A 57671-nucleotide genomic window follows, 5' to 3' on the forward strand; every position below is an offset into this window, starting at 1 on the left:
GGTGCTCTGCTAATTCAACAATTTTCGCTTCCCACTCTGGGTTGCCTTCCAGCGCTTTCAGTGCTGAACCGCGAACAACTGGAGTGTCATCGCCTGGGAAATCGTACTGAGACAGAAGTTCACGAACTTCCATTTCAACTAATTCTAACAGCTCTTCGTCGTCTACCATGTCACATTTGTTCAGGAAAACGATGATGTAAGGAACGCCTACTTGGCGACCTAACAGGATGTGCTCACGCGTTTGTGGCATTGGGCCATCAGTCGCAGCAACAACCAGAATTGCACCGTCCATCTGAGCAGCACCAGTGATCATGTTTTTAACATAGTCGGCGTGTCCTGGGCAGTCTACGTGTGCGTAGTGGCGAGTTGGAGTATCATATTCTACGTGTGAAGTAGAGATGGTGATACCACGCGCTTTTTCTTCAGGTGCGTTATCGATTTGATCGAACGCACGAGCAGCACCGCCGTAAGTTTTTGCCAGAACAGTAGTGATAGCTGCTGTCAGAGTAGTTTTACCGTGGTCAACGTGGCCGATAGTACCAACGTTAACGTGCGGTTTTGAACGTTCAAATTTTTCTTTAGACATTAGATTGTCCCTCTAAGACACGGAATCGGTGGTTAAACCACATCAACCAAGCAAGAATTTATTTTCGCTTGTTTTTTTCAGGAGACAAATCAGGAAGATAATTGAGAACATAAAGGAAGTGGTGCTGATAGGCAGATTCGAACTGCCGACCTCACCCTTACCAAGGGTGTGCTCTACCAACTGAGCCATATCAGCACATCTTGGAGCGGGCAGCGGGAATCGAACCCGCATCATCAGCTTGGAAGGCTGAGGTAATAGCCATTATACGATGCCCGCAATGAACTCGGCTACCTGAGTTATCAGCTGTTAAACTGTTCCTCAAAATTTTCACTAAAGAAAATTTCTTGGAGATGGTGGTGGGAGAAGGATTCGAACCTTCGAAGTCTGTGACGGCAGATTTACAGTCTGCTCCCTTTGGCCGCTTGGGTATCCCACCTATCCAAATTTTTAATGGTGCCGGCACCAAGAGTCGAACTCGGGACCTACTGATTACAAGTCAGTTGCTCTACCAACTGAGCTATGCCGGCATCAAGTGCTGCGCATTCTAGGTAGAGTCGGCGCAGGTTGCAACAAAAAAATTAACTTTTTTGTCTGTTCGCTCACATTTTGTTCGCTTTTTGCATTTTTGTTGATTTTTTAACTACTTTAAGATTAAAACATCAACAGCAGCTATTAACTATAGTCCATTACTATTTAGTCAGTAAAGGGAGAATGAGATCTAAAATTTTCAAAATTAATATTTTTTATTCAATATCACAGTTTTACCCTTCCATTTTTTAGGTGTTTTTTTCATCACTCAGTATCATTTTTTCTGCCTACATCAAAAAAAACTCATAAAAAATAGAAAAAAACCTACGCCTCCCCACTTTCACTCGCTATGATGCTAGCAAATTTTATGGATACGGGTGTTTAGGCAACCTGTCCAACCTGCATAAAATAGGCAGATGTTGGTTTATGAAAAAGAAAGAAAATTTTATTACTACGCCATACTTAGAGTTTGATAGAGAACACTGGGCAACTTTACGTGATTCAGTTCCACTTACATTAACATCGAGCGAACTCCTAGAGCTAAAAGGGATTAACGAAGAACTCTCTATGGAAGATGTTATAGAGATTTATCTACCTTTATCGCGTTTATTGAATTTTTATATTAGTTCAAACTTACGTCGTCAGGCAGTTCTAGAACAATTTCTTGGTACTAACGGCGCTAAAGTGCCTTATATTATTGGTATCGCGGGTAGTGTGGCCGTTGGTAAAAGCACAACAGCACGTTTGCTACAAGCGCTACTTACTCGTTGGCCAGAACACCGTAAAGTTGATTTGATTACAACGGATGGTTTCTTACATCCTAATCAAGTATTAAAAGATAGGAATATTATGAAGAAAAAAGGGTTTCCGCAGTCTTATGATATGCGAAAACTCGTTAACTTCGTGTCGCAAATAAAATCAGGAGCACGTAACGTTACAGCTCCTGTTTATTCACATTTGACGTATGATATCGTTCCTGACCAAGAACAAATCATTGATCAGCCTGATATTTTAATACTCGAAGGACTGAATGTCTTACAAAGTGATATGGATTACCCGCAAGATCCTCATCATGTCTTTGTATCTGACTTTGTTGATTTTTCTATTTATGTTGATGCTGCCCCTGAATTATTAAAACAATGGTATATCGGCCGGTTTCTTAAATTTAGGCAGGGAGCATTCTCAGATCCTGATTCTTATTTCCATAATTATTCTAAGTTAAGGGAAGAAGAAGCAATTAATATTGCAGGCTCTATCTGGGATGAAATTAACGGATTAAATCTTGAAGAAAATATATTACCAACCAAGGAAAGGGCGAGTTTAATTATGACCAAAGGTGAAAATCATTCTATTCAGAGTGTTAGAATAAGAAAATAATTATTTATATTGGCCGGTTTGTCTCCGGCCAATAATATATCAATCATTTGGCCTTAAGGATATTTCCCCGCCAATATAGGGTACTATTTCCCCATTATTCTTTTGTAGTAATAATGCACCTTGCTCATTAACCCCACGCTCAATGCCTGTTATTATATCATTACCTATCAATAACTTAACTGGCCTATTGAGAAAATTATCTAATTTAAACCAACGTTCTAAAAATGGTTTTAGTCCTTCTCGTTCAAATATAGCCAAGGACTCTCTTAATGACTTAATAATATTTGCAGATAATTCATTACGCTCTATATTTTCAACTTCATCTCTTAGTGATGACCATTCTTGTGTTATTGATTTTGAGCTTTCAATATTGTTATTATTCATACCAATATTAATACCTATACCAATAATAATATGGGCTGCATCTCCTGTTTTACCAGTTAATTCAACTAAAATTCCTGCAAGTTTTTTATCATTCATATACAGGTCATTCGGCCATTTTACTTTCACTTTTTCTTGGCTAATTTTATTTAAAGTCTCAGCAATCACGATACCCACAACAAGACTTAGTCCCACAGCTGCAGCTGGGCCTTGATCTAATTTCCAATACATAGAAAGGTAGAGATTACAGCCAAATGGTGAGATCCACTGGCGCCCTCTTCTGCCACGCCCAGCACTTTGATATTCGGCTAAGCAAGTATCCCCTGACTTCAGGCTATTAATACGCTCTAACATGTATTGATTCGTTGAATCAATAACTGGCTCAACAATAATATTCACGCCATCAACTTGTTTTTTAATAGCTTCTTTGCTTAATAAATTGATTGGATAGGGAAACTTATAGCCTTTGCCAGCGATTGTTTCTATGTTTAATCCCCAGGAACGCAATGTTTTGATATGTTTATTAATTGCAGATCTTGTCATTCCTAATTGTTCACCGAGTTGCTCCCCCGAATGGACCTGAGCATCAGCTAAGATATCAATTAGCTGTAAAGGAATATTAGTTTCTTTCATCGAATATAATCCATTGCATTAACTTCTCCCATTTTACCTATAAACCTGACTTCTGGCTCTAAAATGATATCAAAGCGCTTTGCTACTGTTTGACTTACATATTTCGCCAAGTTAGCAATATCTTGCCCTGTTGCATGCTGTTTATTAATTAGCACCAACGCCTGTTGCGTGTGAACTGCAGCGCCACCAATTTGATGACCTTTTAAACCGCACTGGTCAATTAGCCAACCTGCGGCTAATTTAATACTGCCATCAGCTTGTTCATATTGGGGGCAATTAGGATAAGCTACTTTTATGGCCTGTGCCTTTTCTGCCGAAATCACGGGGTTCTTAAAGAAACTCCCCGCATTGCCCGTTATTGTAGGGTCAGGTAATTTACTTCTACGTGTTTGGCATACCGAGTTGAATACTTGTTCTGGCGTTACTGTATTGGGGTCAAGTTGAGCAAGGTCACCATACATAAGCTTAGGTGTCCATTCTTTAGCAAGTTTTAACCCAACACTGATAATGACATGGCCATATTGGTATTCATGCTTAAAAATACTATCACGATAGCCAAACTGGCACTCAGCTGCAGTTAGCCGAGCTACTTTACCCGTTTCTAGAGAGAGTAGATCGACATACTCACATATATCTTTCAACTCTATACCATAAGCTCCAATATTTTGAATGGGAGCAGAGCCAACACAACCCGGGATCAATGCTAAATTTTCTGCACCAAAAATACCTTTACCCAATAACGTCTCAAGCAATTGATGCCAATTTTCACCTGCTTGGGCATGAACATACCAATAGCTGTTATCTTCTGTTATTTTTATACCCTTCAGCTGATTGATAATTACCACACCTTCAAAGTCTGCAACAAATAGAACGTTGCTTCCTCCCCCTAATAATAATACGGGAAGTTGCTGATTTTTAGCCTCGGCCCATTGTTGGAGTAAAGATTCTTGGCTATCCACAAAAACAACTGATAATGCTTTTGCTTGAATGCCAAAGCTATTAAATGATTTAAGTTCAGACGTTAGGTTCATTACAGCCTTCAGTACAAATAAAACTAGGATAGGATAAGTCTATCAGGCTGGATTACGAGTGAATAGCAAGATTAGGAAAATAAGATAATTAGCAAAAATTACGCTATTCGTGAAATGCAAAAAAGCCACCCAATTAGGTGGCTTCTTTATATTTAAAACCTAGCAGTTCCCTACTCTCACATGGGGAGACCCCACACTACCATCGGCGCTACGGCGTTTCACTACTGAGTTCGGCATGGGGTCAGGTGGGACCACCGCGCTATTGCCGCTAGGTAAATTCTTTTTAAATGCCGATTATATGGTGCTGATACCCAGATTCGAACTGGGGACCTCACCCTTACCAAGGGTGTGCTCTACCAACTGAGCCATATCAGCAATATGGTGCGGTCAGTCAGTACTGACACAACCTTAAAATTTAATGTCTGGCAGTTCCCTACTCTCACATGGGGAGACCCCACACTACCATCGGCGCTACGGCGTTTCACTGCTGAGTTCGGCATGGGGTCAGGTGGGACCACCGCGCTATTGCCGCCAGACAAATTCTGTTTGTTCCCGTTTAGCTTTTCCACTAAACCAGAACGTCAATCTCAAACAAGCTGTGTGTCCTTCACCTTTCGGCTTCTCACTCATTATCAAAAACAACTCTATCTCTCTAAAACACCTTCGGTGTTGTCAGGTTAAGCCTCACGGTTCATTAGTATTGGTTAGCTCAACATATCGCTATGCTTACACACCCAACCTATCAACGTCTTAGTCTTAAACGTTCCTTTAGGACCCTTAAAGGGTCAGGGAAGACTCATCTCAAGGCAAGTTTCCCGCTTAGATGCTTTCAGCGGTTATCTCTTCCGCACTTAGCTACCGGGCAATGCCATTGGCATGACAACCCGAACACCAGTGGTGCGTCCACTCCGGTCCTCTCGTACTAGGAGCAGCCCCTTTCAATCTTCCAACGCCCACGGCAGATAGGGACCGAACTGTCTCACGACGTTCTAAACCCAGCTCGCGTACCACTTTAAACGGCGAACAGCCGTACCCTTGGGACCTACTTCAGCCCCAGGATGTGATGAGCCGACATCGAGGTGCCAAACACCGCCGTCGATATGAACTCTTGGGCGGTATCAGCCTGTTATCCCCGGAGTACCTTTTATCCGTTGAGCGATGGCCCTTCCATTCAGAACCACCGGATCACTAAGACCTACTTTCGTACCTGCTCGAGCCGTCACTCTCGCAGTCAAGCTGGCTTATGCCTTTGCACTAACCGCATGATGTCCGACCATGCTTAGCCAACCTTCGTGCTCCTCCGTTACTCTTTGGGAGGAGACCGCCCCAGTCAAACTACCCACCAGACACTGTCCGCACCCCGGATAACGGGGCAACGTTAGAACATCAAACATTAAAGGGTGGTATTTCAAGGTTGGCTCCACGCAGACTGGCGTCCACGCTTCGAAGCCTCCCACCTATCCTACACATCAAGGCTCAATGTTCAGTGTCAAGCTATAGTAAAGGTTCACGGGGTCTTTCCGTCTTGCCGCGGGTACACTGCATCTTCACAGCGAGTTCAATTTCACTGAGTCTCGGGTGGAGACAGCCTGGCCATCATTACGCCATTCGTGCAGGTCGGAACTTACCCGACAAGGAATTTCGCTACCTTAGGACCGTTATAGTTACGGCCGCCGTTTACTGGGGCTTCGATCAAGAGCTTCTCCTTACGGATAACCCCATCAATTAACCTTCCAGCACCGGGCAGGCGTCACACCGTATACGTCCACTTTCGTGTTTGCACAGTGCTGTGTTTTTAATAAACAGTTGCAGCCAGCTGGTATCTGCGACTGGCTTCAGCTCCATCCGCGAGGGACTTCACCTAGCGCCAGCGTGCCTTCTCCCGAAGTTACGGCACCATTTTGCCTAGTTCCTTCACCCGAGTTCTCTCAAGCGCCTGAGTATTCTCTACCTGACCACCTGTGTCGGTTTGGGGTACGATTAATGATAATCTAGAGCTTAGAGGCTTTTCCTGGAAGCGGGGCATGAGCTACTTCATCACCGTAGTGACTCGTCATCGAACCTCAGCATGTAGTGAACCGGATTTGCCTAATTCACCTGCCTACATTCTTAAACCGGGACAACCGTCGCCCGGATAGCCTAGCCTTCTCCGTCCCCCCATCGCAATTATCACCAGTACGGGAATATTAACCCGTTTCCCATCGACTACGCATTTCTGCCTCGCCTTAGGGGTCGACTCACCCTGCCCCGATTAACGTTGGACAGGAACCCTTGGTCTTCCGGCGTGCGGGTTTTTCACCCGCATTATCGTTACTTATGTCAGCATTCGCACTTCTGATACCTCCAGCATACCTCACAGTACACCTTCACAGGCTTACAGAACGCTCCCCTACCCAACAATATTTACATATCGCTGCCGCAGCTTCGGTGCATAGTTTAGCCCCGTTACATCTTCCGCGCAGGCCGACTCGACCAGTGAGCTATTACGCTTTCTTTAAATGATGGCTGCTTCTAAGCCAACATCCTGGCTGTCTGAGCCTTCCCACTTCGTTTCCCACTTAACTATGACTTTGGGACCTTAGCTGGCGGTCTGGGTTGTTTCCCTCTTCACGACGAACGTTAGCACCCGCCGTGTGTCTCCCGTGATAACATTCTTCGGTATTCGTAGTTTGCATCGAGTTGGTAAGTCGGGATGACCCCCTAGTCGAAACAGTGCTCTACCCCCGAAGATGAGTTCACGAGGCGCTACCTAAATAGCTTTCGGGGAGAACCAGCTATCTCCCGGTTTGATTGGCCTTTCACCCCCAGCCACAAGTCATCCGCTAATTTTTCAACATTAGTCGGTTCGGTCCTCCAGTTAGTGTTACCCAACCTTCAACCTGCCCATGGCTAGATCACCGGGTTTCGGGTCTATACCCTGCAACTCATTCGCCCAGTTAAGACTCGGTTTCCCTACGGCTCCCCTATACGGTTAACCTTGCTACAGAATATAAGTCGCTGACCCATTATACAAAAGGTACGCAGTCACCCCACCCCAAAGCACATTCACTGCTTGTTTTGTGTGTTGGGCGTCGCAAAAAGCGCTCCGCCAACGCGTGTTGAATGTCACTTCAAAGTTGTCCTCAACACCAGAAAATGCTTTGGTGGTGGGGCTCCCACTGCTTGTACGTACACGGTTTCAGGTTCTATTTCACTCCCCTCGCCGGGGTTCTTTTCGCCTTTCCCTCACGGTACTGGTTCACTATCGGTCAATCAGGAGTATTTAGCCTTGGAGGATGGTCCCCCCATATTCAGACAGGATAACACGTGTCCCGCCCTACTCGTCGAGTTCACAACACTAACACCTTCGGATACGGGGCTATCACCCTTTACTGCCGGACTTTCCAGACCGTTCTCCTGATGCTAATGCTGATTAAGACTCTGGGCTGCTCCCCGTTCGCTCGCCGCTACTAGGGGAATCTCGGTTGATTTCTTTTCCTCGGGGTACTGAGATGTTTCAGTTCCCCCGGTTCGCTTCGTTTGACTATGTATTCATCAAACGATAGTGCAACGAATTGCACTGGGTTTCCCCATTCGGAAATCGTCGGTTGTAACGGTTCATATCACCTTACCGACGCTTATCGCAGATTAGCACGTCCTTCATCGCCTCTGATTGCCTAGGCATCCACCGTGTACGCTTAGTCGCTTAACCTCACAACCCGAAGGCGTCTTCTTACAACGAGTGACTGTGCTTCATGATTTCGGCGTTAGTCCGTGCGCGCAATGCTCACGTACTTAAAGTACGCTGCGCTTGCTGTGCGCGGGCTGCCTTGAACTCATTTCGCTCGTCGACTCGATAGTTCAAAGTACACTATTCAAGTTGAGATTTTTGAGAGACTCTCACATTGTTTAAGCGATAAACAATGTGCGTTGTTTTCAATTTTCAGCTTGTTCCAGATTGTTAAAGAGCATAATTGTTAAACCAACTATTAAAATAATTGGCTTAATCATTATTGGGGACATCGTCTTTCACTCGATATCGGCGCAATTGGCGTCCCCTAGGGGATTCGAACCCCTGTTACCGCCGTGAAAGGGCGGTGTCCTAGGCCTCTAGACGAAGGGGACACAAGATATTGCACTTACTGCGCGGTATCTCATGTAAGCCCTATTCTTTCGAATAAGTCTCCCACGTATAGCCTATTGCTCTACTTTCTATCAGACAATCTGTGTGAGCACTTCACAAAAACACTTCAATGGTAAGGAGGTGATCCAACCGCAGGTTCCCCTACGGTTACCTTGTTACGACTTCACCCCAGTCATGAATCACAAAGTGGTAAGCGCCCTCCCGAAGGTTAAGCTACCTACTTCTTTTGCAACCCACTCCCATGGTGTGACGGGCGGTGTGTACAAGGCCCGGGAACGTATTCACCGTAGCATTCTGATCTACGATTACTAGCGATTCCGACTTCATGGAGTCGAGTTGCAGACTCCAATCCGGACTACGACGTACTTTATGAGTTCCGCTTGCTCTCGCGAGGTCGCTTCTCTTTGTATACGCCATTGTAGCACGTGTGTAGCCCTACTCGTAAGGGCCATGATGACTTGACGTCATCCCCACCTTCCTCCGGTTTATCACCGGCAGTCTCCTTTGAGTTCCCGACCGAATCGCTGGCAACAAAGGATAAGGGTTGCGCTCGTTGCGGGACTTAACCCAACATTTCACAACACGAGCTGACGACAGCCATGCAGCACCTGTCTCAGAGTTCCCGAAGGCACCAAAGCATCTCTGCTAAGTTCTCTGGATGTCAAGAGTAGGTAAGGTTCTTCGCGTTGCATCGAATTAAACCACATGCTCCACCGCTTGTGCGGGCCCCCGTCAATTCATTTGAGTTTTAACCTTGCGGCCGTACTCCCCAGGCGGTCGATTTAACGCGTTAGCTCCGAAAGCCACTCCTCAAGGGAACAACCTTCAAATCGACATCGTTTACAGCGTGGACTACCAGGGTATCTAATCCTGTTTGCTCCCCACGCTTTCGCACCTGAGCGTCAGTCTTTGTCCAGGGGGCCGCCTTCGCCACCGGTATTCCTCCACATCTCTACGCATTTCACCGCTACACATGGAATTCTACCCCCCTCTACAAGACTCTAGCTGACCAGTCTTAGATGCCATTCCCAGGTTAAGCCCGGGGATTTCACATCTAACTTAATCAACCGCCTGCGTGCGCTTTACGCCCAGTAATTCCGATTAACGCTTGCACCCTCCGTATTACCGCGGCTGCTGGCACGGAGTTAGCCGGTGCTTCTTCTGTCGGTAACGTCAATCGTTGTTGATATTAGCAACAACGCCTTCCTCCCGACTGAAAGTACTTTACAACCCTAGGGCCTTCTTCATACACGCGGCATGGCTGCATCAGGCTTGCGCCCATTGTGCAATATTCCCCACTGCTGCCTCCCGTAGGAGTCTGGGCCGTGTCTCAGTCCCAGTGTGGCTGATCATCCTCTCAGACCAGCTAGGGATCGTCGCCTAGGTGAGCCATTACCCCACCTACTAGCTAATCCCATATGGGTTCATCCGATAGCGCAAGGACCGAAGTTCCCCTGCTTTGCTCCTAAGAGATTATGCGGTATTAGCCACCGTTTCCAGTGGTTATCCCCCTCTATCGGGCAGATCCCCATACATTACTCACCCGTCCGCCGCTCGTCAGCGAGAAGCAAGCTTCCCCTGTTACCGCTCGACTTGCATGTGTTAGGCCTGCCGCCAGCGTTCAATCTGAGCCATGATCAAACTCTTCAATTAAAAGTAGCTTGATGCTCAAAGAATGTCTTACTGACCGTAACGTTCTTTTGTTCGGCTAACTTTGTCGGCTTCGCATCGCTTCCCCTCGCCGTACCTAAGTACTGCCTCGGGTTATCTCTGCTTGCCTTCGCGTTATCCTTCCAAAATAAGCGTTACTACCTTATTTCATATATATGAATTAACGTGTTAGTCACTCTTCAAGACTTAAAATCAAATATTTTTTTGATAGTGTCCTGTGAGTGCCCACACAGATTGTCTGATAAATTGTTAAAGAGCGTTGCGACTTAATCTTTCGATTTTCGACTTCGAGGTCGTTGTCGCGAGGAGGCGTATATTACGTTTTCCTCCGTGAGAGTCAAGCAATTTTTTGCTTTTTCTTTTCAGAATCTCTCGCTGCCGTTTCAGTGTTCATCGCGCTTTGCGTTGTCTTGTTCCCGGTCAGTGGATGCGCATTATAGGGAGTCAGAAAAATCTGGCAACCCCTTTTTTCATATTTTTTTTCGTTCGCTCAGCTTTCCATCAAATTTGACTTAGATAGCTAGTTTTTCCAGCGTTTTGAACCCTTCTGCTTTGAGAACAGGCTGTAATCCTTTTGCGTTGTCATCCATTAATAAGCAATATGCGAAGTTTTCTTCCTCTGAATTGGCGATTTCTTCTTGATTATTAATGAGCCAAACGGTTCTTCTGGCAATTGCAGAACCTGAATCAATAAATCGAGTTCCATTTGGTAGCACTTTTTCGAGTTCTTCTATTAATAAAGGAAAATGTGTGCAACCCAAAATAACGGTATCAGGCGGCTCTGGCATTCGAATCCATGGCCTAACAGTTTGAGCGACTTCATCGAGTGGTAAGGTTTCCCCATGTAACTTTCTTTCTGCGAGTTGAACTAATTCCGCAGAACCGAGGGAAATCACTTTACAGTCTGTAGCAAACCGTTCGATCAGCTCTTTGGTGTATTCACGGTTTACAGTGCCTTTCGTCGCCAATAAACCCACCACGCCATTACGCGTTAACTTGGTTGCGGGTTTAATGGCTGGAACAACCCCAACAACTGGGAACGTAAAATGCGCTCTTAAATTAGGGAGGCTGACCGTACTTGCGGTATTACACGCAATAATCGCAATGGTTAAAGGATGGTTTGCAGCTATTGCATTTACGATTTGATAGACCCTATCAATAATAAACTCTTCACTTTTTTCACCATAGGGAAAAGCTTCATTATCGAATGCATAGATATAGTGTGCATTCGGGATCAATTTTTTGACTTCACGGTAAACAGATAACCCGCCCACTCCAGAGTCAAACACTAGAATGGTCGGGCGAACAGATAGGGTGTTATCAGAAGTTGTAGCTTCCTGTGAGGAAATATTCTCTTCCAGCGGTGCGATAACCATACGCGGTCTCATAGTCTTTATCGAACATATTAGCTATTTTACCACGAATTGTGAGATGTGAAGTGATTGGATATGCAGCGGTGAGATCCCAAAGGCTAATGCCACCGAGTTTTAGACTTTCTGACTTACCATTCTCATAATAAGCAGTATCATGTCGTGAGCCGATATATTGATAGGTCAAGCCCATCTCTAGTTTTTCTACATTCCAATCTAACTGATACTTAACTTGTTGCTGAGCACGGCGTGCCAATACTTTATTAGTATCTTTATTACGTGGATCGATATATTGATAGGTAAATTGATGGTGGAACACCCACGTTTCAAACTCCCCAACCCATTCCACACCTTTAATTTCAGCCTTACCAATGTTTTCATAGGTATTGAACTGCGCACCTGATTTGTAGGCGATTAAATTATCAATATCATTATGGTAGGCATTGATTTGCCAGAATAAAGGACCTGTTGTCCCTTCTAAACCAATTTCCCATTGCTGGCTTTCTTCAGGTTTTAAGTTTGGGTTTCCTTTCATTTTCCACGAAGGGTTATCTACATATAACTGATTTAAATTAGGTGCTTTGTAGGCAGTAGCATAGGAACCAACCAGTTTATAGCCATCGTAAAATTCCCAACTTAGTCCAGACTGCCACGTTGTATGCCAGTCAAATTCTGAGTGGTGGTCAGAACGTATAGCAGCTTCTGCAATCACGGAATCTATTAGTGCGTATTGCCCCGTAAGATAGATACCCGTGTTGTTAACAGTTTCTGTTTTGCTCGTCTTTGTATAACCACCAGGCTCGACACTTTGACGTTGATAATCAACACCAGTACTGAGGTTACCTTTACCAAATTGGTAATTATTGCCCCATTGCAGATTATACTGTTTCGACTCATCCAAATTAGAATACTGCCCGTACTGGCCGTATCTTGGATCGTAATTATAATCTTTAGAGTGACTATAACTTCCTAGAAGTGAGGTCGAATAATTGCCTTGATGGTATTTCAAACCTGTTTCATAAGTTCGACTCGATAACTTACGCGTATCAACAAGGTAATGCTGCATATTTGTATAATCAGTGTCATAGCTACCATCATAATCCGTGCGGTTATCATAACCATAAGCACGTGCATAAGCAGAAAGATCGGGAGAGAATTGATGTTCAACACCTAACCATAATGTTTTATTCAAAAAACCATCTTTATCTGGCTGGGGATATCCATTTGGATAATTCCCCGTGCTTCCCCTTGCCTCAACATCAAACCCTTTTGTATGGGTATAAGCTCCGGCAGCTGTTACGGTTGTATTCTCTCCGATTTTTTGCTGAGTCGAACCGTTATAGTTTTGGTAGCTGTGTGAGCCAATACCTGCATTTAAGGTTGTACCATCGTTATCACGGCGAGTAATAATATTCACTACACCACCAACGGCATCAGAACCATAAACCGCTGAGCGTGCCCCGCGAATATATTCAATACGTTGTACCAATGAGATAGGAATTTGACTCATATCGGAAGAGCCGGAAATACCCGCTTGATTCAATCGGATACCATCAATTAACACCAAAACGTGACGTGACTCTGTACCACGTATAAATAAGGAGCTTTGTTGACCCATTCCGCCACTTTGTGAAATATCCACCCCCGGCAAGCGCCTTAATACATCTATTACGGTATTGGATTGCCAATGGTCGATATCTTCACGGGTGACCACCGTCACTGGCGCTAATATAGAAGAAATCGGTTGTTCGAAGCGGTTAGCGGACACAACGACTTGGTCAGCTTGGTTATTTGCACTTGCCAAAAAAGAAGTAGCGCACAGCACTGCCAACGCAGCGGCCGATAACGGCAGCGACTTTTTATTATTCATTATGGTTACACTCGGAAAATCAATTTAATTAACATTCCGCGAGGTTGAATATAAGATCCGCGCGAATATTCAACAAAGCGATGAGATGTGTGGTAGGTATCGGACTTTTACCGTTGCGCGTCAGTCTTGGACTTACACCAAATTCCCTAAACCACAGCTTATTATCGTAAGTTGAATAGTAGTGAGTGTCTACGGATGGATAATGAAAACTGGACATCTTCGCCGCTTTCCCTACAATTTCGCTCCTGATACGAATTTATTACTGTTTTATGGAGCCAAACATGCCAAACACCTTGCATACTGAAGACTACGAACGACAGCTCGTAGAAAAAACGGATCGTTTAAAGGCGATGATGGCTCCTTTTAACGCCCCAGAACCTGAAATATTTTCATCTCCCACATCCCATTATCGGATGCGTGCTGAATTTCGCATTTGGCATGACGGTGATGACCTGTTTCATATTATGTTCAATAAAGAAACAAAAGAGCGTATTCGTATTGATCAGTTCCCTGTCGCAAGTCAGCTTATTAATGACATGATGGCGACGTTATTGCCGTTAATTAAGCAAAATGAATTACTGCGCCATAAATTATTTCAAATTGACTATTTATCGACACTAAGTAATAAACTGATTGTTTCGATGCTTTACCATAAAAAACTGGGTGAAGAGTGGATGGCCGAAGCAAAAGCGTTAAAGGCTATTTTGGTTGAACAAGGCTTTGACGTGCAGTTGATTGGCCGAGCGTCAAAAACAAAAATCATGTTAGATAATGATTATATTGATGAAGTATTACCTGTGATGGGTAAAAAAATGGTTTATCGCCAAGTCGAAAATAGTTTTACGCAGCCCAATGCGCAGGTCAATATCAAAATGTTGGAGTGGGCAATTAAGGCAACGCAGAACTCGACGGGTGATTTATTAGAGCTTTACTGCGGCAATGGAAACTTCTCTTTAGCATTAGCGCAAAACTTCGAACGGGTATTAGCCACTGAAATTGCAAAACCTTCTGTAGCAGCAGCTCAATATAATATCGAAGCTAATAATATTGAAAATGTACAAATTATTCGCATGTCCGCAGAGGATTTTACCCAAGCCATGCAAGGTGCTCGTGAATTTAAGCGTTTGGAAGGTATTTCTTTAGCCGATTACCAATGCAATACCATTTTCGTTGACCCACCTCGCAGTGGCTTAGATACCGAAACGGTGAAGCTAGTTCAGGGGTATGATCATATCCTATATATTTCATGTAACCCAGAAACACTATGTGACAACTTAGTTGAGCTGACTAAAACCCATAAAATAGAGAAGTTAGCGTTATTCGACCAATTTCCTTATACCCATCATATGGAAAGTGGCGTATTGCTAAGCCGCTATTAATTAGCTAGAACTCGTTTACTGAACTGAAAACAAAGATGCCGCACTTCATTCATTGCGGCATCTTATAGAAGAAAAACCATATAACCTTAGTTTTCGACTTCTTGCTCGAGTGCTAATTCCGCTTTTTCTTTCTTACGTGCTTTCCAGCTTGAATACATCCACAATGCAATAATGACAATAAAGGTTGCAGGGATAAAGTTAGAACCTATTTCAGGGTTTTGAACACGCAAAATCGCGGCATAGCCAAATAACCCAATAAAAAAACTACCTGCAACAAATTTTGGCAGCCCCATCGGCATGGCTTGATGCAAATAGCGTTGGTGTAAACAATATACCGCCAATATCAAGGTTAAAATTGGGAAAAATGAAAAGTCGACCAACGAGTTAAACAACGTTGAAAACGTCCCATGGGTTGCAAGGCCAATCACAAAGGCTAGCAATAGTGTGCTTCTTTCATAACTTTTTTGATCCGTCATTGATTCTCCTTATTATTTAGTGAGATCTGGGGCAATTTGATTTTGTTTTTCCTGTTCCCGGCGGTACCAGTAGTAGGCACCTTTCGCTATCATTCTTAACTGTAATACCAGCCGTTCTTCGAGATTTCTGCGTTTTTCTTCATCGATATCAAGCGCTTCAGCACCTGCGCTAAAGACAATCGTAACCATCGCCTCTGCTTGCATTTCAGTAAAATGGCGAGGCATACGGCTTTCCAGTTCAAGGTAATCGGCCAATTCCGCAATAAAATGTTGAATTTCCCGAGCGACCGCTGCACGAAACTCAGCAGATGTTCCCGAACGCTCCCGCAATAATAACCTAAAGGCGTTAGGGTTATTACCAATAAACTCCATAAAAGTTGAGACTGATGTACGGATCACACTCCCGCCTTTTGCAATACGCTGCCTTGCTTGGCGCATTAGCTGACGTAACATCAAGCCACTTTCGTCGACCATCGTCAGCCCGAGTTCATCAACGTCCTTGAAATGACGGTAAAATGAAGTCGGTGCAATCCCAGCTTCACGCGCAACTTCCCGTAAACTGAGGCTAGTAAAACTCCGTTCAGCGCTTAATTGGCTAAATGCGGCTTCGACGAGTGAACGCCGAGTTTTTTCTTTTTGTTTTGCTCTAACGCCAATTGTGTTGCTCACGGTGATCCTAATTTCTTATCATAAAAGGTAAATGTAATAAGCATTACTCTTCGCCTAGCATACCTGAAATTTATGCATCTAGTTCAGAGAAAAATCGACTCTAGCGACAAATTACGCATTTTCAGAATTTCGCTTACCTAGGCCGTGTTTCCCTTCACCGCTTTCTTATATATAGAAGCAATCAATTTTCCCCTCTACCCTACCCGAACCGCAAAAAATAGATTTACCAAAAATGCACTCGATTTTCTGGCTTTCTTTTATAAAATAATTCCTCTCAGCATTTTGAATTGAGAGAAGGCGGCAAAATAAGCGAGTCCCTAGAGGCATACATAAGTATGTGACTAAGGTGAATAAGTGTAGCCAACGCTATATCAATTTGAAAGACGACGAGGAAATTAGGTGAAATAACCAACTAATGATAACATCTTGTTGTCATTTTGTTTTAGAGCAGGTCTTACCTCATGCAACTTACCCATTTTGATGCAATAGTCATTGGTTCCGGTCCTGGTGGTGAAGGCGCCGCCATGGGGCTGGTGAAACAAGGAAAAAACGTTGCTGTTATAGAACGTTATAATAATGTCGGCGGAGGCTGTACCCACTGGGGAACGATCCCCTCAAAAGCCCTCCGTCATGCAGTTAGCCGTATTATCGAATTCAACCAAAACCCTCTTTATAGTGATAACTCCCGTAGCTTGAGCTCCTCTTTTTCTGAAATTCTTCGACATGCTGAAACGGTAATTAGTCAACAAACACGCATGCGCCAAGGGTTTTACGAACGTAATGGTTGCCAAATGTTTTCTGGGGAAGCCACCTTTATCGATGAGCAACATATCAGTGTTCGTTACGCGGATGGTAGCTGTGATGTCTTAAGCGCAGATAAAATCGTGATTGCCACAGGCTCTCGCCCTTACTGCCCTTCCGACGTTGATTTCAACCATTCTCGAATCTACAACAGTGACACTATTCTCAACCTGACTCACGAGCCGCGCCATGTGATTATTTACGGTGCCGGTGTGATCGGTTGTGAATACGCCTCTATTTTCCGTGGATTAGGAGTTAAAGTTGATTTAATCAATACCCGCGATCATCTTTTGGCCTTTCTTGACCAAGAAATGTCAGATGCCTTGTCGTATCATTTTTGGAATAGTGGCGTTGTTATTCGTCATAATGAAGAATATGAAAAAATCGAAGGGGTCGAAGACGGTGTCATCGTCCACCTGAAGTCGGGTAAAAAAGTCAAAGCTGACTGTTTACTGTATGCGAACGGAAGAACTGGCAACACTGATAGCTTAGGTCTCGCTAATGTAGGAATAGAGTCTGACGGCCGCGGTTTAATTAAAGTCAATAAAGCATATCGCACCACAAATGAACATATTTATGCTGTTGGTGATGTTATCGGTTATCCAAGTTTGGCCTCTGCGGCCTACGACCAAGGCCGAATTGCAGCCCGGGCCATTGGTGGTAGTTTAGGTGATGCGCATTTAGTAGAAGATATACCAACAGGGATTTACACCATCCCTGAAATTAGCTCAGTGGGCAAAACCGAACAAGAATTGACGGCTATGAAAGTGCCTTATGAAGTCGGCCGCGCGCAGTTTAAACATTTAGCACGTGCACAAATTGCAGGTATGAATGTCGGTAGTTTGAAAATATTATTCCACAGAGAAACGTTACAAATATTAGGCATTCACTGTTTCGGTGAGAGAGCAGCTGAAATTATCCATATCGGCCAAGCTATCATGGAACAAAAAGGTGAAGGTAATACCATAGAATATTTCGTGAATACGACGTTCAATTACCCGACGATGGCGGAAGCTTTCCGTGTTGCGGCTTTAAATGGTTTGAATCGACTATTTTAATTCTTTTGTGATTTATGGTTGCCAATAACCTGGCAACCATCATCAACTAAAAAGTAATATTGGTGCTTTAATCTCTAAACTTTATTTTTATAATAGTTATCCATTGAGTTATAGATGGTCTCCGCTAATTGTTCATAGCGCCCACGTAGCGGTGAACCCGGGCGATAAACCAATACAATTGTACGTTTCGGCTCAGGCTCAATACAATTCAAATAACATACCCCATCACGACAAGCTTCATTTGGTACCGATAAATCAGGTAAAAGTGTAATCCCACTCCCTGCAGCCACCATATTTCTTAACGTTTCTAAGCTCGTTGCTCTGAAGTGTGTATCTTCTTTAGCGCCGGCTTGGAAGCAGAAACCCATCGCTTGGTCACGTAAACAGTGGCCATCTTCTAACATTAATAACTTTTCACCTGAAAGTTCGCTCATTTCAATCGTATCGCGATCATGCCATGGGTGACTTTCATAAATAGCCAGTTTCATAGGTTCTTCAAATAACGGTACGACAATAAAAGGTTCCGTTTCTTTAACTTCCGCCAAAATAGCGCAATCTAATTTACCGCTGTCTAACTGGGCTAATAATTGCTGAGTTTGCGCTTCATGCAAATAGATTTCTAATTTCGGGTGAGCTTGGTGCAATTGCGGAATAATATGAGGTAATAGGTATGGTGCAACGGTTGGAATTAAACCAATATGTAATGGGCCCGACATACTTTCCCCTTGGAGAGCAGCCATTTCTTGTAATACTTTAATTTCACGCAAAATAGTACGAGCTTGTTCAACCAATAATAAACCTTGTTGAGTAAAAAGAACTTTGCGACTGGTTCTTTCTAATAGCATGACACCAAGTTCTTCTTCTAATTTACGAATTTGACCACTAAGAGTAGGTTGGCTAACATGACAGGAATCCGCAGCACGTCTAAAGTGTTTATGTTCGGCGAGCGCGACGAGGTACTCTAAATCTCGAATATTCATATTTCTTTTCCTTTCGTGAATTCTCTGTCAAACCAAAGATAGATAATACCAATCACTATATCGATATTGTTTTGTTTTATCTATTAATAAATTGAAAAATGGCGAAAAACCTTCATTTTTTGAACAACGATCGCAATAAAACGAAATGAAATGTAACATTTAGAAATAAATCACATCTCCCGAATTGTCATTTAAAATTGATAGTAGTTAATTAATGATTAAATTTATTTATCATAAATACCTCCGCATAACATGCTAAACAAAGACGCCAACCACGTTTTTTAGATATAAACATCTGAAAATCGCCTCTTGGCATGGCTAAGCAAAGTCTTACTACCTATCCCAAATATGAAAACAACGCATATCGATATTAATAGATTAAGTGTATGACAAAAAGCATAGGTTTATTTAATCAACCCGGAAACTATGAATTCAAATAAGTAGGTAATTCGAGTAATACTGGGCTCATCAAAGTAGAGTATCAGTAAATGTTTCACCATCACTTCCATTAGGGCTTTTCGGAGCCCTTTTTATTATTACTCACAAAGAGAGTTATTGAAATTCAGTCATAATAGCTATTTTGGCTGATGAATAACCCCATTAAATATATCCTCACATACTCATCATTATATTCGCATCTAATAGAAGAAACATTTTGTTATATTTTCTTTCATTCTCTATTAAAGTTTGTAAGTTTTCATATAAAAGTAAATATAAATGATTGCCTCCTTTTCCCACCCCCTATTCTAAGTATTATTACAGCTTGATAACAGCAAGAAAAAACATAGAGAATGCAACCGTCATAAATCATATAACAACTTAATGAGCGGAATAAAAAACCACAATAAAGATGAAATTAAGATTATTTCACTAGCAAAATACAATCCTATAAATTTAAATCACAATGGAAGTCATTATGTTTTATTTATATTTTTAAACATTTCCTTTTTTAATTTTACACCTAAATCGCGTTTTTCAATTTATAATCTTTTCATCGAAAACATCAGGGAATACAGATTCACTATTATAATTTTCATTTAAGACCACACATATCTAATTTAAACATACAGCAAGTTGATTAATCAAAAATCAACAACGGGATACTATTATGAAAAATTCATTATCAAATATTCAAAAATTCGGTGTTCGTTCGCTTACTGCATTATTATTCGTTACCGCTGGCGCATCGATTAATGCCTATGCGAACAATGACCAACAAAATGGCGTTATTAATTTTTCTGGTGCGGTGGTATTCCCGCCTTGTTTTAATGATATCACTGACAAACACGTCACTTTAAACTGCTTAAATAACCAGTCTGATATGGTTGCCAACAAAATGAATTTAAATGACGTCAAAAACACACAAGGGTGGAAAGTGATTAATGATGGAAGAGGAGAGTATTCATATAACTGGGTGAATGAAGAAAAACAACTCGGAATGCTAACCATTAAATATATTTAAAAACAAACGCGTTATGGGGATCGGGGTAGTCATGCTACCCCCCATTTTATCTTCTACGGACAATCACAGCCCTAATCGAGTTTTTGCTTCCACAATGGCTTTTGCCACTTGCTTCTGAGAAACCCCACCTTTTGCTAATCGTTTATCTAAACAAGACTGCAGCGATAAAATTTCATAAACATCCAATTGAATAGTATCACTGAATTTTTGCAATTCACTGAGTGCCATTTCCTCTAAAGCTTTACCTTGCCCAATTGCGGCGACAACGGCTTCACCCACAATATGATGCGCTTCACGGAATGGGACACCTTTAGCAACGAGGTAATCAGCGAGTTCGGTTGCATTCGCATAACCTTGTTTTGCTGCATCTTCACAACGACTACGACGAATTTGAATACCATCAAGAACCAACGCAGCCATGTGCATGCAATCTAACCAAGTATCGAGTGCATCAAATAACCCTTCTTTGTCTTCTTGCATATCTTTGTTGTAAGCAAGAGGAAGTCCTTTTAGCGTCATCATCATACCTGTCAGTGCACCTTGGACACGCCCACATTTTCCGCGGATCAATTCCAATGCATCAGGGTTTTTCTTTTGTGGCATTAATGATGAACCGGATGTTACTTTGTCTGATAATTCGACAAAACCCGCTTCGCCACTATTAAAGAAAATTAAATCTTCCGCAAAACGAGATAAATGAACCATACCGATACTTGCGTTTGATAATAATTCAAGAACATGGTCTCTGTCTGAAACTGTATCCAAGCTATTGCGCGTTGCCGAAGCGAAACCTAACCAAGATGCGAGCTGTTCGCGGTCAATATCGTAAGCTGTACCTGCCAGCGCGCCACACCCTAATGGACTGACATCCAACCGTTTTAATGTATCTTGTAAACGACTTTCATCCCGCGCTAACATTTCGCTGTAGGCTAAACACCAGTGTGCAAACGTCACCGGCTGTGCGCGCTGCAAATGGGTATAACCTGGCATCACCGCGTCTTGGTTAGTTTCTGCGGTAATGACCAACGCTTTTTGTAATTCTGTCACCGCTTCAAGTAATAATGCGACTTGGTCTTTACACCACAATTTTAAATCTGTCGCCACTTGGTCGTTACGGCTGCGGCCAGTATGCAGTTTTTTGCCTAAATCACCCACTTTATCAATCAGTTTGCCTTCCACCCAACTGTGAATATCTTCCGCATCACTTTGCAGGATCATTTCAGGGTTATCTTGTACTTCTTTCAGTAAGATATTGAGCGCTTGTTCTAAAGTTTGTTGTTCGCTATCAGACAATACACCCACTGTGACCAGTGATTTTGACCATGCGACTGAGCCGATAATATCTTGCTGCGCTAAGCGATAATCGAAACGTAATGAATCATTAAATTGTTTGAACCGTTGATCCGCTTGTTGACTAAAACGCCCACCCCAAAGTGCCATAACTAATCCCTACCTGATTGATAAAATAAGTTTTTAACCCCGGCAGCGGCCTTGGCTGCCGGGAGACTACTATTTGATTTATTTCGCTTTGTTTTGTTCTTTCAGCGCACGGATACGTGAAGAAAGTGAATAAAGACGAATAAACCCACCAGCATGACTGTGGTCATAAACTTCATCTTCACCAAACGTCGCAAATTCTTCTGAATACAGGCTCTTATCTGCTTTTTTCTGGATTGCAGTTACTTGCCCTTTATATAATTTCAGAACAACTTCACCTGTCACATCTTGCGCTAATGATTCAGCAGCAGCTTGCAGTGATTGACGTAATGGGGCAAACCAACGGCCATCATAAACCACATATGACATTTCTAAGCCGAGTTGCTCACGCCATTTGTAGCTGTCACGGTCAAGCACCAGTTGTTCAATACCACGCAGTGCCGCCATCATGATGGTGCCTCCCGGGGTTTCATAGCAACCACGAGATTTCATCCCCACTAAACGGTTTTCAACGATATCGATACGGCCTACTCCGTGTTTTGCACCTAAGGTGTTTAATGTTTCTAAACAACCGAGTGGAGACAATGCTTGGCCATTTACCGAAACAACTTCGCCATGTTTGACACCAACAGTCACTAATTCAGCTTCATCTGGTGCATCTTGCGGGTCGACAGTCCATACCCAGCAATCTTGATTCGCCGCATTCCATGTGCTTTCTAAAACGCCACCTTCAGTAGAAATGTGCCATGCGTTTTCATCACGGCTATAGATTTTTTCAAGACTAGCTGTTGTTGGAATATTACGCTCTTTCAGATAATCGAGCAGCGCTTCACGGGAACGTAAATCCCACTCACGCCACGGTGCCACCACTTGTAACTGTGGAGCTAGAGCCGTATAAGTGCTTTCGAAACGGACTTGGTCATTCCCTTTACCCGTTGCACCATGAGCAACAGCATCCGCGCCCACTTTCAGTGCAATTTCTACTTGTGCTTTCGCGATGATAGGGCGAGCCATTGACGTACCTAATAAATAGCTACCTTCATATAATGCCCCCGTTTTTAATACAGGGTAGATATACTCTTTGATGAACTCTTCACGTAAATCAACTACATAGCATTCAGATGCACCTGATTGCAGAGCTTTTTTCTCTACGCCCACTAAGTCTTCACGATCTTGCCCTACATCCGCAACGAAGGCTACGACTTCGCAATCATCATAGTTTTCTTTTAGCCATGGAATAATTGCTGATGTATCCAGACCGCCTGAATATGCTAATACAATCTTTTTAATGCCCTTTTTCATAACGTACCTATCCGCTCAATTAATATGGTTATTCCATGGCTCATTTATGATGCCAAGATCCGAGTTCCAATCGCTGTTCCATTGAACAGCTCGGGAAGTTGTTCTGCATGACGCCAGCTTGCAATATCAACAGAACGTTGCAAAGCCGCCGCCGCGTCTAATGCCGCATTGACCTTCACAATCATTCCATCAGTAATAATTCCCTGCTCAATGAGCATTTGCGCTTTTTGTGTCGTCATTTCGTCAATTTTTTGACCTTTACCATCCAAAATACCGCTTACATCCGACAGTAAAACGAGATCTGCGTTTAATGCTTGGGCGATAGCGGTTGCGGCTTGATCCGCATTTACGTTCATCAGCTCACCGCCAGAGGTGATACCAATAGAGCTGATAATGGGTAAATAACCCGCCCCCAACAATAATTTCAATAACTTCGAATCGCCTGGTTTAGCATTACCGACATGGCCTAATTCTTCATTTAATTGTGTCACTGTGGCACTTTGACCATCACCGAGAGAAAGCCCTACAGCCGGAAGTTGATACTTTGTTGCCCATGCCAATAATGTTTTATTCGCCGTACCTGCTAATGCCCCTGTAATGATATCGATTTGGTCTGCAGGTGTGACTCGTAACCCCTGCTTTTTAACGACAGGTAATTGCAGTTTTTGCATCAATTCATCAACTAAACAGCCACCGCCATGCACAATCACCAACTCACGTTGATGGGCTTGGCGATAGGTTTGGATTGCTGTAAACAATTTTTCCAGCGCTTCAACGCTATCAAGTAACACACCGCCCAGTTTAATGACTAAGGGTTGCATGGGTTGTCCTTATTAAAGTAATGACTGAGTTTCATTAAAACCAAAACGAATATTCATGCACTGAACGGCTTGTGCTGCCGCACCTTTGAGTAGGTTATCTTCTGTACCGACTAAAATCAGGTGTTCACCATTCAATACATAGCCAATATCACAAAACGGTGTCCCTACTACCGATTTCAATGCAGGAACACCTTTTTCATATAGCCGCACTAACGGTTTATTTTGATAGGCATCGTTAAACGTTTGTGTGATTTTTTCTGCCGTCACACCCGTTTTTACTTTGCATGTAATCGTGGCAAGAATGCCCCGAGAGAAATTGCCTAAATGGGGAGTAAAAATAACCTCTCGACCTAAATGAGTCGCAATTTCTGGCTGATGGCGATGAGTAAAGATGCCATAAGGCTGCAAACTCACTTCACAAAAGCTGTTGGTCATCGAGGCTTTACGGCCTGCACCGGAAACACCGCTGGTGGCATTAATCACTGGCCACATCGCTTCATCCAGTAAATCTGCTTCAATCAGTGGTTTAAGGGCTAATTGGGAAACCGTTGGGTAACACCCTGGAACCGCAATCAACTGCGCTTGACGAATTTTATCGGCCTGCCATTCCGCTAAACCGTAAACTGCTTGCATTAGCCATTCAGTATTTGTATGTTCAAAGCCATAGTATTGCGTATAGAAGGCGGGATCTTGAACACGATACGCACCCGATAAATCGAACACAATACACCCTGCCTTGAGAAACTGAGGCGCGATGTCGTGGCTCACTTCATGTGCTGTGGCGAGAAAGACAACATCAATTCCTTTTGCCGCTTCTGCCACATCTGTTAATGGCAGGACAGGAAGGTCAATGATACCTTTATACTGAGGATGTAAATCAGAAAAACGTTTATTTGCATCGGCACTTTGCTTCGATACCATCAGCCCTTGAAGATTAACTTCAGGATGGCGTTGCAAATAAGCGGCCAATTCTGCTCCAGTATAGCCACTGGCCCCGATAATGAGTGTGTTCAACATATGCTTTCTACCTTGTACTCGTGACCCAAACAGTTTAATGTGTATTTTTATTCAAATAAAGTGCATGAATATTGATACTATTATGGATAAAGGCTGTCAACAGTGAATATTAAATTACCTGCATTTATTGAGATTTATCGTCAATTAATTGCCATTCCGTCGATTAGTGCGACTGATTCTCATTTGGACCAGAGCAATAAAGCCCTTGTTGAACTTCTCGGTGGGTGGCTAGAAACGTTAGGTTTTTCGGTCAACATTCAACCTGTGCCGGAAACACGTGATAAATATAATTTGCTTGCTTCCATTGGCGAAGGAAATGGTGGGCTGATGCTATGCGGTCATACTGACACCGTCCCCTTTGATGATGGACGTTGGAGCAAAAACCCGTTTGAACTGACAGAGCATGACGGTAAGTTATATGGGCTCGGAACCGCAGACATGAAAGGCTTTTTTGCTTTTATTGTTGATGCGTTACGCGATATGGATTTAACGCAGCTCAAACGCCCACTGCATATATTAGCCACAGCAGATGAAGAAACATCGATGGCTGGTGCGCGTTATTTTGCAGCCAGTACAGCATTAAGACCAGATTTTGCCATTATTGGCGAACCAACATCGTTGCAACCGATCCGCGCACACAAAGGGCATTTATCAAATGCTATCCGCATTACCGGGCAATCAGGTCATTCCAGTGATCCTGAGCGGGGTGTCAATGCGATTGAATTAATGCATGAATCAATTTCTCATTTAATGACACTGAGAAATACATTGAAAGAACGATTTAACAACCCTGCATTTGTCATTCCCTACCCGACGATGAACTTTGGTCATATTCATGGTGGTGATGCTGCTAACCGAATTTGTGGTTGTTGTGAATTACATATGGATATTCGCCCGCTGCCGGGGCTAACTTTGCAAGACTTAGATGAACTACTTAATGAAGCTCTTGAGCCGGTTAGTGCCCGTTGGCCGGGGCGCTTGACGGTTGAATCCATGCATCCGCCGATCCCTGGCTATGAATGCCCAACAGACCACAAGATGGTTGCAGTCATTGAGCAATTGTTAGGGCAAAAAGCGGATACTGTGAATTACTGTACTGAAGCACCGTTTATCCAAGAGCTCTGCCCAACGTTGGTTCTTGGCCCTGGTTCTATTGAGCAAGCACATCAACCGGATGAATTCATTGATATGCGCTTTATTGAGCCTACTCGCCAATTAATTAGCCAAATGATTGAGCACTTCTGTTTTACTGAGTAACTCGATCTTTTTCCTATTAAAAACGCGGCACTAAATTAGAGCCGCGTTTTTTGTCATGAATTATTTTCCTGTTCCCTTTGAAAAAATCTCAGCGTCATAATTTCATTTAAGTATTGACTATTGATGCCGTTCTGGTAATTTTATTTTAGACGTCTAAACGTATAGACGCACAAATGGATATAATAACGTACAAAAATAGTTAGTCTGCAAATTGCGAGGTTACAGGGTATGAGTTTTTTTCACGCGAATCAGCGCGAAGCGCTAAATCAAAATTTAGCTGAGTTAGACGGCCAAATTAATGTTTCATTTGAATTTTTCCCACCTCGCAGTGAAGAGATGGAGCAGACACTGTGGAAATCCATCGATCGACTCAAAAACCTGAAACCTAAATTTGTCTCTGTGACTTATGGTGCGAATTCCGGCGAACGCGACAGAACACACAGCATCATCAAAGATATTAAAGATAAAACCGGTTTGATTGCAGCTCCTCACCTAACTTGTATTGATGCAAGCCCTGATGAACTAAAGGCGATTGCTCGTGACTACTGGAATAATGGTATTCGCCATATTGTGGCACTGCGGGGTGATTTACCTGACAACAGCCGTAAACCGGATATGTATGCGGTTGATTTAGTTGAGCTATTAAAAGGCGAAGCGGATTTTGATATTTCTGTCGCAGCCTACCCTGAAGTTCACCCCGAAGCCAAAAGTGCGCAAGCTGATTTAATTAGTTTAAAAAAGAAGATTGATGCGGGCGCTAACCGTGCAATTACTCAATTTTTCTTTGATGTTGAAAGCTATTTACGTTTTCGTGACCGCTGTGTTGCGACTGGTATTGATGTGGAAATTGTACCGGGGATCTTACCAGTTTCTAACTTTCGTCAACTTGAGCGCTTCGCCAAACTCACTAATGTGCGCATTCCGGCATGGATGAGTAAAATGTATGAAGGGCTAGATAACGACCCTGAAAGCCGCAACCTTGTCGGGGCCTCTATTGCCATGGACATGGTTAAAATTCTTAGCCGTGAAGGCGTAAAAGATTTCCACTTTTATACATTGAACCGTTCTGAGCTCACCTATGCTATCTGCCATACTTTAGGCGTTAGGCCTTAATTTAACAGGATGGGGCATACTTTTGTCCCATCTCCCGGCTATTTTTTCTATATTTATAAATATCCGCCATTTTTCCAGACATAGAAAATATCCATTAACTGAAATTGACTATTCTCTTTTTTACAAAAGAAACCTTGTCTATATGGAAAATATCTCGATGTAATATAAAAATTAATGATACTCCTGAATTTTATTTCCACAATATAACTCATGTTATTATCTTTTATATTTTAAAATCGACACTTATGTAGTAAACACATTTAATAGCTAATGATATAAATTATTTTTGAATACAAGAGAAATAAAAATTAAATTTTAAGCATAATATTTAACATTAATGAAATATTATATTCCCATAAGTATTTATTTATTACCCAATAATTTACACCCAACAATCATCAAATTAAAACTCCTAAAAAACCAAATTAACAGAAATAAAAACCACATATATGTGATAGTTTAGTTAAATACTGCTATTTTTGACATCTAACTGAAAACAAAAGCCACTGTCGATAATATTATCTACAACCAAAATGATGACAAACCACCATTCACTCCGTTATTACTTTCTAATTTTGACAATTTTAATTGAATTATCTTTTTTATTTAATCCCTTTTGAATTTATAAAAAAGTCAGCGTATATTTAATATTGAGCTCAAGATTAATAGTATTTAATTACCACATGGTCATTGAGGAATTAAAACATGAGTAATAATGCATTAAATTCAAAATATAATGGAATAGATGATGTCTACGCATCATTAGAATTATCCAAATCATTACCGAAAACCAAATTTCCATTGAAAGAACAAGCACCACGTAACGTATTTAGTGCAGTACGCGATGAATTAATGTTAGATGGGAATTCACGCCAAAACTTAGCAACATTCTGCCAGACATGGGTTGATGATGAAATTCGCGATTTGATGGACTTATCTATCGATAAAAATATGATAGATAAAGACGAATACCCACAAACCGCTGAAATTGAAAACCGCTGCGTACACATGTTAGCGGATTTATGGAATTCACCCGATGCAGAAAATACCCTTGGTTGTTCAACCATCGGCTCCTCAGAGGCTGCAATGCTTGGTGGGCTCGCGTTAAAATGGCAATGGCGCAAAAAACAAGCTGCTAAAGGGAAACCGACTGATAAACCCAACTTAATTTGTGGCCCTGTTCAAATCTGTTGGCACAAATTTGCCCGTTACTTCGATGTTGAGCTCAGAGAGATCCCACTGGAAGGCGACCGCCTGATTATGACCCCGGAAGAAGTGCTCAAACGTGTCGATGAAAACACCATTGGTGTCGTGCCAACGTTAGGAGTGACATTTACCTGCCAATATGAACCTGTCAAAGCCGTACACGATGCGCTCGATAAACTGCAAAAAGAGACTGGTCTGGATATTCCAATCCATGTGGATGGTGCGAGTGGCGGGTTCTTAGCCCCATTTTGTGCTCCTGACTTAGAATGGGATTTCCGTTTACCACGGGTAAAATCCATTAATGCGTCAGGCCATAAATTTGGTTTAGCCCCATTAGGCGCTGGCTGGGTAGTTTGGCGTGAAGCAAAAGATCTTCCAGAAGAATTGATTTTTAATGTGAATTATTTAGGCGGTAACATGCCAACATTCGCACTGAATTTCTCTCGCCCTGGCGGTCAAATCATTGCTCAATATTATAATTTCTTGAGACTAGGCCGCGAAGGCTATGCAAAAATCCACAACGCTTGCTATGCAACTGCACAATACCTCAGCCGTGAAATTGAAAAATTAGGGCCATTTGAAATGATTTTTGATGGTAATAGCCAAACGGGTATCCCTGCACTAGCCTGGAAACTTAAAGAAGGCACAACCACCAGCAAATATTCCCTCTATGATATCGCAGACAAACTGCGTAGCCGTGGCTGGCAAGTTCCCGCCTATTCAATGCCAGCAAACCGTGAAGATCTTGTTATTCAACGTATTCTAGTACGTCATGGCGTCAGTTTAGATTTAGCCGCATTACTCATTGATGACTTCAAACGTACCTTAGAGTATTTCGATAAGCACCCCGTCAATAACCCGCTAACGGAAGAAGAAGGCGGCGGCTTTAATCACAGTTAATTCTTTTATTCATGATTGTGTTGTTAACGAGCCAAAGAGCCTTAGGTTCTTTGGCTCCTACTGAGATCCGCCCAGCAAAGGCAGATTGTTTATCGATTTGAGGAGAACTCGTATGGCAACAACGACAGCTCCAGCCGCAAAACAGCTCACATTACTTGGCTTTTTCGCCATTACTGCATCGATGGTGATGGCCGTTTATGAATATCCAACATTTGCGACATCCGGCTTTAGTTTAGTATTTTTTCTGCTATTGGGAGGATTATTGTGGTTTATTCCTGTCGCCTTATGTGCCGCAGAGATGGCGACCGTGGAAGGTTGGGAGGAAGGTGGTGTATTTGCGTGGGTTTCCAATACATTAGGCGAACGCTGGGGATTTGCCGCCATTTCATTTGGTTATTTACAAATAGCAATTGGCTTTATTCCTATGCTGTATTTCGTCTTAGGGGCGCTTTCTTATATTTTAAATTGGCCAGAACTTAATACAGACCCAATCACTAAAACGATAGGCGCACTTGTTATTCTCTGGGTATTGGCTTTCACCCAGTTTGGTGGAACCAAATACACGGCAACCATTGCGAAAGTCGGTTTCTTTGCGGGTATCTTACTTCCAGCGCTGATTTTAGTCTTTTTGGCAATCAGTTATTTAGTCAGCGGCTCTCCATTGGCCATTGAAATTAGTACCGAAACCTTTATTCCTGATTTCACCAAAATTGGCACGCTCGTGGTATTTGTCGCCTTTATTTTGAGCTATATGGGCGTTGAAGCCTCAGCAACTCACGTTAATGAGATGAAAAACCCCGGCCGAGATTACCCCGCTGCGATGTTTTTACTCATGATAGCGGCAATCTGTTTAAGTTCAATTGGTGGGTTATCGGTAGCCGCTGTGATCCCAAACAGTGAAATTAATTTATCTGCTGGCGTGGTACAGACATTCAATGTGCTTGTTACACACTTTAATTCCTCCCTTGAATGGGCCGTAAGAATTATTGCTGCATTATTATTACTTGGTGTGCTGGCTGAGATTGCTTCTTGGATTGTGGGGCCATCCCGCGGTATGTATGTCGCGGCACAGAAAGGCATTTTGCCGCAAAGCTTTGCCAAGGTGAATAAAAATGGCGTTCCGGTCACACTGGTGATTTCCCAGTTGCTGATCACAACAGTCGCGATTATCGTCCTCACCAATACTGGGGGCGGTGGTAATATGTCATTCCTTATTGCGCTAGCCTTAACGGTAGTTATCTATTTATGTAGCTATTTCATGCTATTTTTAGGTTATATGCAGTTAGTTTGCAAACAACCCGAGAAAAAGCGTGTTTTCAATATACCGGGGGGTAAAGGCATTAAAGTGCTCATTGCGTTAGTTGGCCTGATTGTTTCTATTTTAGCCTTTGTGATTTCATTCTTCCCACCAAGTTCTTTACCGAATGGTGCGAGTAATACCACCTATGTGACGTTACTTGCGGTTAGCTTTGTGATTATTTTCTTACTGCCCTTTGTTATTTATGCTTTCCATAACAAACAAGGCAAGAAAACTAATGTCTCTATGGTGCATATCAAAACGCATAATGCGCCAACTAACCATTTCTTTATTCACCCTCGAGCACGTTCTGCATATCACTTGATCCATCATGATAAGCCAGATGATAGCTCATCCAACTCGCATTGATCTGCAAAATGATAAGGGCTGCCAAATGGCAGCCCTTAAATTATGTAATGACTTTCAAATGAAGAAAACTAACCCGTATTACGCATTCCTGCAGCCACACCAGCTATCGTCACCATCAGTGCTTGCTCAACACGTGGGTCTGAATGCTCTTGTTGGCGAGAACGGTGTAAAAGCTCTGCTTGTAAGACGTTTAATGGATCCGTATAAACATTACGTAATGCAATAGATTCCGCTATCCAAGGTAAATCTGCCATGAGCGCTTCGTCTTTCGAAACCGCCAATACGCTTTTAATATCTTCAGACAACTGATCACGTAATTTTTGCCCCAATGGCCATAGCCGTTTTTCGACTAAACGGTGATCGTAATATTCCGCTAGCCATAAGTCCGCTTTTGCATAAACCATTTCTAACATCGCAATCCGTGTATTGAAGAATGGCCACTGCTGCCACATTTCATCAAGAACCGCTTGTTTACCTTCTTGCTCAATCACATGTTTGAGCGCTGCACCTGCACCTAACCACGCAGGTAACATTAAGCGGTTTTGTGTCCATGCAAAAATCCATGGAATAGCACGCAAGGTTTCCACTCCCCCCGTTGGACGCCGTTTTGCAGGGCGTGACCCAAGCGGTAACTTGCCAAGCTCTAATTCTGGCGTCGCGGCACGGAAATAAGGCACAAAATCTGGTTGCTCACGCACATAATCACGGTACATCGCGCAAGAAACATCAGATAGCGAATCCATCACGGACTTCCACTCATCTTTTGGCTCTGGTGGCGGTAAAAGGTTCGCTTCTAATATAGCACTAGCGTATAACGCAAGGCTGCTGATGGTCACTTGTGGTAAACCAAACTTGAAGCGGATCATTTCCCCTTGCTCAGTCACACGCAAGCCACCTTTTAAGCTGCCAGGTGGTTGAGAAAGTAATGCAGAATGCGCAGGCGCACCACCGCGGCCAATTGTGCCGCCTCGTCCGTGGAATAGCGTCAATGTCACGCCTTCTTTTTCGCACAACTTAATCAATGCATCTTGTGCGCGATACTGCGCCCATGAAGCTGCCATTACCCCTGCATCTTTTGCTGAATCTGAGTAACCAATCATCACCATTTGACGATCATCGATAAGCTCGCGATACCATTCAATGCTTAACAGCTTTGTCATCACACTTTCAGCATTATTTAAATCTTCCAGTGTTTCGAATAGTGGCGCGACTGGTAAGCGGACCGACGCCCCATTCTCTTTTAGCAATAGTTTAACGGCCAACACATCTGACGGGACTTTCGCCATTGAAATCACATACGCCGCGACAGAATCATTTTTGGCTTTTGCTATCACTCGGCACGTTTCAAATACTTCCTGAGTTTCCGCACTTGGTTGCCAATCTTGTGGGATCAGTGGGCGTAGAGATTGCAACTCAGCCAGTAAGAACTGTTGTTTTTCTTCTTCTGACCACTGAGCGTAATCACCCAACCCTAAATACTGGGTTAGCTCTGCAATGGCTTCTGTATGACGCGTACTTTCTTGGCGCACATCAATGCGTACCAGCTGTAAACCAAAGCTACGGATGCGACGTAAAGTATCCAAGAGCTGACCATTGGCAATAATTTTCATATTGCAGGCAATCAGTGACTGATAACATGCGTATAACGGGTCCCACAATTGCGCGTTATCTGTTAATAAATCGGCGGGAGGCAGCACTTGCTCACCTTTAACACGGTGCTCTAAATACTCTAGCGTCGAAAATAGTTGGCTCCGTAAATTTTTCGCAATTTGGCGATAAGGTTCATCAACATCATCTCCTCCTGCTAGCGCACGCAGTTCTGGCGTTGCTTCTGTCATCGACAACTCAGAAACTAACACCTGAATATCTTTTAAGAATAAGTCTGCCGCTTTCCAGCGACTTAGTAATAGAACTTGGCGAGTCACATCCGCAGTCACGTTTGGGTTACCGTCACGGTCGCCCCCCATCCATGATGTAAAGCGAATCGGATTGGCTTCAACGGGTAATACTGCGCCAATAGAATCTTCCAACTGCTCATTAAATTCACGTAAGAAAGCAGGAACCCCTTCCCATAATGAGTTTTCAACAACGGCAAAACCCCATTTCGCCTCATCTATTGGTGTTGGGCGAATTTTACGAATTTCATCGGTGTGCCATGATTGCGCCACCAATTGGCGTAAACGACGCATGATATTATTGCGTTCGTAATCCGCGATATCATCATGGTCAAGTTGTGATAAACAGTTGTTTACCTCAACCAACTTATGGATCAATGTACGACGGGCAATTTCCGTTGGGTGAGCCGTTAAAACCAGCTCAATTGAAAGCTGTTCAACCGCTTTTTGGATATCGCCATCAGAGAAATTTTTGCCTTTTAGTCGGCTAAACAGATTTTTTAGTGCCACAGGGTTACTTGCCGCTTCACCATGAGGCGAAATGCTGTGATATTGCTCCGCGACGTTTGTCAGGTTTAAGAATTGGTTAAAAGCCCTTGCAACGGGTAGCAATTCATCATTAGAGAGATTTTGTAATGTCATCAGCAACTTTTGGCGCTGAACTTCATTACCTGCACGAGAAGATTTTGAAAGCTTACGAATGGACTCAACTTTGTCGAGTATGTCCTCACCTAAAGCTTCCTTGATGGTATCGCCGAGTAGCTTACCCAGCATACTGACATTACTGCGCATTGCGGAATATTGCTGATTCATGAGACTCCTGACCTTGTGCTTCTGGCAGAATGCATTCCCGCACGGTTCACGGTTAACAGACTGCTACCTGTTTCCTGTAACTAAATTTCAGTCGGCTGCGTTAGAGTTGTTGTTTTGTGATGCAAACCGCTAAATTTACCCTTCAGTGTATATTCATATCAGAAAAAAATGACTTTGGGGGATTTTTCTGAAATTTAATTACAGTCTTATTTTTATTAATTTTTCTTATTTAAGTATTGTTTCAGCGCAATATATCGTCGATTCAGCACTTTTAAGACATGAATAATGTTTAAGAATTAAATCATCAGAATAAAAAACAGAAAATGAAAGGATAAATTAAAAATTTTCATGATGCATTGATGCCCCCAATACCATAGGGAACACCAATGCGATTGAAAAATGATTATAAAAGTTGGGAGAGTCGGTTAAGATCAGACTGAATAGCACCCGCAGTCACATCACGCCCAGCGCCAGGGCCACGGATCACTAATGGGTTGTCTCGATACCACCGACTTTCGATAGCAAACACATTGTCGCCGGGTAATAATGAGGCCAGAGGATGTTCCGGTTTCACGGCTTCCACGCCCACTTTTGCTTTACCTTTTACCGCATCAAACCGCGCCACATAACGTAACACTAGCCCGAGTTCTTGCGCAGCTTCTAAGCGCTGCTGCATTTGTTCATTAATAACAGCACTGTTTTCGAAAAACTCATCCAAGGAGCCCGTTTGTGCTTGCTTTGGTACTAAAGATTCAACTCGCACATCATCCGGCTCAATATCATAACCCGCTTCACGGGCTAAAATAATTAATTTCCGCATGACATCTTGCCCCGATAGGTCAATACGTGGGTCTGGTTCAGTTAACCCTTGCTGCCAAGCTTGCTCTACTAGCTCACTAAATGGAATGGAGCCGTCAAACTGTAAAAATAGCCATGATAAGGTTCCCGAAAAAATACCACTGATACTCAGGATAGAATCACCGCTTTCTTTTAAGTCCCTAACCGTATAGTTAATCGGTAACCCAGCCCCTACTGTCGCGTTATATAACCAATGGCGGCCTGTTTTTGAAAATGCATCGCGAATTTGACGATACTGTGCCGTTTGCGCTGCACCTGCGATTTTATTTGCGCTGATCACATGAAAACCATAACTCGCAAAATCAACATAGTTATCGGCCAGTGTTTCACTTGCGGTGACATCTAACACCACGAGATCATCATAAGGGTGGGAACGCATCCATAAAAATAGGTTATCATCCTCATGTTCTACCGCTTCATCATCAAAGAAAGCCAGTGCACGACTTGGGTCAATCCCTTGGTAATTCAGTAAGCTACGGCGGCTGTCTACTACGCCTGCTAAGACAAAATCAAAGTCACTACGTGCCGAAATCTTGTGTTGTTCCGCATCAAAAAGCTCTAGCCAACGCGCGCCAATATTTCCTTTACCAAATAGCACTAAACCAATGCGTTTTTCTGCACGGAATAAGCTCTGATGCATACCTTTAATGAGGTGTTCCGTTTGGTTAGAGCGCAATACCGCCACTAAACTGATAGCGTCTTCTGAGTGCCAAATAAATTCAACCGGTTGCCCTTTCAGTTCCTCATAAAAACGGTGGCTATGTAACGGTTTTTTACACACCCCCGCACCGACTAATGCCACCAGAGAAAAACCTTCTCGTAGTGATAATGCCCCCGGCAAACCGGCTTCTTCAAGAGCATTTAAGGCACTTTCGACAATTTCGGAGGTATAACATAATTGCAGTAAAGAACGATCATGATGAATACCGCGAGCCAAAGGACGTAATTGAGCACGTTTAAGTAATAAGTCCACATCTTTACAAATTTGTTTAAAGTCACGCCCTGTAGCGATGTGCAATTCGATTAAGCACACATCATCATGGCTAGTGACAATTTTTGCTCCTGCACCTGACGCAAGTACCCGCTCAATTTTTGTTGAACCTTGTTCAGGCTGATAGCTGCACCTTAATTGCAAATCAATATTGCTCACGGAAACAGGCTGTAAAGTGCGTGTGTGTAAAACAGGTGCCGCCAAACGTGCTAATTCACTGGCCTCATCTAGGCGCAATAAGGGTAACAAACAGGCATCTTTCACCTTGCGAGGGTCCGCGCTATATACCCCAGCAACATCACTCCAAATCGTGACTTTTTCAACACCAGCCAACGCGCCAACTTGTGTTGCAGAATAGTCACTCCCATTACGCCCAAGCAGTACTGTTTCACCTTGCTGATTACGCGAAATAAAGCCTGTCACGACAATACGTCTGTTCGGTAACTGAGTTAACTGCTGTTGCAATAAATAGCGTGATTGGATTTCATCAACCTGTGGTTGGGCCGCGCGTTCAGCGCGTAAAAATAAGCGTGCATCTAACCAAGCGCTCATCATACCTGCCTGTGCAAGCACTTCAGCCATGAGACGCGCAGACCAAATTTCACCATGGCCGACCAATTCTGCATAAGTCGCATCATTTGTGGGTTGATCCAGCAATGCGCTTAAACGCTCTAAATCGTGAATAAATAATTGGCTTAATTCTATGGCTTTCTGTTCGGGCAAAAGAGATTCAATTAAATCAAGTTGATAACAGCGTAATGACTGTTGAGCTTGATGAGCTGAAATACGGTCACTTTGGCTTAATTTCAACCAATTAATCAACTGATTGGTTGTACTACCCGCGGCAGAAACCACCATTAAATCACCGGGTTGGCTATAGTTTGCCATAATTGTTGCAACGCGTTGATAGCACTTTGCATCGGCTAAACTGCTGCCCCCAAACTTATGTAACTGGCGGTGGCAAGGAGCCACCTCAACCGCTGTTAGTACACTCATCAAAAAACTCCGCTAACGTTGTGCCGCAACCTTAAATGCGTGGTCTAAGTCTGTGATTAAATCCTGAGAGTCTTCAATTCCCACTGAAATTCTTAGCAAGCTATCTGTGATCCCCGCTTGCGCACGGGCTTCTACTGACATACCTGCATGCGTCATTGTCGCGGTATGGGAAATCAATGTTTCCACACCACCTAATGACTCCGCTAATGTAAACAAGCTGAGAGAGCGAAGAAAATGGCGAAGTTGTGACTCATCACCTGCAAATTCAAAACTCAGCATCGCTCCAAAGCCTTTTTGTTGTTTTACTGCTATTTCGTGCCCGGGGTGATCTTCTAACGCAGGATAATACAATTTTTTCACTAAAGGCTGTGATTTAAGATATTTTACGATCTCTTGTGCATTTTGCTGTTGCTGTAATACACGTGGAGATAACGTTCTGATACCTCTCAAGAGTAGATAGCTATCAAAAGCGCCCCCAGTAACACCAATATTATTCGCCCACCAAGCAAGCTCTATTACCCACTTTTCTTCTTTCGCAATCACCACTCCTGCAACGATATCAGAATGGCCATTCAGGTATTTAGTGCATGAATGCACCACAAAATCTGCGCCGAGTGAAAGAGGCTGCTGCAAAATTGGGCTTAAAAAAGTATTATCGACAACGACTAATGCCCCTACATCATGGGCTAACTGGGCAATATGCTGTATATCAAAAATTCTTAATAGTGGGTTACTTGGTGTTTCGATTAACACTAATTTGGGTTTTTTCGCTAATGCTGCCTGCAATGCAGATTCATCACTTTGGTCGACAAATTGCACCTGATAAGCCCCACGCTGGTTTTGGCTATTAAATAACCGGTAGCTTCCACCGTAACAGTCATGTGGCGCAACGAGTAAATCCCCCGGTTGCAGAAAAACGGTACATAACAAATGAAGCGCAGACATCCCACTGTTAGTTAGTACCGAACCACTCCCCCCCTCAAGTTGTGCCAATGTTTTTTGCACAATATCACGCCCTGGGTTTCCACGACGTGAATAATCATGAGCTCTCGGTTCATTAAAGTCAGTAAAATTATAGGTACTGGATAAATAAATGGGAGGCACTACGCAACCAAATTGTTGATCTTCATTTAATCCATTATGAATTGCGATAGTTGACGGCTTGTAAGTCATAAACGCTTCTCCTGAACAGTGATAGGCTAAATCATACCCATCGGATATTTGGACGTCAATATATCTAGACGTCTAAACCTCTTTACGTTTATATCAACTAATGGAATAATCAACCTTAATTATGATGTGTAAATTGATAGTCAATCACACAAATCAGCTTAACTTACTCATTTCACAAAAAATATTGTGATAAACTAAGTTAAGTGTCGTCACGTTTGTATGCAGTTCTTCATCCTTGAAAGCTTAGATTAAGTTTCTATTAAAAAGAATGTGCATATTATTTTTAATTATTACTGAAAATATCCAAGGTATCCCATGGCTGAATGGAATGGTGAGTATGTCAGTCCGTATGCTGAACATGGCAAAAAGAGTGAGCAAGTTAAAAAAATCACAGTATCTATCCCATTAAAAGTACTGAAAATTTTAACTGATGAGCGGACTCGTCGTCAGATTAACAACTTACGCCATGCCACTAACAGTGAACTCCTGTGTGAAGCTTTTTTACATGCATTCACAGGCCAACCACTGCCAAATGATGAAGATTTGCGTAAAGAGCGTAATGACGAGATCCCTGAAGCAGCAAAAGAAATTATGCGTGAATTAGGTATCGACCCGGAAACGTGGGAATATTAATTTCCATTTGCTACGCCTGTATTTCCTAATTTTAACTACGTCGCAAGCCTTGCGGCGTAGTTCCCCCCCCCCTACTTTTCCCAAATACCGATAAATTAGTTTAGATTCAACTAGAACTAAATAGGTTCTTACTCATTTGCCAAACCTGATTCATTAACATTAAACACGGTTAAAATTAACAGGATAACACTTTAGCTTTTTGTGCTTTTTTATGTTTTAGTTCTATTTGATTAACTAATTTAATATTTTAGTAGCTATTTGTTTTGTTTATCAATAACAGAGTAATTTAACTTAAATCAATTGAAAATTATGCCATATAATAGATAAGGATATTTAACTAACTATTAAATGGTAAATAAGCAATGAAAAAAGTAATTTTAGCTTCTCTTTTAAGCCTTACGTTTAGTGGTCTGGCTATGGCATCTGGTAATGGTTTTTATGTTTCTGGAAAATTAGGTACATCTATTCTTAAATTATCAGACCAGAAATGGGAAGAATCAGATGTAGGTTTTTATGAAAGCTATAACAACGGCAGCAAAACCAAGGCAGTATTCGGTGGTGGTATTGCATTAGGTTATGACTTATATGATATGACATCTCTTCCGTTGCGCGCTGAATTAGACATTACACTAAGAGGTAAAGCTTCATCTAAACATAATCTTTTCTATGAAAACAATAGTTTCTTTACCGCTTCAGATGACATTAAAAACGATATCACATTAAATACCTTCATGGTTAATGCTTATTATGACTTCAAAAATGAAACCAATTTTACCCCTTACGTATCCGTTGGATTAGGTTTAGCAAGTATTAAGCATAAATCTAGTTATTCATACGAAGAAAAAAGCCATCAGGGTATGTACTATGGTTATGATTCATTATCTAAATCGAAAACCAACAGTAACTTTGCTTGGAGCTTAGGTTTAGGTTCACAATATGCAATTAATGATAACCTTTCATTAGATTTAAGCTATCGTTTCTTAGATGCTGGCAAATCTGACGTAAGCTATAAAGATGATGGCGAAACGCTCAAGTCTAAAGTGAAAGTACGTAGTAATGACATCATGTTTGGTGTGCTTTACCGTTTCTAACGGCTTATTTTAGGCATTAAAAAAGGGAAACTCAGTTTCCCTTTTTTTCGCATTTCACAAGTTCGATTATTTTTTAGAACCTGGGATGCTGAAACGTTGGTTGAAGCGATCAACACGACCACCAGTCGCAACATCACGCTGTTTACCAGTATAGAACGGGTGGCAGTTACCACAAACGTCCAGGTTCAGCGAGTGACCAGCAGTTGAATTAATTTTCATTACATTACCGCAAGAACAAGTTGCAGTAACTTCTTCGTATTTAGGGTGAATACCTTTTTTCATGGGAGAACCTCTATTAAGGCCGTGTCGCCATTCCAGCCCTAACGCCGGACACCACACGTCGTGTTGATTGAATTTAATATATTGGTAAAAATAGATACCAAAGGCGGCGGATCATACAGAAATTCTGTTTATCACGCAATGAAAACCGAGTAAATTTTGTGGTACTCTAGTCAACAATCGCTCGCATTATCGCATAAAAAACAGACGGAAAACCAGATATGATCGTCGTTCAGGTGGCTTTACCTGTCCCTTTAAACCGCACATTTGATTATCGCCTTCCTGATAACATGCCACTCCCTGTTGTCGGCAGCCGTGTTATGGTGCCATTTGGCAAGCGCCAAGCCCTTGGTATTGTGGTAAAGCACAGCGATAAAAGCGAGTTTGCTGAAGATAAATTAAAAGCCATCGAGTTGGTTCTCGACCACCAAACACTCTTCCCTGATGATATTTGGCAACTCTTACTGTGGTCTTCTCAGTACTATCATTACCCAATAGGCGAAGTACTCTTCCACGCATTACCCACGCTGTTGCGCCAAGGTAAACCCGCTGAATTTACCCCTATTTGGCAATGGCAAGTAACGGATGAAGGCTTAGCGGTTGACCTTAATGAGCTAAAACGTTCTCCAAAACAGCAGCAAGCTCTTGCACTTCTGCGTCGTCGACCCGTTTATCGCCATCAAGTCAGTGAGCTTGAAATCAGTGAAAGCGCTTTGCAAGCACTGAAAAAGAAAGCTTATATTGATTTGCACCCCGTTCCACCGACTAGCGAAAAGTGGCAACCAAGCTTCACAGTTTGTGGTGAAAGGCTGCGTCTTAATAGTGAGCAAGCGACAGCTGTCGGTGCTATACGTGCTGAAGATGACCAATTTTCACCATGGCTGCTCGCTGGGATCACAGGGTCCGGTAAGACGGAAGTGTACCTAAGTGTATTGGAAAATGTCCTTGCCCAAGGTAAACAAGCTTTAGTTTTGGTACCTGAAATTGGCTTGACCCCACAAACCATTAGCCGTTTTCGTGAGCGCTTCAATGCCCCCGTTGATGTGTTGCACTCAGGGCTGAACGATAGCGAGCGTTTAGCTGTTTGGTTACGCGCTAAGCAAGGGCAAAATGCCATTATTATTGGGACTCGCTCGGCACTGTTCACCCCTTTCGCCCACCTTGGCATTATTATTATTGATGAAGAGCATGACAGCTCATATAAACAGCAAGATGGCTGGCGTTATCATGCCCGTGATTTAGCGGTTTTCCGTGCTAAAAAGAACAATATACCGATTGTCATGGGTACTGCGACGCCATCATTAGAAACCTTATTCAATGTTCAACAACATAAATATCGGCAATTAAATCTCACTATTCGGGCAGGTAATGCACGCCCCGCGACTCAACACCTTATTGACTTAAAAGGCCAGCCACTAAAATTTGGCCTTTCACACTTATTAATTCAACACATTAAAGAGCACCTTGCACAAAACAATCAGGTGATTTTATTTTTAAATCGCCGTGGTTATTCCCCTGCATTGATTTGCCATGAATGTGGTTGGATTGCAGAGTGCCAGCGTTGTGACCACTATTACACCCTGCACCAAAATTTTCATCAATTACGCTGCCACCATTGCGATAGCCAGCGCCCTGTTCCTCGCCAATGCCCACAATGTGGTTCAACGCATTTAGTGCCTGTTGGTATGGGAACTGAGCAACTTGAGGAAGGGATTTGTGAACTGTTCCCTGATACCCCCGTTACCCGTATTGACCGAGATACCACCAGTCGCAAAGGGGAACTAGAGCAGCATTTGAACCAAGTGCACGAAGGAGGGGCTCGCATTCTCATTGGTACGCAGATGCTCGCCAAGGGCCACCACTTTCCTGATGTTACCTTAGTCGCCTTATTAGATGTCGATGGGGCTTTATTTTCGAGTGATTTTCGTGCAGCCGAACGGTTTGCTCAATTATACGTGCAAGTTTCTGGCCGAGCGGGACGAGCCGGTAAGCAAGGCGAAGTGTTCTTACAAACCCACCATCCCGAGCACCCTCTGTTACTCACACTGCTTGAAGAGGGTTATCACGCATTTACCCAAGAAGCGATGGAAGAGCGTAGGGTCGCGATGTTACCGCCTTACACCAGCCATATATTGATACGCTCGGAAGATCACAATAACCAAGATTCACGTCAATTTCTGCAAAATGTGCGGCAATATATTGCTGAACATCCCCAAAGTGACGCGAAAATGTGGATCCTAGGCCCTTCGCCGTCGATTCAAGCCAAACGCGGTGGCCGATTCCGCTGGCAATTGCTATTGCAACACCCTTCCCGCCTTTATCTACAGCAGTTTATGACGAAGCGACTACCAGAAATTCTTCAACAGCCAGAAAGTCGTAAAGTAAAATGGAATATTGATGTTGACCCGACAGATTGTTAACTCATTACTCATGCTAAATGATTCATTTTATCTAACCATTTAACGTTATAAACCCTGCCAATATTTTCTTCGCAGTATGTTGATAACTTTGAATTATTTACCCTATAATGCTAAACAGCTAATTTGAGCGTTTTTTATACACATTGAGTTTCGTTTATCTTTTTGCCCTTAGCATTATTTTCAAAATTTGCGAAGCAGCTCTAAAAAATGATGCAAGTCACACTTTTTATGCAAACTAGGTAACAGATATTCTTGAGAAACCAATTAGAATAACCACTAATAATGACGTACTTGCGCCATTCAAAAAAAGCAAACGATTAAATCAATCTAAGGAAGGCGTTGTGGAAAGTAAAAAACACAATAACACGGCAACAATGAAAGATGTTGCTAGTGCCGCGGGGGTTTCGACAGCGACAGTATCTAGAACACTCATGAACCCGGAAAAAGTTTCTTTGCAAACACGCCAAAAAGTCGAACAAGCGGTGATGGATGTGGGCTATTATCCTCATAACCTTGCTAGAAGCTATAAGCGCAATGAATCAAAAACGATTCTAGTACTCGTTCCTAATATCCGTGACCCTTTCTTTAGTGATGTCGTGTGCGGAATTGAAGAAATCGCTGCTCAAGAAGGTTATTTTGTTTTGATTGGGGACTGCAAACACCAAGAAAAACAAGAAAATGCCTTTATTAATCTCATTATTACCAAACAAATTGATGGCATGGTCTTATTGGGCTCAAATATTCCCTTCGATATCTCAACTGAGGAGCAGAAAAACCTCCCTCCGATTGTGATGGCAAATGAATTTGCCCCTGAACTAAAACTGCCTACTGTACATATTGATAACCTCACCGCCGCATTTAATGCGACACATTATTTGCAAAAACAAGGCCATAAACTGATTGCTTGTATTGCAGGCCCTGACCATATGCCTTTAAGTCAATACCGTTTAGAAGGTTATAAAAAAGCTATGTTGCGCACAGGCGAAAAATTGCGTGAAAATTATATTATTCGTGGTGATTTTACCCATGAAGGTGGTGCAGAAGCGGTAAAAACATTAATGTCACTGCCTGAACCACCAACTGCAATCTTTTGCCATAGTGATATCATGGCAATTGGCGCGATGTGGCAAGCGAAAAAAATGGGTTTAACGCTCCCAGATGACCTTTCTTTTGTTGGTTTCGATAACTTAGAGCAAGCAAAGTACACCTTGCCAGCCCTAACAACCATCAACCAGCCTCGCGCTGAAATTGGTCATCATGCCATGCAGTTACTACTTGAGCAGATCCATGGACACAATGTTAACCCAGGTTCACGTCTCCTAGATTCTGATTTAATCATCAGAGAGAGCACAAAAGCGCCTAAAAGCTAGTCAAAGTTGCTCAGGTTAAGTAACATGTTAAGCCAAATGACGACGAACAATTGATAACTAGTGAATTAATAGCGTGGCACAAAAAGATTATGTAGCTCGAGGGCGTTCATCCGCCCGTAAAAAAAGCAAAGGTAAATCCAAGAAAGCACAAGGACTACCAATGACAACATTGGTTGTCGCTGTCGCGATTGTTGTGCTATTTGTTGGCGGCCTGTTTTACATCACCCAAAACAAAAAGGACACGCCGCAACCCCAAGTTGTCACACCAACAACACCGGGAAACACGCTTCCACCAAAACCTGAAGAGCGTTGGCGCTATATTAAAGAGCTCGAACGTCGTGGTATGGATTCGCCAAATATTCAACAACCAAGCACAGGCAATAATATTGTGCGCCCATCCGATTTAACACCTGAGCAGCGCCAGCTATTAGAACAAATCGATTCTGATAGACGCCAGCCTGTCACTAACTTGCAAGAAATCCCTGCAAACGGTAAACCGGTGCCGCGCTCCCAAGTGCTTATCAATGAGCCCGCTCAACCTATCGAGCCAGTACAACGTAAACCGGTGGTCAATACACCTACGAAGCCTGAGGCTCAATCACCTGCCCCCGCGGCTCAACCACAAACTGCACCCAGTACTAAACCGGCCAACAATTTGCAAAATATGATTGTTCAATGCGGTTCATTCCGTACAGCTGAACAAGCTGGGTCTGTACAAGCCACTTTGGCATTTTCAGGTATTGAAAGCCGTGTAAGTGCTGGTGGCGGTTGGCACCGTATTATTTTAGGCCCTTATTCCAAGCCCACGGCCGAAAAAATGCGTGACCGCGCAGCAGGTGCAGGTGTTTCTGGTTGTATTCTTCGAGCTTCTGGGGGTTGAAAAACCCCAGCGCCCCCCCCATGTACTGTTTTAATGTACTCATGAGCGGTACTTTGTGTCTTCAACCTAGTTCAAGTGATAGTTAATTAAACAACTATCACTTGAATTTAATCTTTTGAAAATCACATTCAACCGCATTCTTTTTTTGTAATAAAACCAGGGGCTAACTCATGACAACAATCGTAAGTGTTCGCCGTAATGGCCAGGTCGTAATTGGTGGTGATGGACAGGCGACGATGGGTAATACCGTCATGAAAGGCAATGTCCGCAAAGTTCGCCGTTTATACAACGACAAAGTCATTGCCGGATTTGCCGGTGGCACCGCAGACGCATTCACATTATTTGAACTGTTCGAACGCAAACTCGAACTTCATCAGGGTCATTTAACCAAAGCAGCCGTTGAACTTGCTAAAGATTGGCGTACCGACCGCATGCTTCGTAAATTAGAAGCCTTGTTAGCTGTCGCTGATGAACACACGTCACTGATCATTACGGGTAATGGCGATGTGGTTCAACCGGAAAACGACTTGATTGCCATTGGCTCCGGTGGCCCATATGCGCAATCAGCCGCACGTGCTTTGTTAGAAAATACAGACTTAAGCGCTAAAGAAATCGCTGAAAAAGCCCTCGCAATTGCAGGTGATATCTGTATTTACACCAACCATAACGTCAACTTTGAAGAAATTTCTTCAAAATCATAAGGATTGCTAGTATGTCCGAAATGACTCCACGCGAAATTGTCAGCGAACTCGACAATCATATTATTGGCCAAAATAAAGCCAAACGCTCTGTTGCGATTGCTCTGCGTAACCGCTGGCGCCGTATGCAGTTAAACGAAATATTACGTCACGAAGTTACCCCAAAAAATATTTTGATGATTGGCCCAACAGGGGTAGGTAAAACTGAAATTGCTCGCCGCCTTGCAAAATTAGCCAATGCGCCATTTATCAAAGTTGAAGCGACCAAATTTACTGAAGTCGGCTATGTTGGTAAAGAAGTTGACTCCATCATTCGCGATTTAACTGATTCAGCCGTTAAAATGGTGCGTTTACAGTCTATCGAGAAAAACCGCTACCGTGCTGAAGAAATGGCTGAAGAGCGTATTTTAGATGTGCTTATCCCACCAGCAAAAAATAACTGGGGGCAGTCTGAGCCAACAGATGAGCATTCTCCAGCTCGTCAAGCATTCCGTAAAAAATTACGTGAAGGCCAATTAGACGATAAAGAAATTGAAATCGAAGTCGCTGCCTCCCCTATGGGCGTTGAAATCATGGCGCCTCCAGGCATGGAAGAGATGACTAATCAGTTACAATCCATGTTCCAAAACTTAGCAGGCCAAAAGCAAAAACCTCGTAAGATGAAAATCAAAGAGGCATTCAAACTGCTCGTTGAAGAAGAAGCGGCTAAATTAGTCAACCCTGAAGAACTGAAAGAACAAGCGATTGAAGCCGTTGAACAAAATGGTATTGTTTTCATCGATGAGTTCGACAAAATTTGTAAGCGTGGTGGACAAAGCTCAGGCCCAGATGTGTCCCGTGAAGGGGTTCAACGCGATTTACTGCCATTAATCGAAGGCTGCACGATTTCCACTAAACACGGGATGGTCAAAACTGACCACATCCTGTTTATTGCTTCAGGTGCGTTCCAAGTTTCGAGCCCATCAGACTTGATCCCTGAGCTCCAAGGCCGTCTACCAATTCGCGTTGAGCTACAAGCACTAACAACGGAAGATTTTGTGCGAATTCTGACTGAACCAAACGCTTCATTAACTGAACAGTATAAAGCGTTGATGGCGACAGAAGGCGTGAATATCGAATTCACGACTGACGGCATTCGTAAGATTGCGGAATCAGCATGGCAAGTCAATGAGTCAACCGAAAATATTGGTGCTCGTCGCTTACACACGGTGCTTGAACGCTTAATGGAAGATATTTCTTTTGATGCCAGTGACCGTAACGGACAAACCATCCAAATCGATGCAGACTATGTCAAACAGCACTTAGATGAGCTGGTGGCAGATGAAGACTTGAGTAGATTTATTTTATAATCTTATTAATTATCTGGTTTTCATGTATCCTTAATATACATCGACTAAAGTGCAGCTTTTATCGCTGCACTTTTTTCTATTAAATATTCCGCCCATTACATTGAAAATATTCAGGTATCTCTCTATATGATGGGTCATTAAACTATCAAGAACACGTCTCTAAAGAGTTTGAATTATAGGTAACTGCATGCAGTCGACATCCACAACAATAAGTCGTAAACAAGCTTGGATTGAAAGTCTCCGCCCTAAAACCCTACCATTAGGGGTGATTGCGATTGTGACAGGCTCTGCACTCGCTTATTTAACGAATAATTTTAAATGGCCCGTCGCTTTATTAGCACTTATCACCGCGGGTTTATTACAGATTTTATCTAACCTTGCGAATGACTATGGTGATGCGGTCAAAGGCTCTGATACAGCTGAACGTATTGGTCCATTACGTGGCATGCAAAAAGGCGTTATCACGCAAGCGGATATGAAAAAAGCGCTGAAGCTCAATATTACGGCTGCCTGTCTTTCCGGCTTACTGTTAATTATTGTCGCCTGTGAAAAACCCGAGGATGCCATTGGTTTTGTCGCATTAGGGCTCATCGCTATCGTTGCGGCCATTACCTATACCGTCGGCAAGAAACCGTATGGCTACCTAGGGTTAGGGGATATCTCTGTCTTAATATTCTTTGGCTGGCTAAGTGTTATTGGGACTTATTATTTACAAGCAAATAGTTTTAATATCATCACTGTCCTACCTGCAACGGCGTGTGGGTTGCTCTCTGTCGCGGTATTGAATATCAATAATATGCGCGATATCGAAAACGATATTAAAGCAGGTAAAAATACCCTAGCAGTGCGCTTAGGCCCCCAAGGGGCTCGCGTTTATCACGCCATTATTATTGTTGCGGCTATTTTATGTTTGGCCTTTTTTAATCTAATTTATTTACACGGCTGGAGCGGTTGGCTATTTTCACTTGCCGTACCAATGCTGATGAACCATTTACGCCGTGTTCTGAGTGACCCAACGCCAGAAGGTATGCGTCCTTTACTGGAAAATATGGTAAAAGCGGCACTCGTGACCAACGTTTTATTCTCTATTGGCGTTGTAATGAGCAAATAATAATCACTATTTGTCGTTTTTTTGACTTTTTCCGCCTATTTTTAGGCGGGTAACTTTGCCAAGTACCGTTCAAAAGGGATATACTGGTTACCTCTTGCAGCAAAAAAGACCTAACTCCTATGAAATATGATACTTCCGAACTCTGCGATATTTACCAAGAAAGCGTTAACGTGGTAGAACCCCTTTTCTCCAACTTTGGTGGACGTACTTCATTTGGCGGTCAAATCATTACAGTTAAGTGTTTTGAAGATAACGGCCTAGTGTATGATTTGCTGGAAGAGGATGGCACAGGGCGTATCCTACTCGTTGATGGCGGCGGCTCTGTCCGTAAGGCACTCATTGACGCTGAAATTGCAAGGCTAGCCGTTGATAACCACTGGGAAGGTATTGTGGTTTATGGTGCAGTCCGTCAGGTAGATGCGCTGATGGAACTTGATCTCGGTATTCAGGCTATCGCTGCGATGCCTGCAGGTTGCCCTGATGAAGGTATCGGTGAAAGTGATATCCGCGTTAATTTCGGCGGCGTCACTTTCTTCTCAGGCGATTACCTTTATGCCGATAACACTGGCATTATCCTTTCTGAAGAGCCATTAATCCCGTCTGAGAACGACGATTTTATCGAAGATGACAATATCGACGCATAATCCGTTAAAAATTCTAAAAATAAGGGCTGCAAATTATTGCAGCCCTTATTTTTATACTCTAGAACATGAGGTGTGATGAAAGTTTCTCTAAATAATTCGTGTTGTAGGTAGGCGGCAAAGTCGATAAGACCCTAGGGGCATACATAAGTATGTGACTAGGGCGAAGAGACGAAGCCAACACCCTACAATGTGAGGCATAACAAACATTTCTCTAAATAATTCGTGTTGTAGGTAGGCGGCAAAGTCGATAAGACCCTGGGAGCATACATAAGTATGTGACTAGGGCGAAGAAACGAAGCCAACACCCTACAATGTGAGGCATAACAAACATTTCTCTAAATAATTCGTGTTGTAGGTAGGCGGCAAAGTCGATAAGACCCTGGGAGCATACATAAGTATGTGACTAGGGCGAAGAGACGAAGCCAACACCCTACAATGTGAGGCATAACAAACATTTCTCTAAATAATTCGTGTTGTAGGTAGGCGGCAAAGTCGATAAGACCCTGGGAGCATACATAAGTATGTGACTAGGGCGAAGAGACGAAGCCAACACCCTACAATGTGAGGCATAACAAACATTTCTCTAAATAATTCGTGTTGTAGGTAGGCGGCAAAGTCGATAAGACCCTAGGAGCATACATAAGTATGTGACTAGGGCGAAGAGACGAAGCCAACACCCTACAATGTGAGGCATAACAAACATTTCTCTAAATAATTCGTGTTGTAGGTAGGCGGCAAAGTCGATAAGACCCTAGGAGCATACATAAGTATGTGACTAGGGCGAAGAGACGAAGCCAACACCCCTACAACGCGAAGTATGACGAGAAATTACACTTCTTCCATCTTACCGAGCAAAGTCCGCAGACGCTCTTGCCAAGCTTGCTGCTCTTGTTTTAATTGTTCATTTTCACGCACTAATGAATCCGTACCTGATTTTGCGGTTTCAAGTTCTTGGCTTAACGCACCGTTTTTATCTTTTAGTTCATCGATTTCCATTTGTAACAGTGTGATTGTATCAATCGCTTGTTGTACTTTGGATTCGAGTTTCTCAAATACTTCAAATGACATAATTCTGGTCTCCCTTATCAGCTTTTACACGATTGTAAGTAGCATGATCCTCTGTGTCCAGTTCCTTCCTTCTGAATCGTAATAACCTTCATTAAAAAACACTGGTCAGATCACACCGCAAAGGTCGAATCCGTCACTATTTTTGATTGTTTTATTTCGTTTTGGTGATGTAACACACACTTTTCAATTTCGATATTTCTCGTTTATGTTCTTTAACGATAAATTTACAGTTAATGATTTTCGATTAGAAAATCTTAACTTAAAAAAACATTACAATATTTTTCATTTTCGTAGGATAGAAACGTATGAGCCAAATGACGACTACATCACTCACCGGTCAGTGCATCTCAGAGTTTTTAGGGACTGCGCTACTGGTCTTTTTTGGTCTAGGTTGTGTTGCTGCCGTTAGAATCGCGGGTGCACAACTAGGCTTATGGGAAATTAGTATTATCTGGGGCTTCGGCGTTGCTTTAGCCGTTTACCTCACCGCTGGCACCTCGGGTGCCCACCTAAACCCAGCCGTCACTCTCGCATTATGGCTGTTTGCGTGTTTTGATAGACGCAAAGTCGTGCCTTATATCATTGCCCAGATGCTAGGTGGCTTCTTTGCAGCCGCATTAGTCTACTCAATGTATTCCCCAGTATTTTTCGATTACGAGCAAGTCCACCATATTATTAGGGGCTCGCAAGAAAGCTTATTTACTGCAGGTGTTTTCTCAACCTACCCCGCCCCACAAATTAGCGTTCCACATGCATTTTTTATTGAAGTCATTATTGCAGCCATTCTTGTTTGCTTAATACTTGCGTTAACTGATGATGGCAACGGTGTCCCTCGTGGCCCACTCGCGCCACTGTTAATCGGTATTTTGATTGCCGTCATCGGTGGGTCATTTGGCGCGCTCACAGGGTTCGCACTCAACCCTGCTCGTGACTTTGGCCCAAAAGTTGTGGCTTATCTCGCAGGTTGGGGGGATATTGCCCTGACTGGTGGCCGCGATATTCCGTATTTCCTTGTCCCATTGACAGCACCTATTGTTGGTGGTCTGCTAGGCGCATTCGCCTATCGCAAACTGATTGGTCGCCACTTACCTTGCATGGTATGTGAAGAAGAGACCAAAACAGAAAAATTATCCGTTAAAAACACCAAATCCTCGGAACAGGCTTAAATTATGACAACTGAAACCACTATTGCGAAAAAGTATATTGTTGCACTCGACCAAGGCACAACCAGCTCACGCGCTGTTGTACTCGACCATGATGCAAATATTGTCAGTATTTCACAACGTGAATTCACCCAAGTTTATCCTAAACCAGGTTGGGTGGAACACGACCCAATGGAAATTTGGGCATCGCAAAGCTCAACACTTGTCGAAGTACTCGCTAAAGCGGATATTCGTACCGATGAAGTCGCTGGCATTGGGATCACTAACCAACGTGAAACCACCATCGTATGGGAAAAAGCCACAGGTAAGCCTGTTTATAATGCGATTGTATGGCAATGTCGTCGTACTGCTGATTTTTGTACGCATCTAAAACAAAATGACCGCGATTTAGAAGAGTATATTCGCCAAAATACGGGGCTGGTTGTTGACCCCTATTTCTCCGGTACCAAAGTAAAATGGATTTTAGATAATGTTGAAGGCGCACGTGAACGTGCTGAGAAAGGCGAATTACTGTTTGGGACGGTGGATACTTGGCTCGTTTGGAAAATGACACAAGGGCGTGTTCATGTCACCGACTACACCAATGCCTCTCGAACTATGTTATTCAATATCCGTAACCTTGAGTGGGATGACAAAATTCTCAAAGCGCTCAATATTCCACGTGCAATGCTCCCTGAAGTACGCCCCTCTTCCGAAGTCTACGGGCAAACCAATATTGGGGGGAAAGGTGGGACTCGTATCCCAATTTCAGGGATGGCGGGAGACCAACAAGCCGCGCTATACGGCCAACTGTGTGTAAAACCGGGTATGGCTAAAAATACCTATGGAACAGGTTGCTTCTTACTACTAAATACAGGGGAAACCGCTGTACGCTCAAACCACGGGTTGTTAACGACCATCGCTTGTGGGCCGAGAGGCGAAGTCAATTATGCCCTTGAAGGTGCTGTATTCGTGGGCGGAGCATCTATTCAATGGCTGCGTGATGAACTGAAATTGATTGATGAATCGACAGACTCAGAGTACTTTGCCACTAAAGTGAAAGACAGTAATGGCGTGTATGTTGTTCCCGCCTTTACAGGCTTAGGCGCACCCTATTGGGACCCGTATGCGCGTGGCGCTATTTTTGGCCTAACGCGTGGTGCAAACCGCAACCACATCATTCGTGCAACCTTAGAGTCCATCGCTTATCAAACCCGTGATGTACTTGATGCAATGCAAGCAGACTCTGGTGAGCGCTTAAAAGCACTGCGGGTTGATGGGGGCGCTGTCGCCAATAACTTTTTAATGCAATTCCAGTCAGATATTTTAGGTACCCCTGTTGAGCGTCCTGAAGTGCGAGAAAGCACCGCATTGGGCGCCGCTTACCTTGCAGGTTTAGCCGTTGGTTTCTGGAGTAATCTTGATGAGTTACAGAGCAAGGCGACCATTGAGCGTGTATTCAAACCAGGTATTGAAACGACGGAACGTAATTTCAAATACGAGGGATGGAAAAAAGCCGTAGCACGCGCCCAAGAGTGGGAAGACCGCGGCTAGTCTATTTTTAACCGCCTTTATTTTTAATCACCCAAGGCCATATAAATTATATGGCCTTTTTTATTTTATCCCTACAAGTATGACTTTCTTCTAATAACTAATTAGTTAATCAATGAAAATGCAGTTATTAAAATAATAATAAATTAGACCGTTTTTTTGAGTTTATTTAGAATAACATTCCAATGAAATTCGAAATTAACCCTCAAAAAATGGATTTTGGTAATGGATAACCTTAAAATATTTGCTGATGAAATACAGCAAGGTAACTTACAACTAGGATGGTATAAAAAAGGGAGAGTGGCAATTATTCGGCAAGATACCACCTTGATAAATGCATTAAAGGATAACCCTGAACAATCAGCTGACGGCGAAAAAGCATTTAAGTTATTCAGTTGGTTAAGTGATAAGCCCCGTTTAGCGGGTGAAAATAAAAAAACCTATATATTAAGTGCGCTCGGCACTAAAGATTTCTCCGGCTTTAGTTTCCATACGAAGCAAAATTTGTTTGTTGAAAGTTTTAATTCACCCCACGAATGGATTGATGGAGAAACCAGAGCACAGGCTCAGCTCGCTGATTTATTATTACCAAGTGGGCAATGGCATCGCCATTATAGTATCGTCGTCTTACCCGAAAATGCCAATGACAAACAAGTCGAGCTCATTCGCCATTGGTTAGAACTCACAGGCGGGAGTTTATTGATAGTCAAAGATAAACACAAAAAACCATCAGCTTCTACTCAACAACTCATTGATGAACTTCGCCCAGTAGAACGCATTGAACTAACCAATAACACCTTAGACAATCATAACTTCCAGCAAGCCATCACCCTACCACCCCATTCAATAAACTCATTGAAGCTAACCGATGAATTACGGAATAACAGCCAATATTTCTCAATATCTATAGAAAATACCAAGTATAACAAGACGTTGTCTTTACATAACATCCCAATTACAGAAACGTCGTCTTGGCAACAGATTGCCCATTCCATCGAAACTGATGTTAATAAAATGATGGCAGTAAATCAGCTTCCTGCAGTTAAAATCCACTATGAAAAGAATACCTTAAAACTTGTCGGTGAAAATATCATTTTTCGCCAATTCCAATTGAAACAAACAAAACAGGCAATTTCTCGATATAATACGCAAGAAAGCGTTCCTCAAGTTCTACCCATTTTAGTCGCCGAAAACCCAGATGAGCTTCCTGATCAGTTAGTTGTGGGTGCCATAACAGGAAAACTGCCAAACAATTCTTATATTAAGGGTTACAAAATTCTTGAGCAGCCTAAATTTGGCCGACTAACACTAAATAACGCCACCAATGAGTGGCAATATATTGCCGATAACGCAAAATTTGAAACCCACTCAGATCAATTTGATTTTATCGGCATGCTACCTAATGGGCAGCAATCACAGCCACTTTCCATTCAGTTACAAACTGAAAATGCACCGCAACTCCGCATTCCAGGAAAGCGTACCTTTTCTGTTCCAGACCCCATTTACCATGAACCTCAACGACGTTACAACCCCACACCAAGCGATATGAAAGTTCATAATATTCAACTTGCACAGACTCACTTGCAAAATATGGCGGATAAACATATGAGCTTAACGGCTAATCGCTGGGCACTATTGAATGTGGAGATCACCAGCGAAACGGCGGCGAAATCGCCTAATATTGAAGCCATCGTCAGTAACAAAGAAAGAAAAATAATAGGTCGAGTGAGACTCACTGGCCCAAATCATTTGCCAAAAACATTAACCGCGTTTCCCCAACAGATGAATGTCTCAGCGCAAAATTGGCATCAGCAACGCTTTACAGCACCGATAAAAGGTGAGTGGATACAACCGGATATCAACATCGTAATCACGGTTAATGGCAAACCCATTGTCACCGAAGAAACCAACCAATATGGTTTGTTCTCCCCAAATGTTACCCTTGATAACCACTTAATTGTTCATGTTGATAGCCACAGTTTATACCAACAAGGGCATGGTATTTATTCATACTCCCCGCTCAGCTGGGGCAAAGAAGCGGCAACAATCTTACCAATCGGGCAACTCACACTGTATAGCGCACCTGCCACAGTAAGTCGCCCTAGCTTAACGCCATATTTTAGCTCTTCCAATAGTAAAGCCATCCCTCTTATTCATCCTCATTATGATAACCCTGAAGAAATTGGTTACCACCCCAGCGCACAAATTTATTGGGCTTACAATAATAGTAAGAAATACCAAACGACTAACAATGCTAATTCTGACTATCAATATACCGCAGTTGAAATTTTGCCTTCGAGTGTTGGCACTGCGCTATTAGGACTAGCATCACCTAACCACGGTGGCGGAGTTCATGAACCTAACGTGATGTTTCATGAAGTTTTTGGTCACGGCCTTGGCTTGCCTCATACCGATATGAAAGATCGCAATAATCAACCAACATACCCTTACAGTTATTATAGTCACGGTAAAAACCCAGCCTATAACCAATCTAGGCAATATTATGTCACTTATCACGATCTCCACAGTCACTTACAACAAGCCATGCCAACCATGCTTTCCAGCTTTGTTCCCTTTCGAAGTGGTGCTTATGATGCCTTTTTGCCTCACGCGGATGCCTATAACCAAAAAATTCACCAATTTTTAAGTGGAAGAGTACGCTGGCAAAATAATAAAACGAAGGGGGAAGATACCGAAGATGGCGGGTTTGCAGGTGACGGTTTTTATCAGCGCTGGGATCAAACCAACAAACAATGGGTTACACTAACCCAACAGAATTACGCTGAGTATTATAAACTAACGCAAATTGAACAATTTCCTCATCAGCGCGATGTCCCGATTTATTGGATACAGCACCAATTTACTAAAATGGCGGATAATTCCCTTCATCCTTATAGCACTATCACCGTTGATCGCACCATAGGAAACCTCCCCGCTGACTACCATAATCTAAAAACGGGCGGTGGCCGCCCATATGATATTTATGGTGACTATGCATTAACTGTCACTTATGCGACTCCAAATGGGTTATTAACCGAGGTATTACAAATTCCACACGCAGTGAGCTTCAATATTGCAGATAAAGGCGAATTGGTTCAGTTCATTGTACATGAATTAAACGACAAAAAAGAGATGGGTTCGTTGCTCTCTCACTACAGCAACCCAGATTCATTAGCGAATCGTCTATTTGCAGAGCATGATGGCCAAACAGTACCTAACCAATTGTTACTCGATAATTATTGGCAGGGTGCCCCTATTTACTGGGCTGTAACAGAAGAAGGCTTAATTGATTTTTCGACAGGTAAAGTCAACACCGACAAAATCACCTCAAGCAGTGCGCTCTACGCGAAATGGGTTGAAAATGGCCGCCTACATCAACAATATTTTTCATTATCTGACCCATTTGGTCAAAAACAGCAAGTTGATACTTCTTTGAATTTTATTGCGCTCAATCACCTTGATACTCACGCATTACAAAACTCACCGATACCGAATCTGCTTTGCCACACCGCTGATCAGCGTTTAATCGCAGACGTAAATTTCGAACAAACCGTTGATATTACTCACTTAAACTTACCAGATGGCCAGTACTCTTTTTGGGTCACACTAAGGACAAGTGATGCACAAAAACACGTTCAAGAAAATGCACCAGCAGAAGAGTGGTATTTTTCCGTACAGCAAAATCAGTTAACCATAAAAGGCACAATAGACAGTACCCCTGAACTACAACTGGATGGAATACTCATTCATATCGACCAACACTTGCAGGACAATGCGGCTCCAACATTAGTTTGGCTCCAACAAAACAACCAAAACCCTGTAGGACAATTAGCAGAGAATACAGAATTTCTCGATCACAACCGACCGGTAATATTTAATTCAGGAGTCATTTTGCCAGAGTTAATATCATCAATCCCCGAAGAGGAACCGGTTTCCTTGTATTCATCGGTGCTATCAATTCCGCAACTGAAACCAGCGGATATACTACTCAGCGCGTAATCTAAAGGTCAGTCTGTCTTTTTACAGCCTGACCTTCTTCCCATTAGACAGTCCGTTCTGAATGCGCCATTCGTTTAGCGAGTGGTAACCAGCACAGTAAAATGAGTACCGACATTAAAAACATCAACAACCCAAGGCTAAACTGTCCGTTCTGTGGTAACAACGCAGAAACCCAAGTTGCAACGCCTGAGCCGACATTTTGCAAGCCACCAACGAGTGCGCCCGCTGCGCCTGCCAAATAAGGGAAAGGCTCCATTGCCCCTGTCGTTGCTAAAGGAAATAACATGCCTGCACCAAAGAAAAACACCGCTGCGGGTACTAATAATGTCCAGGTATTCATAACGCCAAACCAACCTGGCACCCACATCATAAAACCAGCCAATAAACAAACAAGCACTGAATGCCACATCAAATTATAAAACGTTTTTCCCTCTCGTCCCGCATACCAAGCACCAAAAAAAGCGGCAGGAATAGGCAAGATAAATAAAATACTCACGGTGATGCTATTTAGCCCCAATACACCGCCCATCAATACACCACTACTGGCCTCAAAGACCGCTATCCCAGCTAACGCTCCCACTAACATAGCAAGGTAAGAGAGAAATGAGCCACTCGATAATAATTCCCGATATGATGCGATCATTTTATGTTTTTCAGGTGAAACAGGGCGTGTTTCTGGTAACCAACGATACATACTTAATAATACAGAAGCACCTAAGACAAAAAGGAAAATATAACAAGCATGCCACCCCCAGAAATGGGCCAATATTCCGCCAAACATTGGAGCCAATAATGGGCTTACTAATATACCCATATTTAATAAGCTATTTGCATAACGCAACGCGGTACCTTTATATAGGTCACGAGGCATGGTTCTTGCCATCACACCTGCTACACCGGTTCCTAGCCCTTGCAACCCACTAGCCATAGTAAGTACATTTAGCGTTGGCGCCAAAATTGCTATAGTCGTTGAAAATAAGAAAATAGTTAAACCGGTTAAAATAACAGGTCGACGACCTATTCGGTCAGATAGCGGCCCATAAACTAACTGCGAAAAACCATAAGAAAATAAATAAGCCGCCATCACTTGTTGAACAGCACCAGAGGGCTCATTAAAATAAGCGGCAATTTCAGCAATGACAGGGACATAGATCGTTTGTGTCATTTGGCCGACCGCAGCCAATGCAATTAACATTAACAGCAAATTAAAATGTTCCAGCTTTCTCATTTTTCTCTCAAATACATCCAATAATTCAAATACACCTATTTCAGACACAAAATAACGCTGCATTATTTCATTGTAATAATGCAAAATTATTTAGAGGCTTAATTATCAATATAAAAATACCGCTTTACGCGTTTATGCCATTTTAAATAGACTTTGTGTCATTTTAAATAAATAGCAAATAATGCGCTTTGCTTGAGTGTGACTAAGATAACAAAAGCCACCAACTTTTCGTAGTAGTGCGACATTTTATATTTTTCACCAATGGCAGTAATATTCGCCAGCATTGTCAACATAACTGTACATTGAACTTTAAAACAGACCAATATTAAGAATAAAACACTGGAACACATTATCGATAAGCATAAATA

At 42.8% G+C, this 57671-nt stretch carries 39 protein-coding genes, 6 tRNA genes, 4 rRNA genes and 1 riboswitch (1 of these 50 only partly in view); of the genes, 20 read left to right on the top strand and 29 right to left on the bottom strand.

The window, feature by feature from the left end; all coding sequences use genetic code 11:
* From tuf to M0M83_RS19640, 5 genes are all read right to left on the bottom strand, one after another.
* Positions 1-586, bottom strand: partial view of an elongation factor Tu gene (tuf, locus tag M0M83_RS19620; RefSeq protein ID WP_217748398.1) — the beginning only. It extends 599 nt beyond the left edge of the window; only the first 586 of its 1185 coding nucleotides appear in the window; the start codon lies at positions 584-586; the stop codon falls past the left edge of the window.
* Positions 587-705: 119 nt separating this feature from the next.
* Positions 706-781: transfer RNA gene (locus tag M0M83_RS19625), tRNA-Thr, on the bottom strand.
* Between the two features lie 6 nt (positions 782-787).
* Positions 788-862 (bottom strand) — tRNA-Gly (locus tag M0M83_RS19630).
* Positions 863-937: 75 nt separating this feature from the next.
* A tRNA-Tyr gene (locus M0M83_RS19635) sits at positions 938-1022 on the bottom strand.
* Between the two features lie 15 nt (positions 1023-1037).
* Positions 1038-1113 (bottom strand) — tRNA-Thr (locus M0M83_RS19640).
* Positions 1114-1540: 427 nt separating this feature from the next.
* Between M0M83_RS19640 and coaA the strand changes: the two genes are divergently transcribed.
* Positions 1541-2491 (top strand): type I pantothenate kinase, encoded by a 951-nt coding sequence (gene coaA, locus M0M83_RS19645; RefSeq protein ID WP_125895258.1) that lies wholly within the window; start codon positions 1541-1543, stop codon positions 2489-2491.
* Positions 2492-2530: 39 nt separating this feature from the next.
* On the opposite strand, the gene birA is transcribed toward coaA, so the two are convergent.
* The 10 genes from birA to btuB form a co-directional block, all read right to left on the bottom strand.
* Positions 2531-3505 (bottom strand): bifunctional biotin--[acetyl-CoA-carboxylase] ligase/biotin operon repressor BirA, encoded by a 975-nt coding sequence (gene birA / locus M0M83_RS19650; protein ID WP_213914663.1) that lies wholly within the window; start codon positions 3503-3505, stop codon positions 2531-2533.
* On the bottom strand, positions 3502-4536 hold the full coding sequence (gene murB, locus M0M83_RS19655; protein WP_213914664.1) for a UDP-N-acetylmuramate dehydrogenase: 1035 nt from the start codon (positions 4534-4536) through the stop codon (positions 3502-3504). The genes birA and murB overlap by 4 nt, the downstream gene beginning before the upstream one ends.
* 157 nt (positions 4537-4693) lie before the next feature.
* Positions 4694-4809 (bottom strand): 5S ribosomal RNA (gene rrf / locus M0M83_RS19660).
* Positions 4810-4835: 26 nt separating this feature from the next.
* Positions 4836-4911 (bottom strand) — tRNA-Thr (locus M0M83_RS19665).
* 45 nt (positions 4912-4956) lie between these two features.
* Positions 4957-5072, bottom strand: a 5S ribosomal RNA gene (gene rrf / locus M0M83_RS19670).
* Between the two features lie 137 nt (positions 5073-5209).
* Positions 5210-8227: ribosomal RNA gene (locus M0M83_RS19675) — 23S ribosomal RNA — on the bottom strand.
* A gap of 337 nt (positions 8228-8564) precedes the next feature.
* Positions 8565-8640 (bottom strand) — tRNA-Glu (locus M0M83_RS19680).
* A 132-nt stretch (positions 8641-8772) separates the two neighbouring features.
* Positions 8773-10312: ribosomal RNA gene (locus tag M0M83_RS19685) — 16S ribosomal RNA — on the bottom strand.
* The 16S, 23S and 5S rRNA genes sit together here with 2 tRNA genes alongside, the layout of an rRNA operon.
* 530 nt (positions 10313-10842) lie before the next feature.
* A complete protein-coding gene (murI, locus tag M0M83_RS19690; protein ID WP_248467221.1) occupies positions 10843-11706 on the bottom strand; it encodes a glutamate racemase in 864 nt (287 codons plus the stop codon).
* Positions 11651-13570 carry a TonB-dependent vitamin B12 receptor BtuB gene (gene btuB / locus M0M83_RS19695; protein ID WP_248467222.1) on the bottom strand — a complete coding sequence of 640 codons (1920 nt, stop codon included), beginning with the start codon at positions 13568-13570 and terminating at the stop codon, positions 11651-11653. The genes murI and btuB overlap by 56 nt, the downstream gene beginning before the upstream one ends.
* Positions 13571-13644: 74 nt before the next feature.
* Positions 13645-13739: riboswitch (cobalamin riboswitch) on the bottom strand.
* 112 nt (positions 13740-13851) lie between these two features.
* On the opposite strand from btuB, the gene trmA reads away from it, so the two are divergent.
* Positions 13852-14949, top strand: coding sequence for a tRNA (uridine(54)-C5)-methyltransferase TrmA (gene trmA, locus M0M83_RS19700; protein WP_248467224.1), 1098 nt, complete (start codon positions 13852-13854; stop codon positions 14947-14949).
* An 86-nt stretch (positions 14950-15035) separates the two neighbouring features.
* On the opposite strand, the gene M0M83_RS19705 is transcribed toward trmA, so the two are convergent.
* Both M0M83_RS19705 and fabR read right to left on the bottom strand, forming a co-directional pair.
* Positions 15036-15425 carry a YijD family membrane protein gene (locus tag M0M83_RS19705; RefSeq protein ID WP_004265352.1) on the bottom strand — a complete coding sequence of 130 codons (390 nt, stop codon included), beginning with the start codon at positions 15423-15425 and terminating at the stop codon, positions 15036-15038.
* Positions 15426-15437: 12 nt separating this feature from the next.
* The gene (gene fabR, locus M0M83_RS19710) at positions 15438-16094 is read right to left on the bottom strand and encodes an HTH-type transcriptional repressor FabR (protein ID WP_125893446.1); all 657 of its coding nucleotides are present in this window, start codon (positions 16092-16094) and stop codon (positions 15438-15440) included.
* Between the two features lie 461 nt (positions 16095-16555).
* Between fabR and sthA the strand changes: the two genes are divergently transcribed.
* Positions 16556-17953: a Si-specific NAD(P)(+) transhydrogenase gene (gene sthA, locus M0M83_RS19715; RefSeq protein ID WP_125893448.1), complete on the top strand. Its 1398-nt coding sequence runs from the start codon at positions 16556-16558 to the stop codon at positions 17951-17953.
* 74 nt (positions 17954-18027) lie between these two features.
* Here the strand turns inward: sthA and oxyR are convergent, their stop codons facing one another.
* Positions 18028-18933, bottom strand: a complete 906-nt coding sequence (oxyR, locus tag M0M83_RS19720; protein WP_125893450.1) for a DNA-binding transcriptional regulator OxyR — start codon at positions 18931-18933, stop codon at positions 18028-18030.
* Between the two features lie 1108 nt (positions 18934-20041).
* On the opposite strand from oxyR, the gene M0M83_RS19725 reads away from it, so the two are divergent.
* On the top strand, positions 20042-20395 hold the full coding sequence (locus tag M0M83_RS19725; protein WP_125893452.1) for a hypothetical protein: 354 nt from the start codon (positions 20042-20044) through the stop codon (positions 20393-20395).
* A gap of 63 nt (positions 20396-20458) precedes the next feature.
* On the opposite strand, the gene argH is transcribed toward M0M83_RS19725, so the two are convergent.
* The 4 genes from argH to argC all read right to left on the bottom strand — a co-directional run bounded on the left by argH (position 20459) and on the right by argC (position 24972).
* On the bottom strand, positions 20459-21835 hold the full coding sequence (gene argH / locus M0M83_RS19730) for an argininosuccinate lyase (protein WP_248467226.1): 1377 nt from the start codon (positions 21833-21835) through the stop codon (positions 20459-20461).
* Between the two features lie 78 nt (positions 21836-21913).
* Positions 21914-23134 (bottom strand): argininosuccinate synthase, encoded by a 1221-nt coding sequence (locus M0M83_RS19735; protein WP_125893456.1) that lies wholly within the window; start codon positions 23132-23134, stop codon positions 21914-21916.
* A 44-nt stretch (positions 23135-23178) separates the two neighbouring features.
* Complete coding sequence (gene argB, locus M0M83_RS19740; protein ID WP_248467227.1) at positions 23179-23955, bottom strand: acetylglutamate kinase; 777 nt, start codon at positions 23953-23955, stop codon at positions 23179-23181.
* Between the two features lie 12 nt (positions 23956-23967).
* A complete protein-coding gene (gene argC, locus M0M83_RS19745; RefSeq protein WP_213914536.1) occupies positions 23968-24972 on the bottom strand; it encodes an N-acetyl-gamma-glutamyl-phosphate reductase in 1005 nt (334 codons plus the stop codon).
* Between the two features lie 102 nt (positions 24973-25074).
* Between argC and argE the strand changes: the two genes are divergently transcribed.
* The 4 genes from argE (at position 25075) to gadC (ending at position 31114) form a co-directional block, all read left to right on the top strand.
* Positions 25075-26229, top strand: coding sequence for an acetylornithine deacetylase (gene argE, locus M0M83_RS19750; RefSeq protein WP_125893462.1), 1155 nt, complete (start codon positions 25075-25077; stop codon positions 26227-26229).
* Positions 26230-26457: 228 nt separating this feature from the next.
* Positions 26458-27342: a methylenetetrahydrofolate reductase gene (metF, locus tag M0M83_RS19755; protein WP_110731562.1), complete on the top strand. Its 885-nt coding sequence runs from the start codon at positions 26458-26460 to the stop codon at positions 27340-27342.
* Positions 27343-28047: 705 nt separating this feature from the next.
* Positions 28048-29448, top strand: a complete 1401-nt coding sequence (locus M0M83_RS19760; protein WP_125893466.1) for a glutamate decarboxylase — start codon at positions 28048-28050, stop codon at positions 29446-29448.
* 112 nt (positions 29449-29560) lie between these two features.
* On the top strand, positions 29561-31114 hold the full coding sequence (gadC, locus tag M0M83_RS19765; protein WP_125893468.1) for a glutamate:gamma-aminobutyrate antiporter: 1554 nt from the start codon (positions 29561-29563) through the stop codon (positions 31112-31114).
* Positions 31115-31182: 68 nt separating this feature from the next.
* Here gadC and ppc read toward each other — a convergent pair whose 3' ends face one another.
* The 3 genes from ppc to metB all read right to left on the bottom strand — a co-directional run bounded on the left by ppc (position 31183) and on the right by metB (position 37840).
* Complete coding sequence (ppc, locus tag M0M83_RS19770; RefSeq protein ID WP_248467228.1) at positions 31183-33822, bottom strand: phosphoenolpyruvate carboxylase; 2640 nt, start codon at positions 33820-33822, stop codon at positions 31183-31185.
* 403 nt (positions 33823-34225) lie between these two features.
* A complete protein-coding gene (locus tag M0M83_RS19775; RefSeq protein WP_248467229.1) occupies positions 34226-36667 on the bottom strand; it encodes a bifunctional aspartate kinase/homoserine dehydrogenase II in 2442 nt (813 codons plus the stop codon).
* A gap of 12 nt (positions 36668-36679) precedes the next feature.
* Positions 36680-37840 (bottom strand): cystathionine gamma-synthase, encoded by a 1161-nt coding sequence (gene metB / locus M0M83_RS19780; protein ID WP_248467230.1) that lies wholly within the window; start codon positions 37838-37840, stop codon positions 36680-36682.
* A 315-nt stretch (positions 37841-38155) separates the two neighbouring features.
* On the opposite strand from metB, the gene metJ reads away from it, so the two are divergent.
* On the top strand, positions 38156-38473 hold the full coding sequence (gene metJ, locus M0M83_RS19785) for a met regulon transcriptional regulator MetJ (RefSeq protein WP_004265315.1): 318 nt from the start codon (positions 38156-38158) through the stop codon (positions 38471-38473).
* Between the two features lie 362 nt (positions 38474-38835).
* Entirely contained in the window at positions 38836-39564 is a 729-nt protein-coding gene (locus tag M0M83_RS19790; protein WP_213914542.1) for an outer membrane protein, read from the top strand.
* Positions 39565-39630: 66 nt separating this feature from the next.
* On the opposite strand, the gene rpmE is transcribed toward M0M83_RS19790, so the two are convergent.
* On the bottom strand, positions 39631-39846 hold the full coding sequence (gene rpmE / locus M0M83_RS19795) for a 50S ribosomal protein L31 (RefSeq protein ID WP_004265313.1): 216 nt from the start codon (positions 39844-39846) through the stop codon (positions 39631-39633).
* A 218-nt stretch (positions 39847-40064) separates the two neighbouring features.
* Here rpmE and priA point away from each other — a divergent pair, with 218 nt between their 5' ends.
* The 7 genes from priA (at position 40065) to rraA (ending at position 48315) form a co-directional block, all read left to right on the top strand.
* On the top strand, positions 40065-42263 hold the full coding sequence (gene priA / locus M0M83_RS19800) for a primosomal protein N' (protein WP_248467231.1): 2199 nt from the start codon (positions 40065-40067) through the stop codon (positions 42261-42263).
* Positions 42264-42604: 341 nt separating this feature from the next.
* On the top strand, positions 42605-43633 hold the full coding sequence (gene cytR, locus M0M83_RS19805) for a DNA-binding transcriptional regulator CytR (protein ID WP_125893480.1): 1029 nt from the start codon (positions 42605-42607) through the stop codon (positions 43631-43633).
* A 73-nt stretch (positions 43634-43706) separates the two neighbouring features.
* Complete coding sequence (gene ftsN, locus M0M83_RS19810; protein ID WP_213914545.1) at positions 43707-44513, top strand: cell division protein FtsN; 807 nt, start codon at positions 43707-43709, stop codon at positions 44511-44513.
* Positions 44514-44683: 170 nt separating this feature from the next.
* Complete coding sequence (gene hslV, locus M0M83_RS19815; RefSeq protein WP_004265304.1) at positions 44684-45214, top strand: ATP-dependent protease subunit HslV; 531 nt, start codon at positions 44684-44686, stop codon at positions 45212-45214.
* Between the two features lie 11 nt (positions 45215-45225).
* The gene (hslU, locus tag M0M83_RS19820) at positions 45226-46560 is read left to right on the top strand and encodes an HslU--HslV peptidase ATPase subunit (protein WP_125893484.1); all 1335 of its coding nucleotides are present in this window, start codon (positions 45226-45228) and stop codon (positions 46558-46560) included.
* A gap of 187 nt (positions 46561-46747) precedes the next feature.
* Positions 46748-47671, top strand: coding sequence for a 1,4-dihydroxy-2-naphthoate polyprenyltransferase (locus M0M83_RS19825; protein WP_248467232.1), 924 nt, complete (start codon positions 46748-46750; stop codon positions 47669-47671).
* Positions 47672-47790: 119 nt separating this feature from the next.
* Positions 47791-48315: a ribonuclease E activity regulator RraA gene (gene rraA / locus M0M83_RS19830; protein ID WP_125893488.1), complete on the top strand. Its 525-nt coding sequence runs from the start codon at positions 47791-47793 to the stop codon at positions 48313-48315.
* Between the two features lie 828 nt (positions 48316-49143).
* On the opposite strand, the gene zapB is transcribed toward rraA, so the two are convergent.
* Positions 49144-49383 carry a cell division protein ZapB gene (zapB, locus tag M0M83_RS19835; protein ID WP_004265299.1) on the bottom strand — a complete coding sequence of 80 codons (240 nt, stop codon included), beginning with the start codon at positions 49381-49383 and terminating at the stop codon, positions 49144-49146.
* 305 nt (positions 49384-49688) lie between these two features.
* Between zapB and M0M83_RS19840 the strand changes: the two genes are divergently transcribed.
* From M0M83_RS19840 to M0M83_RS19850, 3 genes are all read left to right on the top strand, one after another.
* Positions 49689-50549: an MIP/aquaporin family protein gene (locus M0M83_RS19840; RefSeq protein WP_125893490.1), complete on the top strand. Its 861-nt coding sequence runs from the start codon at positions 49689-49691 to the stop codon at positions 50547-50549.
* A 3-nt stretch (positions 50550-50552) separates the two neighbouring features.
* A complete protein-coding gene (gene glpK / locus M0M83_RS19845; RefSeq protein ID WP_140172857.1) occupies positions 50553-52079 on the top strand; it encodes a glycerol kinase GlpK in 1527 nt (508 codons plus the stop codon).
* A 222-nt stretch (positions 52080-52301) separates the two neighbouring features.
* Entirely contained in the window at positions 52302-56075 is a 3774-nt protein-coding gene (locus tag M0M83_RS19850; RefSeq protein ID WP_248467233.1) for a hypothetical protein, read from the top strand.
* A gap of 43 nt (positions 56076-56118) precedes the next feature.
* Here the strand turns inward: M0M83_RS19850 and emrD are convergent, their stop codons facing one another.
* Both emrD and M0M83_RS21875 read right to left on the bottom strand, forming a co-directional pair.
* The gene (emrD, locus tag M0M83_RS19855; protein ID WP_125893496.1) at positions 56119-57303 is read right to left on the bottom strand and encodes a multidrug efflux MFS transporter EmrD; all 1185 of its coding nucleotides are present in this window, start codon (positions 57301-57303) and stop codon (positions 56119-56121) included.
* Positions 57304-57461: 158 nt separating this feature from the next.
* On the bottom strand, positions 57462-57596 hold the full coding sequence (locus tag M0M83_RS21875) for a hypothetical protein (RefSeq protein WP_272680170.1): 135 nt from the start codon (positions 57594-57596) through the stop codon (positions 57462-57464).
* Between the last annotated feature and the right edge of the window lie 75 nt (positions 57597-57671).

The sequence above is a fragment of the Providencia rettgeri genome (assembly GCF_023205015.1).
In the GTDB taxonomy this organism is placed as follows: Bacteria; Pseudomonadota; Gammaproteobacteria; order Enterobacterales; family Enterobacteriaceae; genus Providencia; species Providencia rettgeri_E.

What these genes read in the sequence shown, in the direction of transcription:
- coaA (WP_125895258.1), top strand. Translation starts at nt 1,541, where the DNA reads ATGAAAAAGAAAGAAAATTTTATTACTACGCCATACTTAGAGTTTGAT.
- birA (WP_213914663.1), bottom strand. Translation starts at nt 3,505, where the DNA reads ATGAAAGAAACTAATATTCCTTTACAGCTAATTGATATCTTAGCTGAT.
- murB (WP_213914664.1), bottom strand. Translation starts at nt 4,536, where the DNA reads ATGAACCTAACGTCTGAACTTAAATCATTTAATAGCTTTGGCATTCAA.
- murI (WP_248467221.1), bottom strand. Translation starts at nt 11,706, where the DNA reads ATGGTTATCGCACCGCTGGAAGAGAATATTTCCTCACAGGAAGCTACA.
- btuB (WP_248467222.1), bottom strand. Translation starts at nt 13,570, where the DNA reads ATGAATAATAAAAAGTCGCTGCCGTTATCGGCCGCTGCGTTGGCAGTG.
- trmA (WP_248467224.1), top strand. Translation starts at nt 13,852, where the DNA reads ATGCCAAACACCTTGCATACTGAAGACTACGAACGACAGCTCGTAGAA.
- M0M83_RS19705 (WP_004265352.1), bottom strand. Translation starts at nt 15,425, where the DNA reads ATGACGGATCAAAAAAGTTATGAAAGAAGCACACTATTGCTAGCCTTT.
- sthA (WP_125893448.1), top strand. Translation starts at nt 16,556, where the DNA reads ATGCAACTTACCCATTTTGATGCAATAGTCATTGGTTCCGGTCCTGGT.
- oxyR (WP_125893450.1), bottom strand. Translation starts at nt 18,933, where the DNA reads ATGAATATTCGAGATTTAGAGTACCTCGTCGCGCTCGCCGAACATAAA.
- M0M83_RS19725 (WP_125893452.1), top strand. Translation starts at nt 20,042, where the DNA reads ATGAAAAATTCATTATCAAATATTCAAAAATTCGGTGTTCGTTCGCTT.
- argH (WP_248467226.1), bottom strand. Translation starts at nt 21,835, where the DNA reads ATGGCACTTTGGGGTGGGCGTTTTAGTCAACAAGCGGATCAACGGTTC.
- M0M83_RS19735 (WP_125893456.1), bottom strand. Translation starts at nt 23,134, where the DNA reads ATGAAAAAGGGCATTAAAAAGATTGTATTAGCATATTCAGGCGGTCTG.
- argB (WP_248467227.1), bottom strand. Translation starts at nt 23,955, where the DNA reads ATGCAACCCTTAGTCATTAAACTGGGCGGTGTGTTACTTGATAGCGTT.
- argC (WP_213914536.1), bottom strand. Translation starts at nt 24,972, where the DNA reads ATGTTGAACACACTCATTATCGGGGCCAGTGGCTATACTGGAGCAGAA.
- metF (WP_110731562.1), top strand. Translation starts at nt 26,458, where the DNA reads ATGAGTTTTTTTCACGCGAATCAGCGCGAAGCGCTAAATCAAAATTTA.
- M0M83_RS19760 (WP_125893466.1), top strand. Translation starts at nt 28,048, where the DNA reads ATGAGTAATAATGCATTAAATTCAAAATATAATGGAATAGATGATGTC.
- gadC (WP_125893468.1), top strand. Translation starts at nt 29,561, where the DNA reads ATGGCAACAACGACAGCTCCAGCCGCAAAACAGCTCACATTACTTGGC.
- ppc (WP_248467228.1), bottom strand. Translation starts at nt 33,822, where the DNA reads ATGAATCAGCAATATTCCGCAATGCGCAGTAATGTCAGTATGCTGGGT.
- M0M83_RS19775 (WP_248467229.1), bottom strand. Translation starts at nt 36,667, where the DNA reads ATGAGTGTACTAACAGCGGTTGAGGTGGCTCCTTGCCACCGCCAGTTA.
- metB (WP_248467230.1), bottom strand. Translation starts at nt 37,840, where the DNA reads ATGACTTACAAGCCGTCAACTATCGCAATTCATAATGGATTAAATGAA.
- metJ (WP_004265315.1), top strand. Translation starts at nt 38,156, where the DNA reads ATGGCTGAATGGAATGGTGAGTATGTCAGTCCGTATGCTGAACATGGC.
- M0M83_RS19790 (WP_213914542.1), top strand. Translation starts at nt 38,836, where the DNA reads ATGAAAAAAGTAATTTTAGCTTCTCTTTTAAGCCTTACGTTTAGTGGT.
- rpmE (WP_004265313.1), bottom strand. Translation starts at nt 39,846, where the DNA reads ATGAAAAAAGGTATTCACCCTAAATACGAAGAAGTTACTGCAACTTGT.
- priA (WP_248467231.1), top strand. Translation starts at nt 40,065, where the DNA reads ATGATCGTCGTTCAGGTGGCTTTACCTGTCCCTTTAAACCGCACATTT.
- hslV (WP_004265304.1), top strand. Translation starts at nt 44,684, where the DNA reads ATGACAACAATCGTAAGTGTTCGCCGTAATGGCCAGGTCGTAATTGGT.
- hslU (WP_125893484.1), top strand. Translation starts at nt 45,226, where the DNA reads ATGTCCGAAATGACTCCACGCGAAATTGTCAGCGAACTCGACAATCAT.
- M0M83_RS19825 (WP_248467232.1), top strand. Translation starts at nt 46,748, where the DNA reads ATGCAGTCGACATCCACAACAATAAGTCGTAAACAAGCTTGGATTGAA.
- rraA (WP_125893488.1), top strand. Translation starts at nt 47,791, where the DNA reads ATGAAATATGATACTTCCGAACTCTGCGATATTTACCAAGAAAGCGTT.
- zapB (WP_004265299.1), bottom strand. Translation starts at nt 49,383, where the DNA reads ATGTCATTTGAAGTATTTGAGAAACTCGAATCCAAAGTACAACAAGCG.
- M0M83_RS19840 (WP_125893490.1), top strand. Translation starts at nt 49,689, where the DNA reads ATGAGCCAAATGACGACTACATCACTCACCGGTCAGTGCATCTCAGAG.
- glpK (WP_140172857.1), top strand. Translation starts at nt 50,553, where the DNA reads ATGACAACTGAAACCACTATTGCGAAAAAGTATATTGTTGCACTCGAC.
- M0M83_RS19850 (WP_248467233.1), top strand. Translation starts at nt 52,302, where the DNA reads ATGGATAACCTTAAAATATTTGCTGATGAAATACAGCAAGGTAACTTA.
- emrD (WP_125893496.1), bottom strand. Translation starts at nt 57,303, where the DNA reads ATGAGAAAGCTGGAACATTTTAATTTGCTGTTAATGTTAATTGCATTG.
- M0M83_RS21875 (WP_272680170.1), bottom strand. Translation starts at nt 57,596, where the DNA reads ATGTTGACAATGCTGGCGAATATTACTGCCATTGGTGAAAAATATAAA.